The 51721-nt window shown below is 36.3% G+C and carries 82 protein-coding genes and 3 pseudogenes; 9 read left to right on the forward strand and 76 right to left on the reverse strand.

Annotated features, from left to right (window positions below; all coding sequences use genetic code 11):
* The 66 genes and pseudogenes from COO03_RS11670 to COO03_RS11950 form a co-directional block, all read right to left on the reverse strand.
* Positions 1-572: pseudogene (locus COO03_RS11670) on the reverse strand (hypothetical protein); the annotation flags it as partial.
* Entirely contained in the window at positions 569-3913 is a 3345-nt protein-coding gene (locus COO03_RS11675; protein WP_097897352.1) for a DNRLRE domain-containing protein, read from the reverse strand. The gene COO03_RS11675 and the pseudogene COO03_RS11670, both read right to left, overlap by 4 nt.
* 3 nt (positions 3914-3916) lie before the next feature.
* Positions 3917-7576: a carbamoyl-phosphate synthase gene (locus COO03_RS11680; protein WP_097897353.1), complete on the reverse strand. Its 3660-nt coding sequence runs from the start codon at positions 7574-7576 to the stop codon at positions 3917-3919.
* 11 nt (positions 7577-7587) lie between these two features.
* A complete protein-coding gene (locus COO03_RS11685; protein WP_097897354.1) occupies positions 7588-8238 on the reverse strand; it encodes a Gp15 family bacteriophage protein in 651 nt (216 codons plus the stop codon).
* Positions 8231-8638, reverse strand: coding sequence for a hypothetical protein (locus COO03_RS11690; protein ID WP_097897355.1), 408 nt, complete (start codon positions 8636-8638; stop codon positions 8231-8233). The genes COO03_RS11685 and COO03_RS11690 overlap by 8 nt, the downstream gene beginning before the upstream one ends.
* Positions 8639-8799: 161 nt before the next feature.
* The gene (locus COO03_RS11695) at positions 8800-9243 is read right to left on the reverse strand and encodes a phage tail tube protein (protein ID WP_097897356.1); all 444 of its coding nucleotides are present in this window, start codon (positions 9241-9243) and stop codon (positions 8800-8802) included.
* A gap of 3 nt (positions 9244-9246) precedes the next feature.
* The gene (locus COO03_RS11700) at positions 9247-9669 is read right to left on the reverse strand and encodes a phage tail terminator protein (protein ID WP_097897357.1); all 423 of its coding nucleotides are present in this window, start codon (positions 9667-9669) and stop codon (positions 9247-9249) included.
* Positions 9670-9706: 37 nt separating this feature from the next.
* Complete coding sequence (locus COO03_RS11705; RefSeq protein ID WP_097897358.1) at positions 9707-10969, reverse strand: hypothetical protein; 1263 nt, start codon at positions 10967-10969, stop codon at positions 9707-9709.
* 63 nt (positions 10970-11032) lie between these two features.
* Complete coding sequence (locus COO03_RS11710; RefSeq protein WP_097897359.1) at positions 11033-11383, reverse strand: minor capsid protein; 351 nt, start codon at positions 11381-11383, stop codon at positions 11033-11035.
* Positions 11380-11715: a putative minor capsid protein gene (locus COO03_RS11715; RefSeq protein WP_097897360.1), complete on the reverse strand. Its 336-nt coding sequence runs from the start codon at positions 11713-11715 to the stop codon at positions 11380-11382. Before COO03_RS11715 ends, COO03_RS11710 begins: the two co-directional genes overlap by 4 nt.
* Positions 11708-12109, reverse strand: a complete 402-nt coding sequence (locus COO03_RS11720) for a hypothetical protein (protein WP_097897361.1) — start codon at positions 12107-12109, stop codon at positions 11708-11710. The genes COO03_RS11715 and COO03_RS11720 overlap by 8 nt, the downstream gene beginning before the upstream one ends.
* 8 nt (positions 12110-12117) lie before the next feature.
* Positions 12118-12372 carry a hypothetical protein gene (locus COO03_RS11725; RefSeq protein WP_097897362.1) on the reverse strand — a complete coding sequence of 85 codons (255 nt, stop codon included), beginning with the start codon at positions 12370-12372 and terminating at the stop codon, positions 12118-12120.
* Between the two features lie 74 nt (positions 12373-12446).
* Positions 12447-13337 (reverse strand): capsid protein, encoded by an 891-nt coding sequence (locus COO03_RS11730; protein ID WP_097897363.1) that lies wholly within the window; start codon positions 13335-13337, stop codon positions 12447-12449.
* Positions 13338-13363: 26 nt separating this feature from the next.
* Positions 13364-14038 (reverse strand): hypothetical protein, encoded by a 675-nt coding sequence (locus COO03_RS11735; protein ID WP_097897364.1) that lies wholly within the window; start codon positions 14036-14038, stop codon positions 13364-13366.
* A 112-nt stretch (positions 14039-14150) separates the two neighbouring features.
* Positions 14151-15245 (reverse strand): phage minor capsid protein, encoded by a 1095-nt coding sequence (locus tag COO03_RS11740; protein WP_306620048.1) that lies wholly within the window; start codon positions 15243-15245, stop codon positions 14151-14153.
* Between the two features lie 5 nt (positions 15246-15250).
* Complete coding sequence (locus COO03_RS11745; RefSeq protein WP_097897365.1) at positions 15251-16729, reverse strand: phage portal protein; 1479 nt, start codon at positions 16727-16729, stop codon at positions 15251-15253.
* 11 nt (positions 16730-16740) lie between these two features.
* On the reverse strand, positions 16741-18039 hold the full coding sequence (locus COO03_RS11750; protein ID WP_097897366.1) for a PBSX family phage terminase large subunit: 1299 nt from the start codon (positions 18037-18039) through the stop codon (positions 16741-16743).
* Positions 18023-18820 carry a phage terminase small subunit gene (gene terS / locus COO03_RS11755; protein ID WP_097897367.1) on the reverse strand — a complete coding sequence of 266 codons (798 nt, stop codon included), beginning with the start codon at positions 18818-18820 and terminating at the stop codon, positions 18023-18025. Before terS ends, COO03_RS11750 begins: the two co-directional genes overlap by 17 nt.
* 51 nt (positions 18821-18871) lie before the next feature.
* On the reverse strand, positions 18872-19444 hold the full coding sequence (locus tag COO03_RS11760; protein ID WP_097897368.1) for a recombinase family protein: 573 nt from the start codon (positions 19442-19444) through the stop codon (positions 18872-18874).
* Between the two features lie 146 nt (positions 19445-19590).
* A complete protein-coding gene (locus COO03_RS11765) occupies positions 19591-19779 on the reverse strand; it encodes a hypothetical protein (RefSeq protein ID WP_097897416.1) in 189 nt (62 codons plus the stop codon).
* A 78-nt stretch (positions 19780-19857) separates the two neighbouring features.
* On the reverse strand, positions 19858-20151 hold the full coding sequence (locus tag COO03_RS11770) for a DUF2829 domain-containing protein (RefSeq protein WP_097897369.1): 294 nt from the start codon (positions 20149-20151) through the stop codon (positions 19858-19860).
* A gap of 162 nt (positions 20152-20313) precedes the next feature.
* Positions 20314-20514: a magnesium transporter gene (locus COO03_RS11775; RefSeq protein ID WP_097897370.1), complete on the reverse strand. Its 201-nt coding sequence runs from the start codon at positions 20512-20514 to the stop codon at positions 20314-20316.
* A gap of 69 nt (positions 20515-20583) precedes the next feature.
* On the reverse strand, positions 20584-20817 hold the full coding sequence (locus tag COO03_RS11780) for a hypothetical protein (RefSeq protein ID WP_255257252.1): 234 nt from the start codon (positions 20815-20817) through the stop codon (positions 20584-20586).
* Between the two features lie 86 nt (positions 20818-20903).
* Entirely contained in the window at positions 20904-21122 is a 219-nt protein-coding gene (locus tag COO03_RS11785) for a DNA translocase FtsK (RefSeq protein ID WP_097897371.1), read from the reverse strand.
* A gap of 1278 nt (positions 21123-22400) precedes the next feature.
* Positions 22401-22631, reverse strand: a complete 231-nt coding sequence (locus COO03_RS11790) for a hypothetical protein (RefSeq protein ID WP_097897372.1) — start codon at positions 22629-22631, stop codon at positions 22401-22403.
* A 15-nt stretch (positions 22632-22646) separates the two neighbouring features.
* The gene (locus COO03_RS11795; RefSeq protein ID WP_097897373.1) at positions 22647-23030 is read right to left on the reverse strand and encodes an ArpU family phage packaging/lysis transcriptional regulator; all 384 of its coding nucleotides are present in this window, start codon (positions 23028-23030) and stop codon (positions 22647-22649) included.
* A gap of 136 nt (positions 23031-23166) precedes the next feature.
* Positions 23167-23346, reverse strand: a complete 180-nt coding sequence (locus COO03_RS11800) for a hypothetical protein (RefSeq protein WP_097897374.1) — start codon at positions 23344-23346, stop codon at positions 23167-23169.
* A 13-nt stretch (positions 23347-23359) separates the two neighbouring features.
* Positions 23360-23788: a DUF1064 domain-containing protein gene (locus COO03_RS11805; protein WP_255257253.1), complete on the reverse strand. Its 429-nt coding sequence runs from the start codon at positions 23786-23788 to the stop codon at positions 23360-23362.
* Complete coding sequence (locus COO03_RS26990; RefSeq protein ID WP_176524412.1) at positions 23742-23891, reverse strand: hypothetical protein; 150 nt, start codon at positions 23889-23891, stop codon at positions 23742-23744. The genes COO03_RS11805 and COO03_RS26990 overlap by 47 nt, the downstream gene beginning before the upstream one ends.
* A gap of 16 nt (positions 23892-23907) precedes the next feature.
* A complete protein-coding gene (locus tag COO03_RS26995; protein ID WP_176524413.1) occupies positions 23908-24081 on the reverse strand; it encodes a hypothetical protein in 174 nt (57 codons plus the stop codon).
* Positions 24082-24125: 44 nt separating this feature from the next.
* A complete protein-coding gene (locus COO03_RS27555) occupies positions 24126-24254 on the reverse strand; it encodes a hypothetical protein (RefSeq protein WP_255257254.1) in 129 nt (42 codons plus the stop codon).
* A gap of 13 nt (positions 24255-24267) precedes the next feature.
* Positions 24268-24417, reverse strand: coding sequence for a hypothetical protein (locus COO03_RS27000; protein WP_176524414.1), 150 nt, complete (start codon positions 24415-24417; stop codon positions 24268-24270).
* Positions 24418-24524: 107 nt separating this feature from the next.
* Positions 24525-24800, reverse strand: a complete 276-nt coding sequence (locus tag COO03_RS11810; protein ID WP_097897376.1) for a hypothetical protein — start codon at positions 24798-24800, stop codon at positions 24525-24527.
* Positions 24801-24820: 20 nt separating this feature from the next.
* On the reverse strand, positions 24821-25129 hold the full coding sequence (locus COO03_RS11815; protein WP_097897377.1) for a hypothetical protein: 309 nt from the start codon (positions 25127-25129) through the stop codon (positions 24821-24823).
* Positions 25130-25286: 157 nt separating this feature from the next.
* On the reverse strand, positions 25287-25841 hold the full coding sequence (locus tag COO03_RS28130; RefSeq protein WP_097897418.1) for an HNH endonuclease signature motif containing protein: 555 nt from the start codon (positions 25839-25841) through the stop codon (positions 25287-25289).
* Positions 25842-25873: 32 nt separating this feature from the next.
* Positions 25874-26761 (reverse strand): annotated as a pseudogene (gene dcm / locus COO03_RS27565) (DNA (cytosine-5-)-methyltransferase); the annotation flags it as partial.
* Between the two features lie 63 nt (positions 26762-26824).
* Positions 26825-27127: a hypothetical protein gene (locus tag COO03_RS26405; RefSeq protein WP_141523426.1), complete on the reverse strand. Its 303-nt coding sequence runs from the start codon at positions 27125-27127 to the stop codon at positions 26825-26827.
* Positions 27060-27401: a hypothetical protein gene (locus COO03_RS26410; RefSeq protein ID WP_141523427.1), complete on the reverse strand. Its 342-nt coding sequence runs from the start codon at positions 27399-27401 to the stop codon at positions 27060-27062. Before COO03_RS26410 ends, COO03_RS26405 begins: the two co-directional genes overlap by 68 nt.
* Before the next feature lie 46 nt (positions 27402-27447).
* Positions 27448-27846, reverse strand: coding sequence for a hypothetical protein (locus tag COO03_RS11845; protein WP_097897378.1), 399 nt, complete (start codon positions 27844-27846; stop codon positions 27448-27450).
* A 30-nt stretch (positions 27847-27876) separates the two neighbouring features.
* A complete protein-coding gene (locus tag COO03_RS27010; protein WP_176524404.1) occupies positions 27877-28038 on the reverse strand; it encodes a hypothetical protein in 162 nt (53 codons plus the stop codon).
* 3 nt (positions 28039-28041) lie between these two features.
* Positions 28042-28239 (reverse strand): hypothetical protein, encoded by a 198-nt coding sequence (locus tag COO03_RS11850; protein ID WP_097897379.1) that lies wholly within the window; start codon positions 28237-28239, stop codon positions 28042-28044.
* A gap of 37 nt (positions 28240-28276) precedes the next feature.
* On the reverse strand, positions 28277-28468 hold the full coding sequence (locus tag COO03_RS11855; protein ID WP_097897380.1) for a hypothetical protein: 192 nt from the start codon (positions 28466-28468) through the stop codon (positions 28277-28279).
* Between the two features lie 16 nt (positions 28469-28484).
* Positions 28485-28643: a hypothetical protein gene (locus COO03_RS27015; protein WP_179863013.1), complete on the reverse strand. Its 159-nt coding sequence runs from the start codon at positions 28641-28643 to the stop codon at positions 28485-28487.
* Between the two features lie 56 nt (positions 28644-28699).
* Positions 28700-28876: a hypothetical protein gene (locus tag COO03_RS27020; RefSeq protein ID WP_176524406.1), complete on the reverse strand. Its 177-nt coding sequence runs from the start codon at positions 28874-28876 to the stop codon at positions 28700-28702.
* Positions 28877-28914: 38 nt separating this feature from the next.
* Complete coding sequence (dut, locus tag COO03_RS11860; protein WP_097897381.1) at positions 28915-29364, reverse strand: dUTP diphosphatase; 450 nt, start codon at positions 29362-29364, stop codon at positions 28915-28917.
* A 12-nt stretch (positions 29365-29376) separates the two neighbouring features.
* Positions 29377-29547 (reverse strand): hypothetical protein, encoded by a 171-nt coding sequence (locus tag COO03_RS27025; RefSeq protein WP_176524407.1) that lies wholly within the window; start codon positions 29545-29547, stop codon positions 29377-29379.
* A gap of 10 nt (positions 29548-29557) precedes the next feature.
* Positions 29558-29800 carry a glutaredoxin family protein gene (locus COO03_RS11865; protein WP_097897382.1) on the reverse strand — a complete coding sequence of 81 codons (243 nt, stop codon included), beginning with the start codon at positions 29798-29800 and terminating at the stop codon, positions 29558-29560.
* Between the two features lie 84 nt (positions 29801-29884).
* Complete coding sequence (gene fbpA, locus COO03_RS11870; protein ID WP_097897383.1) at positions 29885-30013, reverse strand: Fur-regulated basic protein FbpA; 129 nt, start codon at positions 30011-30013, stop codon at positions 29885-29887.
* Positions 30014-30195: 182 nt separating this feature from the next.
* On the reverse strand, positions 30196-30393 hold the full coding sequence (locus COO03_RS11875; protein ID WP_097897384.1) for a hypothetical protein: 198 nt from the start codon (positions 30391-30393) through the stop codon (positions 30196-30198).
* An 11-nt stretch (positions 30394-30404) separates the two neighbouring features.
* Positions 30405-30920, reverse strand: coding sequence for a hypothetical protein (locus COO03_RS11880; RefSeq protein ID WP_097897385.1), 516 nt, complete (start codon positions 30918-30920; stop codon positions 30405-30407).
* A gap of 14 nt (positions 30921-30934) precedes the next feature.
* Positions 30935-31169: pseudogene (locus tag COO03_RS27570) on the reverse strand (hypothetical protein).
* Positions 31166-31453: a helix-turn-helix domain-containing protein gene (locus COO03_RS11890; protein WP_097897386.1), complete on the reverse strand. Its 288-nt coding sequence runs from the start codon at positions 31451-31453 to the stop codon at positions 31166-31168. Before COO03_RS11890 ends, COO03_RS27570 begins: the two are co-directional and overlap by 4 nt.
* Positions 31368-31631 carry a hypothetical protein gene (locus COO03_RS11895; protein ID WP_097897387.1) on the reverse strand — a complete coding sequence of 88 codons (264 nt, stop codon included), beginning with the start codon at positions 31629-31631 and terminating at the stop codon, positions 31368-31370. Before COO03_RS11895 ends, COO03_RS11890 begins: the two co-directional genes overlap by 86 nt.
* A 14-nt stretch (positions 31632-31645) precedes the next feature.
* Entirely contained in the window at positions 31646-32404 is a 759-nt protein-coding gene (locus tag COO03_RS11900) for an ATP-binding protein (protein ID WP_097897388.1), read from the reverse strand.
* Positions 32388-33236: a conserved phage C-terminal domain-containing protein gene (locus COO03_RS11905; protein WP_097897389.1), complete on the reverse strand. Its 849-nt coding sequence runs from the start codon at positions 33234-33236 to the stop codon at positions 32388-32390. The genes COO03_RS11900 and COO03_RS11905 overlap by 17 nt, the downstream gene beginning before the upstream one ends.
* Positions 33237-33509 carry a hypothetical protein gene (locus tag COO03_RS11910; protein ID WP_097897390.1) on the reverse strand — a complete coding sequence of 91 codons (273 nt, stop codon included), beginning with the start codon at positions 33507-33509 and terminating at the stop codon, positions 33237-33239. It abuts the gene before it with no gap.
* Between the two features lie 170 nt (positions 33510-33679).
* A complete protein-coding gene (locus COO03_RS11915) occupies positions 33680-34612 on the reverse strand; it encodes a RecT family recombinase (RefSeq protein ID WP_097897391.1) in 933 nt (310 codons plus the stop codon).
* On the reverse strand, positions 34605-36137 hold the full coding sequence (locus tag COO03_RS11920; RefSeq protein WP_097897392.1) for an AAA family ATPase: 1533 nt from the start codon (positions 36135-36137) through the stop codon (positions 34605-34607). The genes COO03_RS11915 and COO03_RS11920 overlap by 8 nt, the downstream gene beginning before the upstream one ends.
* A 98-nt stretch (positions 36138-36235) precedes the next feature.
* Positions 36236-36424 carry a hypothetical protein gene (locus COO03_RS11925; protein ID WP_097897393.1) on the reverse strand — a complete coding sequence of 63 codons (189 nt, stop codon included), beginning with the start codon at positions 36422-36424 and terminating at the stop codon, positions 36236-36238.
* A 1-nt stretch (position 36425) separates the two neighbouring features.
* On the reverse strand, positions 36426-36617 hold the full coding sequence (locus COO03_RS26415) for a hypothetical protein (RefSeq protein ID WP_141523137.1): 192 nt from the start codon (positions 36615-36617) through the stop codon (positions 36426-36428).
* 180 nt (positions 36618-36797) lie between these two features.
* Entirely contained in the window at positions 36798-36977 is a 180-nt protein-coding gene (locus COO03_RS11930; RefSeq protein WP_097897394.1) for a hypothetical protein, read from the reverse strand.
* A complete protein-coding gene (locus tag COO03_RS11935) occupies positions 36974-37261 on the reverse strand; it encodes a hypothetical protein (protein WP_097897395.1) in 288 nt (95 codons plus the stop codon). The genes COO03_RS11930 and COO03_RS11935 overlap by 4 nt, the downstream gene beginning before the upstream one ends.
* A 21-nt stretch (positions 37262-37282) precedes the next feature.
* Entirely contained in the window at positions 37283-37429 is a 147-nt protein-coding gene (locus tag COO03_RS27035) for a hypothetical protein (RefSeq protein WP_170958127.1), read from the reverse strand.
* 127 nt (positions 37430-37556) lie between these two features.
* A complete protein-coding gene (locus tag COO03_RS11940) occupies positions 37557-38189 on the reverse strand; it encodes a hypothetical protein (RefSeq protein WP_097897396.1) in 633 nt (210 codons plus the stop codon).
* A gap of 5 nt (positions 38190-38194) precedes the next feature.
* Positions 38195-39070, reverse strand: a complete 876-nt coding sequence (locus COO03_RS11945; protein WP_097897397.1) for an ORF6N domain-containing protein — start codon at positions 39068-39070, stop codon at positions 38195-38197.
* Positions 39071-39120: 50 nt separating this feature from the next.
* On the reverse strand, positions 39121-39330 hold the full coding sequence (locus COO03_RS11950) for a helix-turn-helix domain-containing protein (RefSeq protein ID WP_097897398.1): 210 nt from the start codon (positions 39328-39330) through the stop codon (positions 39121-39123).
* Between the two features lie 241 nt (positions 39331-39571).
* Here COO03_RS11950 and COO03_RS11955 point away from each other — a divergent pair, with 241 nt between their 5' ends.
* Complete coding sequence (locus COO03_RS11955; RefSeq protein ID WP_097897399.1) at positions 39572-39922, forward strand: helix-turn-helix domain-containing protein; 351 nt, start codon at positions 39572-39574, stop codon at positions 39920-39922.
* Between the two features lie 36 nt (positions 39923-39958).
* On the opposite strand, the gene COO03_RS27575 is transcribed toward COO03_RS11955, so the two are convergent.
* The 3 genes from COO03_RS27575 to COO03_RS11960 all read right to left on the reverse strand — a co-directional run bounded on the left by COO03_RS27575 (position 39959) and on the right by COO03_RS11960 (position 41608).
* Entirely contained in the window at positions 39959-40084 is a 126-nt protein-coding gene (locus COO03_RS27575; RefSeq protein ID WP_257132037.1) for a hypothetical protein, read from the reverse strand.
* Between the two features lie 152 nt (positions 40085-40236).
* Complete coding sequence (locus tag COO03_RS27040; protein WP_170958126.1) at positions 40237-40392, reverse strand: hypothetical protein; 156 nt, start codon at positions 40390-40392, stop codon at positions 40237-40239.
* Positions 40393-40423: 31 nt separating this feature from the next.
* Positions 40424-41608: an AimR family lysis-lysogeny pheromone receptor gene (locus tag COO03_RS11960; RefSeq protein ID WP_097897400.1), complete on the reverse strand. Its 1185-nt coding sequence runs from the start codon at positions 41606-41608 to the stop codon at positions 40424-40426.
* Positions 41609-42104: 496 nt separating this feature from the next.
* On the opposite strand from COO03_RS11960, the gene COO03_RS11965 reads away from it, so the two are divergent.
* The 3 genes from COO03_RS11965 to COO03_RS11975 all read left to right on the forward strand — a co-directional run bounded on the left by COO03_RS11965 (position 42105) and on the right by COO03_RS11975 (position 43738).
* Positions 42105-42452: a helix-turn-helix domain-containing protein gene (locus COO03_RS11965; protein ID WP_097897401.1), complete on the forward strand. Its 348-nt coding sequence runs from the start codon at positions 42105-42107 to the stop codon at positions 42450-42452.
* A 201-nt stretch (positions 42453-42653) separates the two neighbouring features.
* Positions 42654-43136 carry a PH domain-containing protein gene (locus COO03_RS11970; RefSeq protein WP_097897402.1) on the forward strand — a complete coding sequence of 161 codons (483 nt, stop codon included), beginning with the start codon at positions 42654-42656 and terminating at the stop codon, positions 43134-43136.
* 26 nt (positions 43137-43162) lie between these two features.
* The gene (locus COO03_RS11975; protein WP_097897403.1) at positions 43163-43738 is read left to right on the forward strand and encodes a hypothetical protein; all 576 of its coding nucleotides are present in this window, start codon (positions 43163-43165) and stop codon (positions 43736-43738) included.
* Positions 43739-44016: 278 nt separating this feature from the next.
* On the opposite strand, the gene COO03_RS27045 is transcribed toward COO03_RS11975, so the two are convergent.
* Positions 44017-44187 carry a hypothetical protein gene (locus COO03_RS27045; protein WP_179863015.1) on the reverse strand — a complete coding sequence of 57 codons (171 nt, stop codon included), beginning with the start codon at positions 44185-44187 and terminating at the stop codon, positions 44017-44019.
* A gap of 753 nt (positions 44188-44940) precedes the next feature.
* Positions 44941-46263 carry a replication protein gene (locus COO03_RS11980; RefSeq protein ID WP_097897404.1) on the reverse strand — a complete coding sequence of 441 codons (1323 nt, stop codon included), beginning with the start codon at positions 46261-46263 and terminating at the stop codon, positions 44941-44943.
* A gap of 520 nt (positions 46264-46783) precedes the next feature.
* Between COO03_RS11980 and COO03_RS11985 the strand changes: the two genes are divergently transcribed.
* Genes COO03_RS11985 through COO03_RS12005 form a run of 5 tightly spaced genes read left to right on the forward strand, consistent with a single transcriptional unit; the run spans position 46784 to position 48858 of the window.
* On the forward strand, positions 46784-47581 hold the full coding sequence (locus tag COO03_RS11985; protein WP_097897405.1) for a ParA family protein: 798 nt from the start codon (positions 46784-46786) through the stop codon (positions 47579-47581).
* Entirely contained in the window at positions 47556-47987 is a 432-nt protein-coding gene (locus COO03_RS11990; RefSeq protein WP_097897406.1) for a hypothetical protein, read from the forward strand. Before COO03_RS11985 ends, COO03_RS11990 begins: the two co-directional genes overlap by 26 nt.
* A gap of 15 nt (positions 47988-48002) precedes the next feature.
* Positions 48003-48212 (forward strand): hypothetical protein, encoded by a 210-nt coding sequence (locus tag COO03_RS11995; protein ID WP_097897407.1) that lies wholly within the window; start codon positions 48003-48005, stop codon positions 48210-48212.
* A 29-nt stretch (positions 48213-48241) separates the two neighbouring features.
* Positions 48242-48550: a hypothetical protein gene (locus COO03_RS12000; RefSeq protein ID WP_097897408.1), complete on the forward strand. Its 309-nt coding sequence runs from the start codon at positions 48242-48244 to the stop codon at positions 48548-48550.
* Between the two features lie 38 nt (positions 48551-48588).
* Positions 48589-48858 carry a hypothetical protein gene (locus tag COO03_RS12005; protein WP_097897409.1) on the forward strand — a complete coding sequence of 90 codons (270 nt, stop codon included), beginning with the start codon at positions 48589-48591 and terminating at the stop codon, positions 48856-48858.
* A gap of 39 nt (positions 48859-48897) precedes the next feature.
* Here the strand turns inward: COO03_RS12005 and COO03_RS12010 are convergent, their stop codons facing one another.
* The 5 genes from COO03_RS12010 to COO03_RS12030 all read right to left on the reverse strand — a co-directional run bounded on the left by COO03_RS12010 (position 48898) and on the right by COO03_RS12030 (position 51480).
* Positions 48898-49668: an N-acetylmuramoyl-L-alanine amidase gene (locus COO03_RS12010; RefSeq protein ID WP_097897410.1), complete on the reverse strand. Its 771-nt coding sequence runs from the start codon at positions 49666-49668 to the stop codon at positions 48898-48900.
* A 74-nt stretch (positions 49669-49742) separates the two neighbouring features.
* Positions 49743-49952 carry a hypothetical protein gene (locus tag COO03_RS12015; RefSeq protein ID WP_097897411.1) on the reverse strand — a complete coding sequence of 70 codons (210 nt, stop codon included), beginning with the start codon at positions 49950-49952 and terminating at the stop codon, positions 49743-49745.
* Complete coding sequence (locus COO03_RS12020; protein WP_097897412.1) at positions 49942-50442, reverse strand: phage holin family protein; 501 nt, start codon at positions 50440-50442, stop codon at positions 49942-49944. The genes COO03_RS12015 and COO03_RS12020 overlap by 11 nt, the downstream gene beginning before the upstream one ends.
* A gap of 49 nt (positions 50443-50491) precedes the next feature.
* A complete protein-coding gene (locus COO03_RS12025; RefSeq protein ID WP_097897413.1) occupies positions 50492-50719 on the reverse strand; it encodes a hypothetical protein in 228 nt (75 codons plus the stop codon).
* The gene (locus COO03_RS12030) at positions 50716-51480 is read right to left on the reverse strand and encodes a hypothetical protein (protein ID WP_142316249.1); all 765 of its coding nucleotides are present in this window, start codon (positions 51478-51480) and stop codon (positions 50716-50718) included. The genes COO03_RS12025 and COO03_RS12030 overlap by 4 nt, the downstream gene beginning before the upstream one ends.
* Between the last annotated feature and the right edge of the window lie 241 nt (positions 51481-51721).

Here is a 51721-nt window from a genome sequence, read left to right on the forward strand (position 1 = left end):
CATACTTTAATTTCTTCGATGTCGTATTGATTCCCTAGGTCTACTTGCACGTAACACAATCCTGTACTACTAGGACTAATTGCATTAGCTAAATCCAAGTTACCATCTGTTATTTTGGTAAGCGGCGATCCAATAGGGAAATCTACATTAGAAGATACAGGCTTATTTAATGCTTTGTTATCGTTGAATTTGTCATATGCTTGAATCTCTATCCAATGATTTAGACTATCTACTGTATTGCCGTTAAGCCAATCACGGATATATCTAACTTTACGTTTTGCAATTTTAGACATTGTCGGCATTTCTAGTTGCATGATCGGGCGTATTCTATCATTTAGCCAATCAATTTCAATGCTGCTTTGCTCCTGTATTGTAAATCTAGCTGTTCGTTTAATTTCATTAAAAGCGCCGAAATCAATCGACGCCTGCTTAACACTATATAATACTTGTTTAAACTCATTCGCTTTATTTAGCAACTCATATTTAAATTTAACGGAACGGGAACCCTTCGCACCGTGCAGAGCGCTTTTCACTTCTTCATCTGTATATCCATTACGCGCCAAACTTATCATATTAAAATCCCCTCCACATAATACACCTTCAATGGATTGAACGACAGATTCCAAAATATGCGTGTTTCTTCTACTTTCAACGAATCAATCGTTACATATTCTTTCTTACCGAAATTATCTCTTAGTAACAAAATCTCACCAGCTTCAATTAAATCTCGCATTCTCACAACATCTTCATATCTACCTACCTTGTAGCTATATTCAAAATTACGGTCATAATTCTCCCCGAACTCTGTCATCGCATAGCTTCGTCCTGAGAATGCATTCGATACACTGCTTCGAGTACTTGTTTCTGAAGATGCTGCACGCTTTGTAAGTGTTACGTGGTAAGTTGGGTCTGACGCCAGAGATAACTGTACATTCTTTAGCTTAGCAGATACTGTAACGATGTCGCTGTCCATAAATGCTGTATTGTCACCGATAACTCGCACGTAATACTGAATATCAACGCCAGATCGAGGGGTATAATCAATATAAGTCCCTTCTGTACCGCTATCCTCACCGTCCGAGTAAGGTGTAGTTGTTAGGAATGCCCCGTCTAGTAGTACCCATCCTTGATAACCATCATTTCGGTATATCTCGGCATGCGTAATGGCTGGTATCAATCCCAATGGTGCAGGGTTCTTGATATTAATAGATACATAACCATTTATGTTATCTGCATTGATTGTCAATTTAGGCTTAAGTGGCGGCGTATATGACACAAGGAAAGGTGATATAGCAAAGTTACTCCATAATCCTGTACTATCTCTCACGGACACCTCAACAGTATGCCTAGTGTTATTAGCTAAATGGGCAGACACAGTAGCAGCCTTATTCGGACTGTTGCGTTGCTCTTCAAATACCACTGTGTTATTCTCATCGGTTACCCTGATCCAATACGCTAACTGTGTAGGATGAGACCACTGGATAGTTGGATTAGCAAGTACCACGATATCGTTTGCTAATGGATACGTTATTGTAGGTGGTGCTGGTCTAATTGCAGCTGATACAGTAGCGATAGATGAAAATGGGCTACTCAATCCTAGTTGGTCATATGTCCGTACTCTCCACTCTATTTGAGCCACAGGGAACGTTTCTGCCGGGACATTATAAAAGTTATCAGTAGTTGCTATAGTTACATTATTCCAATCCTCATTACCTTTCACTCTCCATTGGAAATCGAATTGTGACTGTGGATCATTCGTATTCGCATCATTGTGCTTCCATGAGAACGTATTAAGTTCGTCCTTACTTATAGCCCCGCCGTTTGGATTTAGATTAGTCGGAATGGTTGGGGCTACATTATGGATAATCGTAAATACATTATCGCTCATATCCCAGTTACTGTAAGTTGAACCATCGTATGCACGTACTCTAATCTTACACAGTGCGCTTTCTGTTTCATTTATGAAATCGTACTCGTATGATGTAGCACCTTCTTTTGTAAGAGATACAAGGTTTCTCCATGTTAACCCATTATTCTTAGATAACTGAATCTGATACTTTAATTTGTTCTGCGGTGTTGCAGCATCATACCAGAACTTGATAGCTAAATCTTGGTTAGCGTAGGCGTTTGGCTTGTTATCTACATACATCTCACCATCTGTATACAAGCCGTTGAAGACACAAGATATTGTAAAACCATCTGTCGCCCTACCAGCCACTTGTATTGCTAATAACGTTCCCTTTGGGATGTATACTGGTGTCGGCAAATCAGCACCTACGAAAGTATATCCGGTTGTTTGTTTAGGTATTGTTACAGGAACAGAAGAGTATACAGTGGTATTTGGCAGTCTTGTGGCAGGATCAATTCCAACGAGTTCAAATTTTAATTTCTCCTCGTAACTGTCCGTGTTATATACGTACATACCTATCTTTGTTATACTGCCAAAGTCTGGCATTTTGAATACTTGTCCAATTCTACTTTGAGCCCCTGTGTATGCTGTAGTAGCATTCATAGGTAGTAATTCAAAGATATTAGGATCAGATAAATCTGTTGATGGCAGCCATTCAATTGTATGTGAGCTATTCCATGTCTCACCACCATTAGGAACTGTTAAAGATGGTGCAGTTGGGACACGGTTATATTCAATACTGAACATAGGATTTTGACTGTACGTTGAAGTATCTTCACTCGTGTTAAAATCAACGTACTTACCTGTTGATCCATCATCAAGAGTCTGCCTAAGTTTAAATCCATTATTGACTAGGCTACCAGTAACCCATCTTCTTACTAGTGCTGTTATATCGAAATCCTTAAACATACCGTTCTCATAAGTATTGAATATCTGTTTTATTCCCGTTACTTCTGTTGTCGGCTGTTTTTCCCAAGTAACGCTTGATTCATACCAGTCACTTGTAACAGCTAATATTTCAAAAGCTCTTTTTGATGAATCGCTAGCTTGAAAAGAGAATAAAGAAGCTTTTGCCGATAGAATTTCAATATTTGACGGTAAACTAGGTAGAGCAAACTTTATAAAAGCGTGCTTGTCCCCACCGCTATTTTCCTTACTCCCTACTTGCGTAGACATTATTTTTGAATCGCTGTAGTTCGTAGTTGGATAGTTGCTATCTACGTAAGTATCTTGGCCATCTGTAGACGACGGGCGGACTACAACTGTAGGGTCAATCTCTACAGGGTAGATCAATCCTGATACGTCTGCACTCAATTCAATATATACATTACCCTCTTCTCTAATAATATTTTGTTCAACATCTCTGTGTTTACCTGAATCATCTTGTAGCCATGCTGGTTGTAATTTAAGTGACCCCGTCGTTAAATCGTCTCCTAAAGATCCTTCTACATTGAATCTAAACTTTGTAGGCGCTTTGTCTGTCTTCAAAATAATTGTCTCTTTTACACCTGATTCTGTTAGATCTAACAAAACATCTGTATCATTCCAAGCATCTTGGTAGTGCGCTCTGTTTTTGATAGTGCTGTCGATGTATGCTCTAGATGGACTAGCTCCAATTGGCGTCAGTTTCAAATAATCATCGCCGCGTCCAACTAAGTACCCTCTAGAGAATTCACGTGGTATTTGCACTTTAAATGGTACTGATAGACCTTGATAATCATAATTATCACGATTTAATTTATTATTTTCTACATCTTTAAGTGATCTCTCTTTCGCAGATGCTAGTAGGTACCTACCGTTTACCTCAACCGGACCGTGATAGTCGAATAAATCAGCTTCATCGTAAAGGTCAGTAGATATATTATGCATGTTACCTGCTTCATCTTCAAAGTGTACTTGGTTTTGATATACCTCTTCTGTGAAAGAACCGTCAAAATTGATCCATGTTTTAGAGAAGGGGGAGCGCTTGTTCAGCATTTCCCCGACTTTAAATGTTTTCACCATAGGTTAGCCCCTTGCTCTCTTCGTTTGTTTAAATGTATTAAAGAAATCCAGTACTTGCTCGAATTCATTCATATTATTAGGGTCGATATTGACCGTGATGTTATTTGTATTACCGCCATTGTTATGATTAATTGTTGAACTTGTTGACGCTGCTCCAGCAGATGCAGCTTGTATCTGAGGCATAGATACTAAATCAGTCATCAATGCGCTTACCTGTGGCATAGCTAGTTTAAGACTATCCGAGATAGGACCACCGAAGTCTAGTTTATCTAGGTCAGAGAGAGGACCAACTTTTGCGGGTGAGAACGGTAAGAAATCACGGACAGCACCTGCTACATCTTTAACTGTGTTTAACACAGCGCTCTTCGCATTCTCGATACCTTTTCTCATCATATCCATGAAGCCTTTACCGGCGTTGAAGAATGAATCCTTAATACCATCTAGCGCATCTGTCATTACCTTGCCGATTTTATCAAGTATCATGCTCCTTATCTCCATCTGCATTGACCATATACCTTTAATAAGTTCTGCGATAATTTTTACACCACACTCTAGTATTTTAGGAAGATTATCAATGAAAGCTTTAGTCAGCTCCACAATTATCTTCAGTCCAGCGTCGATTAATTGAGGAAGTATTTTGATAAGTCCATCAATTAGTGCCATTAAAATCTTCATACCTGCGTCAATAATCTTCGGTAGATTTTGAATTAATGTGTCGAATATCTTCACTATTAATTTCACCGCAGTATCTATCAATTGTGGAAGTATTTTCATGATTCCATCTATCAAAGAGTTTAGTATTTTAACGCCAGACTCTATTATCTTAGGGAGGTTCTGCACTAACGTCTCAACAATTTTCGTGATTAATTTTACTGCTGTTTCGATCAATTGTGGTAAAATTTTCAAAATACCATCTATTAAAGAGTTCAGTATTTTTACACCAGCATCAATAATTTTAGGAAGGTTTTCAGCTATTACTCGTATCAAAGTTTCTATTATCTTAATAGCTGAATCGATTAGCTTTGGTAAAGTTTTAAGAACACCATCAACGAGAGCCATTAGAATTTTAATACCTGCATCTAATATTTGAGGTAGTAATTTAAGAATTGACTCGACAAGTGTGATGATAATTTTTATACCTGCATCAATAATCATAGGCAGAACCTTAGTAATACCATCAACTAAAGTATTAATTATATTAGCTGCTGCATCAATCAATTGAGGTAAGGCACTAAGAATCGCATTAACTAAAGATACAATTATATTGATACCAGTCTCTATTATTATTGGTAATAATGTTACTAATCCAGTTATGAAAGTTGTAATAATAGAAGTTACTGCTTCAACGATTTTAGGTAAGGCACTAGTGATACCTTGCACCAGCATAACGAGTATTTCGACACCTTTTTCAACGATCATAGGTAAGTATGTTGTGATAAATCCGATGAAAGCCGTTAAAACTGAATTGATGATCGTACCTAGTTGAGCCATTAATTGCGATCCGCCTGTTACAGCGCCCTCGCCCATTCGCATGAATAGAGATATCATCGTGATAACTAATCCGGGGATACCGCCAATAAGCATACCTATGATGTTTGGCAGGAAAGTAGTAAATGCTTGAATGATAGGATCAAAGTTACCTTGAAATGCTTGCTGTATAGCGCTGAAAACTTGGATGAATGATTCTCGTAAAGTATTTAATACTGTACCCATTATCATTGCTGCACTTTGGAAGCCAACAGGTAAGTGGGTAATCCAATCATTCATAACGTCACCGACTGCGATAACGCTCCATAGATATTGACCTAGCGCAACCATATGTTGTCCGAACTGCTGAATAGGACCAAGCATAGATATAATTGCATTTCGCATATTTACAACAGACTGCCCTATTGCTTGCGCTGTGTTCTGGAATGGTTCTGGTAAGTGAGTAATCCAATCATTAAGGTGATCCCCGTCTACAGCCGCAAAGAATAGGTATTTACCCATTGCAGCTATACTCTGTCCGAAACTAAGTGCAGCTTGCCCGGCGGTAGCGCATGCACTCTTAACTTTACTTATTGCATTCTGAACTAACTCACTGTTAACTGCTGCGGCAAGCATTTCTTTACTTGTATTTAAGACATGCATTCCGAACTCTTTAATAGCGCTAGCTGTGGCAGTTACTACGTTTCTAAACGCTTCACAGTGATTCCATAGATAAGTGATACCTACTGTCAATCCTGCGATAGCTGCTGCTACTAGCCATACAGTACCGCTCATCGCTGCGAAACCTGTGATAATAGGCATCATTACCGGTTTGAATGAGAACAGTATAGCTCGTAAGCCTTTAAAATATCCAATACCTATTGACAATGGCGATAGTATTAACATCAAGGCGGGGACTAACATCATCGTACCTTGTATAAATTTAGCTAACGTTGGATGAGCTTCGTTAAACTGAATAACTAGATCAGCCATTCCAGCTACGAAATTATACAGAGGTATCATTACTGCTGCGAATGCTTCCTTCATAGGGTTTAAAGCTTCTGACAGCTTTTCCATCATGTTTGAATATGCTTCAGCATATTGTGGGTTCATTTCCATATTAGCACTGTGTAGTGCCCCATATAGCCCCATAGCAGACGCTGCCGCCAAACCGAACACGATAGGAAATGCCATAACCTGTTTGTCGATATCTCGCATTGTATTGCTTAATTGTTTCATGCTAGCATTTGGTCCATGCATTTCTAGTGCAAGCTGGGCAGAGCTACCCGAGTTAGCTACTTGCTCTATAGAGTTAGCTAAAGCCAATCCTGCCCTGTTAGCACTGTATAGAGGATTGTTCCAACTTGCATAGTTTTCACTAATCCTACTAGCAGTTGTACTCATATTGTTCATCATACCAATTTGTTGTAGCATACCCATCATGGCAAGCCTATTAGCATTAATTTGCGCATCTGTAACTTTCTTCTGCGCTGCGCCTAGTTCGGTAGCTTTATCAATCATTTCTTGGGTTGTGCCTGTCCAGTCTTTAGACGACTGTGCTAGTTGGAAGTACCCATGCTGTATACGAATCTGTTCATTGTATACGTCAGACATACCCATCTTCTGCGCTCGGAATGCGTTGTTCATTTCAGCCATCATGCGTCGAGACTCGTCGGATATCTGAACGTATCCACGTCGTATATCATTTGTCATCCCCGTAAATTCAGAACCATAGGCGTTCCGCATTTCCCTGCCTAATGTTCCAGCGTTTCTACCCATTTGGTTTAACTCGTTATTTACTTGATTGACTTCATTCCTAGTTGCTGTTGACATCCCATCAATACCGTTACTATAATCACTACTCATCGCTTGCGCTAGTGCTGCTATGTGTATCCCGATATTAGCAAGAGCATTATTTATATTGGTAACACTTTGACTAGTATCGTTCTGCATCTGGGTAGTTTCACTATATAGAGTGGTATGCATTGAGCCTGTAACACTACTAAGATTTTCACCTATGTTTCTTAGCTCATTGTTGATCCGTTGGACTGCTTGTCTAATGTCGCTTTGCATATTGTTTGATACGCTGTCCATGTTATTACCAATGTTGCCTAGTTCCCTGTTTATGTCTTGGACATCACGTCTTACATTACTAGTATCCAATGCGGTTTCTATTACTACCCGTCCGTCTGCCATTTAAGAATCACCTACCTTTTCATTAATTTCTTTTGTGATTCCATTCGACGATGGTAAGCTTCGTATTCCATTTGCTCTCGGATAGCTTTTGCTTCAGGTAACTCGTATAGCTCTTTCATTTGTTTGATGCGTTTACGTTCATCAGCATTAGTACTATCCTTTTTAGGTATTTCGCAAGTACGGTAGTGTATTGCAATTCCCATTGGTGTTTTATCGGAAAGGTTATTGAATAGAGCTAGGAACTCTTCCCATGTTAGCTTTCCTTGTTGTTCTAAGAGGTTCATTCCATAATCGAACAGGAAAGATGCAAAGATCCGTTCCGCGTCTATAACGAAGTCGACAATAGGTATATCTGGATCATTACTGTCATCGTTACCACTAGCGACATTCCTCTTTTTACCTGTAGAGGATAGATCAATATTTAACTTGTCCCTAAGTACGTCAATAAAGAATCTCTCTTTCCTAGCGCCGTCTAGTTGTGCAACTAAAGATTTATCTACCACCAACATATTTAATGCAACGGACGGTCTGGTGTTTTCCGGTACAGTCTTATCCTCAAACAATTCCAATAACATCAGAACATTGTCAAAAGACAGGTTCAACTCAACGTTGACACCTGCCCATGGGTAAACATCTCTATTTCTATCTGTTAACTTAAACACGAGTTTTAATGTTATTCAGATATTTATTTTGAACTTCCTCTGTTTTACTACGTGTCTCTTCTGCATAGATATCAGATAGATAAGTTACTAGCGCCATAAGGTTCATTACTGAACGACCTGCTTTTTCATATAATTCTTCAAACGTTCCATCTCCTAGAAATACCTCTACCACATGTTTAACTAGCTCACGTTGTGTAACTTGCATAGCATCAATCTCTGTATCTGTAATAGTTGTATAATCGATTTCCTTACCCGTTAGTTCTTTCGACTTATCTTCAAAGATACGAAGCTCTTTCTGGTATTTAGCTAATGCATCATCATCAAAATTAACGCGGTATACTTTACCTGCTACGTCTATCTCTTTATAAGTTTTCTCGAAATTAAATTTAAATTGTGTCATGTATATATCTCCTTTTTGATTTACATTTAAATTTATATAAAAAAAGACAGGGAGATTACTCCCCGTCTTGTACAATTTGTCCATCACCAACAAGTGTATGGTCTTCTTCTAAATTATCCCCGTTATCTACAAGTTCTACGAAGCTTGATTTAACGGGTTGTTCAGGGTGTGACAGGTGCTTCTGTAAATGTTGGTAATCCATCAAAGCTGATTGAGAACTCAATTTCCCCTTTAGAGTTAGCATCTCCACCAGGTGCTTTAATTTCCGAAATAGTTGCAGGGCCTTCCCACTTATCGCCGTTTGGTTCAGTAATATAGAAATTCGTTTTACGAGCAGGGCCTACCTTATTTAACAAACTGAAAATATAATCTTGTGCTGCATCTCCATAGAAACGATGACCCTCAAAAGCATAAGCCAGCATATATCCTGTTACATCTCGTTCTGCTGCTCCGCCTCCATCATAGTAGTAGGTTTCTTCGCTTTCCTCGTTCGAATCTGGATCAACCGATGTAATCCCTTTAGCAATACGTACTTTTGTAGGCGTTTGTCCACCAGGAGTAGTATCAATTTCAAATTTATATCCGTGGTTTAGTAAAAATGCCATATATTATTTACCTCCTATTTCTAACTCTGTACTAAACAGAGCGCTGTATATATACTCATTTGCTGCTGTTTTCTCAACGAAATTAGGCTCAACATATACATTGAGCCGTCTTAGTGTATATGAATCGTCAATAGCGTTAAAATTACGCCTTTGAACGTTATTTAACTCTCTTGTTATTGCTTCAATCGCATTCGTTGCTTCTAATTGGTTATCACTTTTAACAAGCAACTGGAATTGTTTTTTTAATATTTCTCCATCAAAATATTGCTCACCAGGAGCAGATGGTGTCATTCTGATGGCAATACTCTTCTTTGGTGTGTTATTAGTGCCTACATCCAAAACATCTGCTTTTACAGGAGCAAACATGATGCTTGGTGGTAGATTAGTAGTTAGGTGTTTTTTTACTGAATCTATCAACCATTTCATGACTATCCTCCTTTAGCGCAATAAAAAAAGCCATCTTTTAAGATGACTTTAAGTGTTTATCTTCTAATTCTTTTCTCGCTTGAATCGCGTCTTCTATATTGTCAAAACGTTTTGAACGGTAGTCCTTACCTTTAACTCTTATATAAGCTATATATTTGTTTGTCCTTTTTTCTAAACAAACACCGGTAACACCTGTAGAATTCCTTGGGCTAACTCGCTTGTTATGTCCTTGTTCTGATAATGTAGCCCATCTGCAGTTAGATGGTTCATAGTTTCCATTTACATCTATTCTGTCAATTGAATGATTTGGAGATGGTCTTTCTCCCATATCTTCTACAAATAAACCTGGTGATTTTCTCCATCTTTCACAAACGGTAATGCCTCTGCCACCATAATTTTTATACTCAGGGTTTTCCGGATTTTCACAGCGACCTATAATATTAATAATCGCTGCGTATTCTGGTGTTTTAGACATGCCATGTGTCTTTGCTCTTTTAGAAGTAGATTCTTTGTTGTAACAACCACATGATACAGTTCTCCCTGTAGCTAAAGCGTTCCGATTAACGATTTTATAATTACCGCATTCACAAATACATTTGAATCTGACATTATTATGTTTGTCATTTTCGACTCTTTCGACTACAGTTAATCTGCCAAAATTTTGACCTATTAAATTACTATTATTTTTTGGCCTTGAACGGCTAAAAAGTTCTGGTGGTCGAATTCCGCGTCTATACCTTCCAAGAATTGTCCTATAATTAACGCCTACATCAGCTGCCCATTCTGACAAATTCTTTTTCTTTCCTTCGTATTCCAAAAAAATATTACTTTTTCTATTTTTCAAGTGATTATGCAGAGGGACTAATACACAATTGTTCGGACTATAATCACGATTAATATCGATTCTTTCTATAGTCATACTATCTTCATATCCTGATTTAACTAACCATTCTTTGAATATAGTATACTCATGCCAATCGTCACATAACTTAATTCCTTTTCCACCGTATTTGTTAAACGACTGATTTTTAGGATTGTAGCATATTTGTTTAATTTGTGACCATAATTTATATGATTTAGTTCCAGTTTCACCATGTTTTTTATCATGATTTTTTTCTTTTTGATAGCATCCGCAACTGATTGTGTTTCCTCTTTTTAAATGATGAGAAGAAACTTCTTTTGTATTGCCACACTCGCACTCACACATGAACATAGTGTAACTATTTTTTCTTCTTGTATAATTTAAAACTTTTAATCTCCCAAATGTTTGCCCACTGATATCAACAAAAGGTCTACCCATAGCAAAACCCCCATAACAGTTATATTATAACCCTTATATAGATTTTACCATGGATACAAACTTTTATAAATTGTTTTTTATAGTATTTTCAACTATTCTAGCCCAATCAGTTACATTCCTAGCTTTTGCGCACTCAAACCAAAGCGATGACGCATTAGGGTTACTGTCACGTGAAAAATTAAAATTCACTCCATAATAAGTCCGCCGCGCATACGGAGTATTCCATTCAATATGACCTTCTCCCGGTCTACTAAAACGAATAGATGAACGCTCCAATTCACCCGTGTCTTTCGGTATAAAGAAGTTACTGTCTTTCAAAACTTGCTGATCTAGTACGAATTGCGTTTTTTGTATCGCTTCTAGTACTCTACTTTCAATTCCACTTGTATCAACCGTGATATTCAATCTAATCATGATAGCAGTGCCTCTATGTGGTGGAGTTTGCTGCGGTCGTAATACTCATTTATTTCATTAACAATCATTTCTTTGCCATTAAAGATGATTTTTGATTTCTCTTTAAATGTAATTGGGGTTGAATGTACTGCATCATGAAATAGTAGCGTCTTCATTACGACACTTTCACCATTGCCACTAGGAGAAACTGTACGTTTTGGTTCAATACGAACCCTCTCGAGTGTTACAGGAGCAGCATAATTATCATTACCGCCCCAAGTATCATCTTCTCCGATGTATTCTCGATACTCTACGGTATGGATTAACAATGAACGTCTGATTGGTTTAGCCATGTACATTCAGTCCCATATACAATAATCCAGTAGGCCGTAAGTAATCCTTAACAGTAATCGCATAACGGTCATAATAGCTAGGTTCCTCCTGTGCTCCTGCACTCATTCCATTCTCAGAATAAGACCCAACAGAAAATCCTCCGCCACCTTCACTTACTGTTGAAGCAGTTTCGCCATTGATGGCTAAAAACTCAACTTGTGCTGCGGTTGCTTTCTTTACTTGTTGCATAATAAAAGGCATTAACTTGTCTAAGTCAACGCCTTGCAATTTATAATTCGTAATATGATCAATTTGGTCACTAGCACGATTGATAAGTCGTTCTAATAACGTTTCATCTGATGCAGGAGTACCTTTGTATTCGTTATTGTAGTAATCAGCATCTATATATGCCATATGATCACCTACTTAACAGAGGATTCCTTCTTTAACTTAGCAATTTCAGATTTAAGTTTGCTATTTTCAACTTTTAGCTTTTCATTTTCGTCTACTACTTGATTGAACTCTGCTAACGAAACATTACGGCCACCCGTTGCGCGTTTGATAATTGTGCCATCTTCTTCGATTTGGTCATATCCATCTGCTAGATAACTATCTAAACGACCCTCATCAATATGAAGTGTCTTATTTAATTTCTGTACCTTTACAACATTACTCAATATTGTTCACTCCTTTTTATAGATAAAAGAGATGACTATATGCCACCTCTTTAAATGTTTTATAGAATCGTTAATTAAGGAGTAGTGATATTAAATTTAATACCATCTACTTTTTTCTGAATAGCGAATACATCCCAGTACTTACGCTCATAGTACAAATATTTCCCTGCTGTTGCTGCTGTTGGCTCATCTAAGTCAACAAAATCATATTTTTGAGGTGAAATAACAGATAACGGATGAACTAGAATCATATTGATTTGTTTAGCTGCTACATCTGGTACTGCTCCGTTAGTGAAATTGTAAGCAGTTTTCATACGAGATGAAGGCACTACTTTAATTGTTACAGCATCAAGATCGTAAATGTTACGATTTGCTGTACCATTGTTAGTATTAAGAACTAACATACGTTGGATTTCTTTAGCTTGTTTTAATAGCTTGTTGACTTGTGGTGTTACATATAAGATGCGACCTTCTTGTGGAACTTCTGAATCATCCATTTCCATCATGAAATCATCGAATGTGCTTAGTACAGTATCAGCAGTTAATGCAGTTGCGTTTGCTGTTTTCCCTGCTCCAGTAAACTCTGAATACAATTTAGAAGCCATGTACTTATCCATTTCTGGGAACTTCTGTTCACTATTAAACACACGAGTAATATTAACAATAGATAATGCCATGTTTGTTTCATCGATGTCCTGTGGGTCTACTAATGTTTTAAATTCACGATCATGTGCAATTGTTTTTGGTTCCCAATCATTATCAGCGCGGCGTGTATAGTTCCCTACTACATCACGGTCAACATCTGTATATCCACCTACTGTAATACGTGGGATTTGGATTGTTTTCGGACCTGTCCATTTAACACTTTGGTTATTTGGTGTATTGTACAGTTCTGCGAAGCTTAATCCAGTCGAAAATTTTTGTTGTAACCCTTGTTGATAATCATGTGCATAGTTTTTAGCCATGTATAAATCACTCCTATTTGTTTTAATTACATATTTTTAAATGCTTCCACAAACTGATCTGATAATGTAGGTGTACTCTTTTGATGTTGACCAGTTGTAAATGTAGGCTTTGGATTCTCTTGAGGTTCTTCCACTACACCTTTAAAGTGAGGGAACTCTTCAACTACCATTTCAATTGCTTTTGTGATATCTACATCATCACTAACCTTTGTTTTTGCTAGAGTAATTACAGCGTTTAGGTTCTTCTCTTCTGTAATTCCCGCCTTAATAGCAGCATTCTCAGCTTGTAAAGAGAAAATAGTATTCTCACTTTCTTTCGCTTGAGTTTGATACGTTGTAAGCTGCTCATTTAACTTATCTTGCTCCGACTTCTGACTGTCCTGCCATTCACGGAACTTAGCAAGTCCATCTTTGGCACTATTGAAATCTTCAATTCCTAACTGTTTTAATAACTTTTCCTGTGCTTTCTTAGCTTCTTTAGCTGCAACATTATTCATATCTTCTTGAGAGAACGTTTTAGGAGGTTCCTGTGCAGCTGGTGGCTCCGGATTTCCACCATTACCTCCTTCTGGTGTTGTTGGTGCAGCTGGTGGTGTAGTGCCTTCTTCACCCTCTCCACTTTCAGCAAAAAACTGTAAATCTAATCGTAATGGTCCTCCAAGCTTAATAGGTGCTTGATAACCCGTTTCTTTTTGTAACATATATATCCTTCCTTTCGGATTGTTCACTTTGTCTTCCGTTTTATTTAACGTCGTTCGCGGATAAACCGACAAAATAAAAAGAACGCATCATATACATTCTCTGTTTAAATTCTTATACAATTTGTTCCCTATTCTTACGACGCGTTCTACCACTTTCGTTTATGAAGTTTCTCATCTTCGCCTGTCGATCTCTTACCTTCTGTTTAGCTTTATTAATAGATACTTCATCTTTCATACCTTCAGCCATTCGTAATTCTTTCTTAGCTCTACGAATGTTTCTTTCAAGTTCTCGTTGTTGTTGGCTTTGTTTATATGCCTTATCTGTTTCTGATTTTGGATAAGGATGATATGTCTTTTTGTTTTTACCTTCGATGTATCCATAGATGACATGGCGACAATTCACACCTAATAAGCCGCTTGCTTCTCCATAACTCGTACTAGAAAACGGTGGATACTTTTTGCTTTTTCCACTTCTGCTGTAAATACGACCTTGATATGGAGCGCAACCAGGTCTAGAGTCAATGTGGCTACTTACTTCAATCAAATCAACCTCGTATTCATCCATTCTAGCGAATTGTGTTTCATTTGCCACTCTGTTTGATGTAGAACGAATTACCGTGTTTACATATCCTTCTGTTGACCATCTGCGCCCTACCTTATCAGTAATAGACGGAATACCTTTTTTGGCCCATCTTGCAGCAGTCTCTCTTAATGCCTGTTGTGGCGTTCTGAGTCCGACTAATACTTTAGCAGTTGTTTCATTCACAATATCTAAAAAACCTTGTCTCGCAGCCGATATCATTGTTGTATTGACTAAATTAAACGCTTCTAACGCAGTTTTTTCTAATGTAAGTAATATTTTTGCTATCGTGTTGCTTTTTTTGACAGGAACAACATCTGCATTGGGTAACATTGCTTGCAACTCTTTATCCTGTGCAGCTGCTCCCATATATCCAGCTTTATATAAAGCCTTCCTCACTTCTTTTTGTGTCATTTTCGCATGTTTAGCAATTATAGAGTAAGATTCATTAGTTAATTTTCCTAACTGCGCCAACTTCTCTATATTCCATTGCTTTATGTTTTCATTGGTTACATTTTCATCCATACGAAGTGCAATTCCCATGCGGTAAAGTATTTCAGCTTCGATTTTTAGGTATATATCAATTACAAATAGTGATAGTTGCTCGATCTGTTCTGGTGTAATCAATTAGATCACTCCAAACCGCTTGTTAAATCAAGTTCTTGCGGCATTTCAGCTTGTTTTTCTTCTTGGATTTCTTTTAATATTCTTTCTGCTTCTTCTTCTGTTACTTTTAAAACCTTCATGATAGCCATTTTCGCAGAAGTTAAACCGCTCATTTTAAGCTTTATCCAATAATCAGCGTTAGTATTTCTGTCCTCTGCAATGCTATCGTCAAAGTTAACCGATACATCGTATTCTTCTGGAGCAGAGTAGAATTCATATAGTTCTGATACATCTAAAATAACTGCAATTAGGTCTTTCAGTGCTTCCTCAATGATCGTGATATGGCCATTACGTGTTCTGTACGTCTTGCTGTTCTGACTAACGACCTCAGTAGCTGTTTTAAGCCCTTGTGAGTCAAAGGTGAATGAACCAGTACTGAATCCTGTTTGCATTGATAGGATGTTTAGTAAGGCGTTGATAGCAGCGATGTGTTCATCTACTCTTAATTCAACGGAAATATCATGAATCTTATTCATAGCTGCAGCGTCATCGAAGTTCATAGCTTCATATACTTCATCGTTAGAATCAAAATATCTCTGCATTTGACCACTTTGTGGGTCAACAATTGTTCTTACTGCGCTTGAAGGAACGATAATACGCTTCTTACCTAAGCGGAACTCACGCTCAAATGAATCAAAAGCAACATCTAATGATTGGATTGTATCCAAAGCAGCAGAGTAAATACTCACCCCTAGCCTGCTTGTTAAGTCAACATTATTCGCTAAGTTAGGCTTTATATAAACAAAAAGAGAACGTTTTAAGTTCTTAATTTCCACTTCTTCTTTTAAATCTGGATACATTCTATCCAGTGAAATCTTAACGCCTAAATCAGAGCCATCTGACTCATATAGTTCATTCCTAATTACATATACATCTTTTTCCCATCTATGCCATTCGAGCAGCGTATACTTTTTGTTGTTTTTTCTGCTCTCATTAATGAAAATACCTTCTGTAACTGTCTTTCCATCATCAGCAGTTGGTATAAAGCAATCTGCATTGACGAATCCAATGCGAACGCCTTTTTTATCTGCATATACCTTTGCAACGATTCCACCGATAGCAAACATGTATTCTAGATAGTTTTGAAACTGTAGGTAAAAGGAACTGTTTTTGAATACCTCTTGTACATAATTGTGTGTTTCTTCATCGGATAAGCTAATTTCACACTTTTCATTGAAAACAAGGTTCGCCATCTCAGCAGAAATTACTTTCGGCATACCTAATGTTCTCATTTGGCGCTTGTGTGAGTTGCCATCTACTGTTTGATACGTGACATCATGCCATTTAGGATAGTACCCCATGTATAACTGCTTCCACTTTTCAATATTGTTATACATTTTATCTGTCATCATGACATCTTTCATATCTGTTACTTTTTCGATTCCACGTAGTAGTCCCAATTTCGCAAGCCACCCCCTCACTTTTGCAACGATGTTTCCAAACATGTTTTCACCGCCTAATATTTTAATCCTAGTTTTTGTAGATTATCTTGAACATAATATTGAAAGGAATCGACTGTGTGATCATCTTCTTTAATAACCTTTGGATCATCGCTTTGTAGTGTATTTGCATCCCATTGATACTTTCTATGTTCTTCAATAAATATTTGATTAGCAGGAGTATTCAACACGAAAAAACGTCCTTGGGCCATTAAGTCCTGGACGTTATCAATCATGTCTATTTTCTTTTTCTTCGCTACAGGATGTAATCTGATCCCATAATCCTTAAAGAATTGATTACGCAGCGCACCTTCTGCCGAGTCAATTGTTTGTTTATCGAAGAATCTATTGTAAACCTTAACGGTACTATCCATCCATTCTTTCAAGTCCTTAGATAATTCACTTGGCGCTTTCTTTACTACTTTATTAGCAGGACTGTAATAGTACGTATCTAGCAATATAACGTTTCTTTTCTTAGTAAAACCGATTGCTAAATGAGTCGTTGCAGATACCTGGTGCCCTGTATCGCTTGCTGTATCGATAAGTATAATGTCATCATCGTTCGGTAATTCATCGATTAATTGGATGTGATTCATGTTATATACCATGTCGCCTAAACCGATAACTTCACCGCCATACATCCAACGCCAATAATCCAAGTCGTGCACCTTATACTTCTCAATCTTTCGTATCATTTGCTGAGATAAGAATCCCTTTTTATCATCCATGTACGTTGAATGGTGGATGAAGTAATCCTCATCATTAGCCTTGCTATCTAACCACTCATTAATCCAGCTGTATGGATTCCTAGGAGGATTATATGAGAAGTATACTTTTACTTCTTTACCTTCTATCTGCTGGCGAATGAAGGTATCCTCAACAATATCTATATCCTCTACACCAGCAAACTCTGCTGCTTCCTCATACCATAGCGCCATGACGTATCCTTTTGCAATCTTAGCTGACTTTAGTTTTAGTGGATCGTCGCAGCCATAAAAGTAAAACGCAGTATTAGTTTGCTTATGCCTTATGATTAATGGCGACTTACCAAAGTAAAACTCACTTTCAACACCAAGCATATAAATGGCCCATTTAATTTGCTCATATATAGATGTAGAAAGGTACTTACCGACTTTTCTCAAGCAAACTACATTGCCCTGGTCATCTTCTAAGAAATCCGTTACAAGCTTCATAGAAATAACCGATGACTTCATTGAAGAACGGCCGCCCTTTGCAACGATATGTGATTCATCAGCAAGCCATAGCGAATAGAAATTGACGTTCATCAAGTCCATGATGTTAACTGTCTTGGTCATTTTCCATTGCCTTCCTCATGGCTTCCTTATCGTTTACAATAATGACACGGTTACCATTACTGGAGTCGTCTGTGAGCTCCTTAATTTCAGCTTTCGTCTTCTCAATTCCCAGTCTCATTTGCTCTAACTTCATCCGTCTTTCATCATCTATATTAGCTAACTTATTAAACCGCTCTATCATGGATGTTAATGTATTCGTTGCCTTCGCATAAGCATTGAGCAAATTTGCTTGTTTATCCCAAGCAAATTGTACAGTATAGGCTTCTCCACTCATCGATTCGCTGATAGTCTCTTTAGACATGTCATTTGGACCACGCACATGCATAATACGTTGCGAATTGAGGATATTGAAATATTGCAATTGAATAGAGTTCCATAGTATATCTAATTCACTATGATTCTCTATTTCTTCAAGTAATTCCATTGCACGCAGATCATCTTGAGGTATTATCTTCCTAAATAGACCATGCTTAACTGCATTTGTATTGCGAGTCGGAGCAGCTCCACCTTTATTTCCTTTTGCATACTGATTACCTTTAGGTGCTGGTTTACCAGGTTTCTTCCTTGGTTTGGAACGTTCTGTATCTTTCGGAACGTTCTTTTCATTTTTATGGAACGTTCCATTCAATTTATCGTTCCACTTATCTTTATTTTTCCACCCTCGAACTGTACCTTCTGAGATACCAAGTTCTTCTGCAATCTCAACAAGTGGTTTATCACCTTTACTTGTTTTGTATATTTCAAATGCTTTGTCTCTGTCTGGGCTTCGTTGCCTAGCCATATTCACCACCTCGCGGTAATTCCTTTATAAAATAAAAAAGCAGCGGCTTCGCTACTTTAATTGTTTATTATTTGCTTCATATTCTTTTATGTAGCGGTATAGTGTAGCCCTTGCTACATCAAACATCTCGCATACTTCTTTTTTTGTTTTACCAGCATCAAGCATTTCCATCATACCTTTGATTTGTTGAGGTGTATGTGCTTTTTTTCTGCCGCCTTCTCTTCCTCTTGCTTTTGCAGCAGCTACACCACTTATAACACGCTCATTAATAATTGAACGCTCCATTTCAGCTACTGCCCCGAATATATGAAATAAAAATTGCCCCATTGTAGTAGAAGTATCAATACCATCTTTAATAGATACAAAATTAATTCCTTTTTCATTAAATTCTTGTAATAAGTTGGCAAGTTGGTGCATAGTTCTTCCTAATCGATCTAACTTGTAAACAACCAATTTATCACCTTTACGAAGTTTACTAAGAAGCAGCTGAAGTTCTTTTCTATCTTTCCTTGCTCCGCTTTCCTTCTCACTAACTATTTCGTCACAACCATACTTATTAAGTTCATCATATTGCATATCTAAGCTTTGCTGTTTTGTTGAAACCCTTGCATAACCAAATATCATAGAACCATCACCCTTTCTCTTATGGTTCTATCGTATCAATTTCCTGTATCAAAATCAATTGTTTTTGATACATAGTTTTGAGAAAGTTAAAACGTTGATTTACTGTATCGTTTAATCGTGTATCGAAATGAAATGTTTTTGAGACATCATTTTTCTTTCATGCGATGTTCTATTCCAGCCAAAGCAGATTGAATAAAAATCTTTTCCTCATCTCCTACTTGAGATAATAAATTATCGACAACTTGTTTATCTGCATTAGCCAACAAAATGACAGAAATATTTGCAATACCATTTACATATGATGTTGCATCTTTTATCTGGCCATCAATTTGCATAGTGAATGTTACATTCAATGTTTAACACCTCACGTTTCACTTACATTTTGTTAGTAGTGTTTGTTTTGTTAACTATCTCTATTTTAGTTCAAGCTCTTCCCAATCTTCCGCTAAGATATCAGAAACACTCGGCACCCACATAGCATGTGAACCATCAGCACATTTAAGTTGCAAGTATGGTCTACAAATAAATAAGTCCCCCTCATTCATTCCCCATGCTTCAGCAGTTTGTTTATTACATGGAATTCCTTGAGGATAGCCCTTCTGATAAACAGCAAACATCCCTTTACCATTCCATCCTGAACGAAATACTTTCGCTCCTTCTTTTAATCGCTGTAATGCCCAGCCGAAATCACCAATAGTTGCATTCATAATATTTCCTCCTCTATTTTCGTTCGTTGTGTTCGTTTGTTTTGTTAGAAATCTTCTTCCATACCACACGTTGGACAAAAACTAATATCACAACATGGGCATCGTACCCACCATTCATTACAAGTTGGGCATTGATCCATTCTCCTCACCCCTTATCATCCCTTATCTACAATTCAGTTCATTTTCTCTTATCGCTTTCAGCTGCTCCATTTCCTTTTGCACTGATTCAAGATTACGGAGACAATCCTCCGCCCATTTATCTTCTGATTTCCTGTCCCATCCGATTCTATAAGCAAAATAGATTAGCAGAAAGGTAACCAGTATACCTGCAAAATACCCTAAAAAGAAGCTTAACCACGTCATGCTATCACTTCCTTCGTAAAATGAAATAAGACGCTATACCGACCACGGTAGCACCTATAATAATGGAAACTATTTTGACCATTGTTGCTTCATTCCTTTGAGCACTCGTTCAGCAATTTTCTCTTTTTCATCTTTTGTTAAGTTAGGAGCATCAATCGTAACGCTATAGTTATTTTTTTTCGATTCTGTTTTGCTAGACTTTAATGCAGCATAGATTACAGCTACACCAGCACCAACAAATGTCACTTTAATTACGGTATCTAATATGAGTGATGACCACATTAGGAAATCAAACACTATCATTCATCCTCCTATTCAAATGTCCATTTTGTTCAATTGTTTAATATGTAATTTCTATATAACAACGAAAAAAGCACCCATTTTTGATGCTATATATTCATTAATACTTTTCTTCCTTCACCGTGTACATATCTACCAACAATACACGCTTCTTCCAGTCGTTCCATAATTTTAGCAGCTGCAACATATCCAATAAGAAATTTGCGTTGTAAATCAGTTACATTAACTACCTTTAAGGTAACAACAAATTGTTTAGCCTCTTCATAATGCTCACTTGCCACTTCATCACTTAATCGTGCCCATGACATATAATCACCATCTTTTTTAAATAATAGAAGCCACCACAGTTAAGTGATGGCTCACGGCTTATAAAAATATTAAAGTGGATGGGAGAAACCTCATTCACGAAAGGGGATTTCGAAAATGAATCAATTTAAGGCTAAGAATACTCTCAACCTTCTCCAAGCCACCGTATCAACTAGTATGGCTACACGCCCTGTGTTCGGTGACTGGGAGAAGAGCAAGAGTCTTTCGTGCGGACTCTCACCGCCTAATCAGGTCCCTTTCACTTGTCTTCCCGTTTATACTCCATAGAGTCGTGGCTACAGGGAGTCGAACCCCTCTTTTATGTGCGTATTTCGTGCACCTGGCGCCTACCTTCCACAATGTTCAATTTGCACTCAGTCGTGCGGGGAGCAAGTCCCAAAATATATGCCGCGCTCATTGCAGCTTTGAGGTTCCCGTTCCTCTTTCAACATACAGCGTACTATATGCTCAAAGAGAGCTATGGGAACTCTCTTGTTTATACTCCGTAGAGTCGGTCAATACTTCAGCTACCGCCTTTGCTGACCGTTTCTGATATAGTCGATATCATTTCAAAGACATGGAAAGAAATCCATGTATCAAGACGCATAAACTTATTCCGGCGCCTTGCGTGAACCAATACAATGGGAGGATAGATGGGATGGCATCGTATTGGCTCAAACAAAGAGCGGAACTCTTTGCATAGCGAAAATTCGTGAGTAATCGCTATAGTGTAATGTGTCCAAATTAACGAAAGATCATGTTTTTCATATCAGCTTGTTCAAATTGTTCTCATTACTATACTTGTACCGAAAACGCGGTGTTCATTCAATCATATGAACCATCGCCCTTCCATCTTCGAATACAGTATTTTTAATAAAAACTTTGGAAAATAAACTCTATGACAGGAGTTTTACTACCTTTGAATACACAAACAGGTGGATGCTTGTATGTTCAATGAGAAGTAAAACAGTGTAACGAATGCGAGCAATATTACACCCGCTACACTGGAATATGTCTTAATTAATTTTAAACCTTTTAGCAATCCTTTTCTTCTTTAAAGGGAATCTTCTCACCCTTCACCACGGATTTTTACCGCCGACAGCCTGCACCTATACACTTTGTTGCAGTAACGTTTTGTTAATGGGGTTATTCTGTAACGGATTGTGATTACTGAATAAGTACGCTATCCCCTTTGTTATGCCGTTTTCAAAGAACAAATAACTTGTAAGATAATGATAGTTTGAATAGCGCATTTGCTTATCCGCTCCTTTATCGTTAATTTATCCGCGTTTTATCCGTGTTTTCCACTCAAAACATTCTTCTATTGAACCAAATACTATATCACCCTGTTCATCTTGCAAAAATGATTTTATATCCTTTCTCAATGCTTCGTCGTCTACTAAATAATAGAGTTTAAGCATCTTATTTCTATAATCAAGAAACTTCCTTTCAAATAGCTCTGCCTTCTTCTCCTGTCTTTTTGCATAAGACTTTAACCTATCTGTATTCATTTCTCTTCCCTCCATTTATATAATTCTTAATGCCGTAGCAATTGCCATAATCGCATTTTTCTTCTGAGCATAGAACCAATTGTTTTCTAAAAACATTTGAGCTTTCACATTCTTATCACTTACCATTCCACTTTTAAGATACTTCCGCTCAATGATTTCCCTTTGCTCTGGATCTAACGCATGCTCTATCGCTCGTTTAATTTGAGTATATTTGTAATCATTGATTTTCTTAGTGTCACGTAATTCAGGAAACAAAGAGATATTTTGATTTGCGCATTCCTCCTGGTTTTGCATACGAACCTTTAAAACTCTGTAACTGAATAACTCTTTCGCTACCTCTTTTTGTATCAGTTTGTACTCCTCATTTGTGATTTCTGGAAAGAATGCTAATTGCTCCACCTGGAATCCCCCTATTTCGAATTTGTTTTTTAACATCACATAAGGTACGTGAAATTTTACTATCTATCTTCTGAATAAGGGAACGATGACTACAATACAGCCCCCACCACACTGTGAGTCATGGTTCCGTTATCCATTAAGCTGTTTGTTTTCGATTACCTCTTATTTTCTTATCCTCAATCCATCCTTCACTAAATAACCGTTTCAATTCCTTAAACTTAAAGGTCCCGTACATCCAAACTTTATGACGTTCCCATCCAAAACCTGGTTCATCACGATACAAAAAGCATTCTTTACTTCCTGTACGTCTTTTCATCCATTCAGCTCCTTTATGATCTCGTCCATTGCCTTGTATCCTTGTCCCATATCACAACGATTAACTCTTGTTTATGCAGATACTCCCATAACTTCTTTCTGAGCGGGAATCCTTCATTGATTGCCTTCTTACTTCCTTTCACATCCACCACTTCTATCTGGCCATCTGAGTACGTTACTTTAAAATCAGGAGTAAACTTCATAGCTGACTTTTTAGACTTACCATTCTTCGTTATGCTGCTCTTAATCTCAAAAGATGGTATTAGTTCATATTGAGGATGGCACTCAATGTGAGCGACATCCTCCTGTTTTTTTAAGTACTTGTAATAATCTGCTTCTGATTTTGAATCAAACGTTATTCCATCGATAACAACGGATTTACTATTAATCTTTGGTTTAGCTTTTACTTTTCTCTTTCGTTGTGTCTTCATTGATCTCTTCATCAATCCAAACTCCTTGTACCTTTATTCCTTTTAGTTCATCTATGTCTAACTTTCTATTGGCCTTTGTCTGTGTTAGCTTTAATGCTTCTCGTAACATCCCCATCTCTTAACCTCACTTTCTATTCCATGCACTCCTTACACTCTTCAAGGAAATCAATAACCTCTTGTACCTGATCTTTCGTTGTAATAGTCTCCATTAGATATCCTGCTATATCATAAACTCCTATATTTTTATTTTTGAATTCCATTTGCAACATTCCATCTTCGCCAAATAATTTGATATTTTCTTCCATTCTCCTAACCTCGCTTTCTAACCAAAGGATTATTTGGTTGAGTTTTAGATACTCTCATTGATTTTATCGATAAGCTCATTTAATTCTGATTCAGTTTCCATATCCGCTGTATTATCAGCAATTTCTTGTAACTTTGTAGACAGTGCTAATAAGAACCTTGTTGATGCTTGCATTTCCCTCTACCTCCTACTTCATTTTCAATATTCGTTCCATATTCTCTAGATAAGTTTTCAATATCAATTTTGATGTTCTTCCATCACTGTATTCGTATCTTCTTTTTAACCACTCATACCATCCTTGAATTTGTTGTTCTTTTGTTTCCTTTGATTTATCCATCCTTCTTCCTCCCATGAATAAAACTCAATATTCCGTCCATACTGTAGATATAATCTTTCTCCAGTTCCCCATTGGAGCCGAGCAGTTAGCTTTTGCTAGCTGCTCTTTTATGCTAGTGATGAATCAATTAGTAACGTTGTATTTTCGCTTGAATGAAAATCGCAAGCCGCTTCAAAATAATGTTTCCCACCGTATTTTATTGTCGCATTTATATACATTCCAAAAGCTACATCCTTTTTAAGCTCTTCCGCCTTACCTTCTGCCATAACCTCAGCTATTGAGTTACCACCGACTTCAGTTTGATAAATTTCATACGCCTTTTTCTCACTTTCTGCTGCAACCATAGCCCAATATTCATGATTATTAAACTCAAAGTATTTCATATCCATTCCCCTTTCTTTTACTAGTTGTCCTTTTTGTTCTTCACGAGTTCTTTCAGTTGATCTAGTGTATCTAACATATTTCGATTTCCTAATTCTCGCTTTTCTTTTTCTAACTCTTTTACTTGTTTCCGTAACTCTTCAACTTCATTCTGTAGCTTGCTGCATGTCTTATGAGAATGAGCAAGTTGCATCCTTAAACCATCTCTGGTTCCACGGATTCTGAAGCATTTCCCATGAAAAAAATCATTATTTTCATCCATTTCCCATTCATCTTCATAAACAGCATCTTCACACAGCTGACACCATCCAACGATACAGCCCATTGCCATTAGGTCACCTCATTTCTCTACAAAATGAAATTTTTATACTAATCTCTTTGCTATTTCATAAATGACTGGTACGGTCACTGAGTTTCCTGCTTGTTTATAAAGTTGAGAATCCGAATTTACTTCCTGTGCTTTATCAAATGCCCAATCCCAATCTATGTCAATCTCCAATAAACTCTTCTTCTCCCCGTACATGAATTTTTGTATGACAACTTCTACAAAGTAGGATAATGTTCGATAAATCGTATCTAGATTCTTCGTGTTCAACACTTCTTTTGTGATGCGCATGGAATTCTGATTCGTCTTCACATCTTTTTCCACAGCGTTCACAACACTCTCTATCTTCGATAATCCATCTTCTGATTTCAGCCATTCTTTTATTGTGTTCATATGTGACTGATTGGTAGAATTTATTTCCGTTCCACTTCGGACTATTTTCTCCTGAATTAGATTCATACCAACAATCAGGGCTACAAAACTTTCTGTCCGAATAGGCAGGTGATACATATCGTTCACCACCACACCATTTGCAAATTTGTAGGATTTTTCTTGATTGCGTATTACTAGAGTTTTTCCCTCGTAGCTTATATGCACATTGTTTTGAACATGTTTTTCTTCTCTTTTTGTGTTCGAATCCTTTTTCGCAAACTTCACATTGCTGATACATAAATATCCCTCCATCTTTATTCTTGGAAAGCCCTGAAGTCTCCAACATTCTCTTGGTGTTAATCTGCGAATTCGATAAGGTGGTTTATTTTCGATTGTCGCTTGATTACAAGCTGTATCCAATGTTTGAGCAATTCCTTTTCCGACTCTTCCTCTTCTTGTTTTACTTCCAGGTACAGAGAAGTTAATACTATCGCCAATTTTAGCTTCGGCATAACCTTGCTTGGTAGCTTCTCTTATCAACACGCCATGTCTATCTTGTGCTGTTAATGTAAACATCGGTTCTCCAGGTTCTTTTATCCGTCTTCCATTCTGTCTCTTTTCTGCTCGATCTGGTGTAAGGACTGGTTGAATAATTTTTAATCCTTCACCTTTATTTGTTGTTAAAGTAGGCGACAATCCATCAAAGCTATATACATTTCCGTTCATTCCATTACCAGATGGATTGATATTTCCTACTCGCTGAACACTAACCGTTTCACAGCTTCTTCCGATAGGAAATACTTCTCTGGTACCTCGTCCTCTAAGATGTCCAATAATGAACACCCTCTCTCGATTTTGCGGGACTCCGTAATCTTTGCTGTTAAGTAACTGCCATTCCGCATCATACCCCAATTCATCAAGCGTGGAGATGATTGTTCTAAATGTGTTCCCTGAGTCGTGATTGAGTAAGCCTTTGACGTTCTCAAGGAATAAATATTGTGGTTGGATTTCTTTGGCGAATCTAGCAATTTCAAAGAACAAAGTTCCTCTAGTTTCTGCGAATCCCAATCGCTTTCCGGCAATTGAAAAGGCTTGGCAGGGAAATCCACCACAGATAATATCGACCTTTCCTCTAAGTGATCGTAAATCGTTGTTTGTAACGGTTGTGATGTCATGTGCCGTCCACTCTCCTTCTATATTGTGTATTGCTTCGTAACTTTTTCTAGCAAACTTGTCCCATTCCACATACCCTACACATTCATGACCAGCGGCTTCCATTCCTAATCGGAAACCGCCTATCCCTGCAAATAAATCTAGGAATTTCAAATACTATTCCCCTTTCTTTACAATATCGCCATTCCTAATTCTTGTAGCGATTGCCCTTTGTAATCTTTCGCTAATTGGTCTTGGTTCATCATTAATTAATCCGCACTTAGGACAATATTTTATCCACCGTTCCAATAGTTTACTGTAATCAAATCCCCTAAAATCATGTTCGCAGTTTTCATTTAACATCTGATTCCCTCCATTCTCCTTTTCTAATAAAATAGCGTTTTGGTTCAAATTATGATTTAATGATTGTCCATTCCCCTGAATCGATATGATTTTGAGCTTGCTCCATGCTAATTGCACTACCAGAACCATCCGAATAAACAACTTGAATCTTCCCAGTCATGAACCCATCAAAGTCATGATCGTATGAAATCAATGCATTCCCTAAACCACGTACTTTAACAAATTCGCAACCGTCGATATCCTCTACAAGAAATCTTGATTTTGGCTTAATCACTTTCACTTCATGTGGTACACCGGATTCTCTAGTACAGTATTCCGCATCACGATATGCATCAAAGATATTTTCATGTTCGCACATTAATTCTCCACCTAAATACATTCCAAACTTCATATCTCTCATTCTCCCTTTCTCCAAAATAAGGATTTGGTTAAATTACTTAATGTACAATTTCACTTTCCTCCTCAAATATCCAATCAATATCAACATTTTCAATCGGTGGCATTTCTCCTAATCGTTCAAATGCCGTTTTTTTCATTTCCTTAAGACGATCATCAAAATCTTTTGTACTCTCAATAATTCTCTTTAGATGTTCACCAACTTTTTCAAAAAACTTCATTGTTTCTTCCTTAGTCGCAGTAACCATCCTAATTTCAAGAGACATCGGAATATTTATAGCATTCACACCAGATGTTACTTCTGAAATATTAATAGATTCACTCAATGGAATAGCGCAAAAACGATATTGACCTACTTTAATTTCATGCCCAACTGCAGATTCCCATTTTTCAAACGCTAAATAAAAACGTTGAGATTGTTCATTTACTTTGATTTTCATTCCGTTCCCCTCCAAAATAAGAATTTTGTATTAAACCTCAATAGTTAAGTTAATAGCTCCAACTTGATCTAAACTTACTAATAAGTTCTCTGCTACTAACTTTGCCTTTTCATCAGTAGCAACTGCGATTTTCTCTCCATCTACGGTAATTATTGCTTGTTCTCCGATATACTCCATTTTTACATCCTGCATATTTCACATCTCCTTTTCTACAAGATAACTATTTTGTTTGGTTTTCATTTCCATTGTTTCAACCATTTCTTCTATACAACTCATACATAATTTACTGTCTGTTCTTGTTTCACCATAATATAAAACTTCAACTTTTTTATTTGTTCCGCAGGTTGCACATCTTTCTCCCTTATTAGCCTTTTCCCAATGAAATTTATTCACGATTCTCCCTCCTTTTCGATTAAAATAACGCTTTTATTCAATTCTTGTAAGGTTGCCAATCCATACCGTCCAAATTGCATGTTTCCTTTCCATACACTTTACGCCCACGTCCTTGCTCAACTTCTTTAATTTCGTACCATTTACCGGTATCATCATCTTTCACAACACCTTTACTTGGTTTGTAAGAGAACGAAAATACCTTTTTCCCATCAACATAAAATGGATACATCCGTAATCACCCCTTTTTAATAAAAATCCGACAAGCTCATCCCAACTGAGTGTAATTCGCATGTTTGGTTACACGTTCCATATAATCCATGAAACTTATTCCGAATATCTAGCTTTCTCCCGCATTCACCACAAACACTAAACACTTTTGTGAATCTCCATCGTTGCTTTTTCATTAGTTCATTTCCCCTTTCTTAATAAAATTCAAAATCTATTACATTAACACTTTGGTTTAGTTTTCTGCTTCTCTTCTTTTTATTTCGTTGTTTATTTTCTCAAGTGTGTTAATATATGCTCTTGCTGAATGAAACCAATTATTTCTTATAGCTTCATCGCAATCGTAAATGTTGTTTTCTCTTGCATACATCAATTCTCTTTCTGTCCATGTTTCCATTGGTTTTTTATCCATAACATTTAATTCCTTTCTTATAAAATTCAAATTTGGTCTTACTTTACGCCCGTGCTACCAAACCCACCGGATCCGCGCTCGCTTTCCGATAGCTCGTCCACTTCCACAAAATGGGCTGTTTCCACTGGCGCTATAACGCCCTGTGCAATGCGTGTCCCTCTTTCAATAACATGTGCTTGCATATTAGGCCCTACAACTCGTTCAGTGTTATCAACAATTACACCAACTTCTCCCCTAAAACCGCTGTCCACAGTTCCAAGTATCACTCGTAACTTCGTATTACGCGTCATACCGCTACGTGGTCTAACCTGCAACTCATACCCTGGTGGAATCTCAAAAGCTAGTCCAGTCGGTACCACTTTTGTTTCTCCTGGCCAGATAATTGTGTCCTCTGCTGCTACCAAATCGAATCCAGAATCGCCAGGATTCGCATATCGTGGCAGTTCCACGTCTTCATTTAACCGCTTGATTTTCACTCTTAATTTCATCTTCCCCGCTCCTTATAAATAACTTTCCAATTTCTCTTTCTGCTTTTTCAACACTTCCAAAGAGAGCGTCGTCTTCCGCTTCTCGTTATCCAATCCCACCAAGTGATATTCCATCTTGCGAATCTCACTTTCTACTACTGCGAGCTCACTCTCAACCTGTACTCTTGTAGCTTCTTGCTTCACACAATCCCTCCTATAAGCCTAATTCGCTCATGATCTTTCCTTCTTCAAATCCCCTAACAATATTGCCGTTCTCAAATTTGAAAGCAGGTAAACTCATTAGGCCTAAATCATCAGCTTCAACTTTATAAATGATATGTTTATCAATATTTCTTTCTTCTAACTCAATATCTACTGGTGCGAATCCTAGAAAGTGCTTTGCTCTTTTGCAATTCGGGCAGTCATTTTTTGTGTACATAATAATCTTAGTTGCCATTCTTATTACCTCGCTCCGCTTCTTGTTTTTGGTAAAACTCTTTAATCGCTTTTTCCCAATACGTGTAATTACAACTTGTTATGTTCATTGTTTCGCCCCTTCTAATAGCCGTTCCAGTTCCTCGCAACTTCCCTCGTAAAGATCACGGCCATCTTTCAATTTGAATATGTTTCGTTTAATTAACGCTTCTATCAATCTATCTTCCTTGCTCATGTATCCTCCTGCTGCTTTTGTTCTTCAAACATTGTCCAGTACAACGAACCTTCCTTGAAAAGTCTGTTATAGCACCGCGGTTTCATATGCTCTGCAATACATTCCTTGCTACAATATCGTTCATCATCGTATTTACAATGGAATCCTTCTGCGATTTCCTTTCCACATGCGGAACATGTCGTTCATGGCATACCCCTCACATATTCTTCCTTCAGATCTCGCACAAGCATAATTTCCTTTGGTCCCACTTCATGACCTAGTGAATCCACTGTCCTTGCATGAGCCTCTCCATACATGGTCACGCGTGATACTGCAATGCGTTCACCTGTTTGTTTGTGTGTCCAGAAACCGTGTAGCCGTGCTCTCTCTTTTGCCGTCATGACGTTTCCTCCTATGCTTGTTTTCTTAGATTTAACGCCTTGCCTTTTCGATAAAAGTCATTGTCAGCATTTGCTCGTTTAATTGTTTCCTCTAACGTAAGCAGCGGCGTGTTAATTGCTGTTTCAATATCCCAGTGACGGCTTTTTCTTGCTAGTAAAGCATGGTAATTAACACCATTCGATTCTGCTGTTTTTATTTCTTCTTCTGTAAAAGGCCTGTTTTCTTTTCTTACTTGAAGCGCGAGTTTTTGAGATTCTTGTATACTCATTAGCGGAGTAGTTGCAGCCTCCGAAGGTGTCATGCCTTTTTCTCTTCGTTTCCTGTATGTTCGTGCTGATATACCATGCGCTGCCGCAATTTCTTTGTATTCCTTCCAACCTGTTTCATTCGTTTCTCGTACTGGCTCGGTGATAGCTCTTTCCTTTTTCCAACGATATCCGTATACTCTTTGTTTCAAAGTACCTTCGCTAATTCCATTTGAAGCAGCTCTTTCAAAATCTTCTGGAGTGAGGTAGAAATCACTCATAACTATTCCCCTTTCTAATCCAGCGCCAAAAATTCAGCTCTTGTACGATTCGAATGTTTTATCTTAATCTTCTGAATACCTTTCCCATGTTCTTCTATCGTTGCATCCCACGCTTCGCTTTTTGTCTTGATCATAGAAGTGAACCTCGTATGACGTTATGACGCTTGGCTTTGCAAGGAATCGTTCCACCGTGCTTGTTGCGGAGTAGTCGAAACTTCCCACGACATCCTCTAGTGTTAGTTGTTTCATGCCCCTAACCCCATTGGACGTGATTTAATTTTGCTCTTATCAGCCTGATCCATTATCAAGGCTGCGATTTCTAACTGGTGTCTTCCTAATTCTTTAGCAATTTCAATAAAGCTTTTCCCCTCTTTCCACATTTCTTGGAATCGAATCACTTCACTCTCATCGAATACCAAGTCAAGTTCTTCTAAAGCGATATACAGGTTACGACGCGACTTTTTCATGTGCTTCCTTTGCTGCGCTGCTATTGTGTAATTCTCCATTTCTATTTCTGTTCCAAGTCTCGGCATCCCATTTCCCCTCCAGTTGTAATTGATGAATCGCTCTTAGTCTCGCTATAACAGCATGACGTCTTCTGTCCACTTCTTCAGGACTAATATTCCCTGCTGCGCAAATACATGGTGCAAATTGATAACAGCCGTTCCCTTGATCGTTTCTGATTACCCCAGTTCCTTTGCATGCACACATCTTAATTCCCCCTTTTAAAATGGCAGTGCTTTTCTTCTGTAATCCTTTGTATCTTTGAAAACAAGTGCTTTAAAGTTATTGAAGATACGCGATACAATTCGCTCATCATATGCACCCTCTAAACGCTCTCCTGTAAGGTTTGTTGTGAAGATAGTAGATTTACCTTGCCTACCATCGAAAACATCGAATAACACCCTATTAATGAAGTTTGTCGCTTTTGTATTGGCATCTAATGCGCCTAACTCTGCTCCTAAATCATCGACTATTAATATTTCTGCTCTTACTAATGTTTGAATGATTGAATCCTCAGTTAAGGAGGAATCTTTATTGAACGTGCTTTTAATCTTCCGTAGCAATTCGCCAACTGTGACGAAAACAACTGACTTCCCTGCTCCTGCAAGCTGATCTGCAATAGAGTAAGCAAGATGTGTTTTCCCAGCCCCGCAGTTACCAGCCATAATGGTGTTGAATATTTTTTCATTTAGATAATCAGTTGCAATAACCTTTGCGAGTCCAAGGTTCTTTTCTCCTTCCTCGCTAGTAGGTTCATAGTTTTCAAAGTTAGCATTCATAATATTGGTATCTGCAATCATGCTTTGTTGGTGGAACAAGAATTTCTTTTCATTCGCTTTATCAGCATCGTATTTTGCTTGTTCTTGTTCTTGGAGCTTCTTACTTTCGTTTTCAAGGAAGCAGCGAGGACACACGACCTGGCCACCGAATTTCATCTTATTCATGCCATGCGTTTCACAAACATCAGAATCCATAGTCATATTCACCTTTTTGGCTATATCGGTTGGTATTGCCAGTGCCGCTCTCTGCATTGTTCTTCGCTCCTTTTGTTTTTTCGTTTAAGTAACCTTCAAATTTCGTTCCGAATAACGTTTCTGGTCGTAAGTACTGGTTCATACTCGAATCAGTTAGCCATTGTGCTGTTTTAATATCAATCACCTGTTTAAAGTCTTCTAAAGTAAAACCGTCTTTAAATCTAGCTTTGATTAATGATCTCGTTTTAGCTGTTTTTGGTTTATATGATTTTTTAACTTTTTCATTCAGATAAGAAACAATATCCTCATAAGGGATGCAGTCTTTTGACCGCTTTTTTTGGTCAGAAGACATATTATCTTCTAATGTAGTAATCTTTGTTGTAGTCTCTGTAGTAATCTCTGTTAAAGAATTTACCGTTTCGGTAAGTTCCATTTCACCCAAAGGGGAAATTGGAATTTCCCCAAAGGTCAAAATCCATTTCACCCTTTCGGTAACTTCGGAAATGTTTAACTTAATGTGATTGGTAGGAGCGCCGTTGAATTTGAACTTCTGAACTTCTACAAATCCTTTTTCAATTAAGATTTTGATTGCTCTGTCGTACTGTTTAGGCGTGATTCTTATCTCGTTTCGCCAATCTTCCCGACTTTTAGCTAACCAAAACTCTCCGTTTTTCTTAACTCGCAACTTACTCTTTCCTTGTTCGTTAGGCATGTACCAATAAACAATTTGTCCTAATAAGATGCCAGCAATTAAATCTCCAGTGATATCTACATAAGCGAGTCGCACCATATAACCGCTTCTTGCAAAAGTTTCTAGTTGAAATATATTGCTACTCATTTAGTTCACCTTCTTCATAACCACTTCATAATAAAATCCGCGATCTCTTTCCTTCTTGATGCAATTTTTAAATAAATGCGGGTTTTCTTCTTTTTGTGAAGCGACTGTTTCTAAAACCCTACGAATCTTAAACACATATTCAAATCCTTCTTCGTCTAAAGGTTTGCATTTCTCGATTAATCCAGTAACAGTTTCATCTTTCAAATACCGTTCGTTTGCGTTTCTACCGAAGAATGCTAGGCGCATAGGACCATCTCTAATGATTGTTTCCATCTTTTAATCACACCTCTCACAAATAGCAAATCCCCCCGCAACTTTCAGGACCCTATAACCTGGGTAGCGTTTTGGATTTATATATTTCAGTACGTTTTGTTTTACATCATCTATTGTTTTGGCATCCTTCCAGCACCAAGCCGGAAGGAGTACCTTTGTTTGTTTATCGATCATGCTATGTCCATTTCCATATTTTCGAAGTCAATTTCTTCTTGCTCTGGTTGTTCTTGTGCCTTTTCTTGTTCTTTCACACGTCTCTTATGTTCCAAACCTAAGAACTTAACAAGGCCTGTAAGCTGTTGAAGATTCAACTCTGCTGCTGAAACTTTGAAATGTTTAACTGCAATTTCTTGCAAATCATCATTTGTCATGTTGTATTCGTTAAGTTTCGTCATTACTTCACTTTGCTTTTTCTTTAACTCAGCTTCTTGATCTACTGTTTCGCCTTCTTCTACTTGAATTTGATTCGGCTTATTCGGTGTGATATCTACGCGTTCATAAGATGGTGTTTCATCGATTGAATTACTTGAAATTGGTTCATCTTCTCCAATTTCGATGCCGTATTGTTGTTTAGCGGCGCGCTTTGTTAAATGCTTCTTAAACATGTCATTGAACCAACTCTTCCACATGCTACTGTTACGGCCAGTTTTCATATGTTCAACTTCACTAGCTTCCATAAGAACAACTACATCATCAAATCCTTCACGTTTCGCAACTGCATATCCACCAACAACTTGTCCTCTTGGGAACCCAACTGAATGCGTGATTTCTTTACTTGCTGCATTAAACTTAAATTCATCATTTTCGTGTACCAGTTGAACATCTACGCCTTTGTATCCGTCCGATTTACGAGCGAGAGACAGAATCCCTTCTACTGCAATTTGAATGCTCATTGTTGGACCTTTCTGGCTGTTATATACAATGCAATGAACATGATTTAGGAAAGGATTTAACCCAGAATTCACACAAGTTTGTACGAATAAAGCGAATTGTTCATTTGTTGTTCCTGCTGCGATTGTGCTTTTGATTGTATCTAACTCCATTTTTGTAAAATTACCGATTACCTTATCTGTATTAGGTGCTGCTGTTACTTGATTAGACATTGATTACTTCCTCCTTTTGAATTCCTTCTGCTTTTATCGTGAACTCTGTATCTTCGACCTTCGCAATAATTAACTGTCCTGCTGGCTTTGTGAAATGTAGAATACTTTCAGCGTTATCAACGAATGTTGGTGCTACTAGTTGAGATTGTTTGCTCAATACTTCGACAAGTTCTAATCCTGCTTTAATCTTTTCAGCTGTAGAAAGTCTACTGTATGGCTTACCGTCCATTAAGATTTCAAATGTCACTCTCTCTTCACCGTTTTTAAGAGTTTCGTAGAGCTGTACATTAATGTTTGTAAATAAGCTTTGAATCTTGTTAACCATCAACTCAGAACGTTTTGTACGGAATTCTTTGATTGCATCAATAATTGCTAGTGACTCATTCTTTTCTTTACGAATTTTCTCTTGCGTGCTTGCTGCTTCATCAATTTCTTTCTGCAATAGCTCAAGTTGTTGTGATTTTCGTAGTAATCCGTTTAACTCGTAAATCTTTTCATCGATGTCTCTCGTTTGAGTAAGATCTACTTCTTCAAGGGACATTTCTTTTATAGAAGCTTCTAGCTCTTTTAACTTCTTAACCATGCTTGAACCAAGTTGTTTCGCTTCTTCAAAACGTTTAATTTTGTTCTGTTTTACTTGTTCAACTGCTTCATCTTGTAAGGCTTGTCCACATGTATGGCATGTGTCTTGCAATTTCTCATCTCTTATGCCAAGAACAACGTTTTTTTGTTGTAAAACTTGCTGTTTTACGCCATCAATTTGGTACTGCAACTGGTTATATTGTTGCTGTTTTTTCTGTGAATCTTTAATTGTTTTATCGATTTCTGCTCGTTTCGCTTGTAATTCAGACAGTTGCTTTTCAATTTCCTCTTTATTAACATCGTCACTCTCATCTTTTTGTTTTTCATATTGTTCTTTTAATGTGATTACTCGTTCACTTGCACGTTCATATGATTTCTCATGTGTTTTCTTACGTTCCGCATGTAGTTTTTGTAAGTCATCTAGTGAATGTTTCTTCATCTTTTCTTCTAACAACTCAACTTCTAATTTAGATAGTTCAGCAAACACTTCTTGTTTCAACGGCTCCGATACATATTGCAACAACTGTGTGCGTTGATCTTGCCAATGTTGTGAAGAAAAATAATTAGGGTTAAATATTGATAGGAATAAGTTTTTATCGAACAATGACTCTACCAGTTCATTGAATTTCGTTGCTTTTTCTGGAACCTCATTTACGTAATACTTGGCTGTTTTCTTTTGTGTACGTCCAAGCAAAATATCTTTATCATCTACCTGGATAAGAAGTTCTACTTTGATTTCTGCATCAGCATTACTGATTGGCTTTGGATCATTCTTTACTCCGTATGGATCAATACCGTATAAAACCCATGTAATTGCTTCTCCTACGGATGATTTACCAGCACCATTGCGACCGCTGATTGTAGTTATTTCTCCAAAAGCTACTTCAAGACTGTCATGATTCTTGAAATTAACAACACGTAGTTCTTTAAAATTGATTTTCATTATTTTTCCTCCTTGTTATGAAGAGAAAACATTTGGTATAATATAAGTGAGTTATTAATAATGTTTTCTCCAAGACGACTTAGGGGTAAGTCGTCTTTTTATTTTGTTTTGATTCCTTTTCCCCAGCATTTATAGATAGGGATGATTGGCATTAACTCAACAATGTCAGCCTTCCATTCAGACGGTTCACCTTCAAAACGACTTTCCGCTTCATAATGTTCAAATCTGCATAAGTACTTGTTTCCTTCTAAGTCATTGCAATATGTTGGTTCGAAATTAGGTAACATATTAGTTCCCCTTTCTGATGCTTTGTACATCGAAGTGGTCATCCATGTATTCAGTAAACTCATCTTGTTTTTCAATAATTTCTTCCCATGTACTAAACACGTCTATCACCTTTTTCTTTGCCAACCTTAGGTTTTCTATGTTTAATAGCACAAGAAGCATGTTGTGTTCTCCATCCGCCTTGGAATCTTTCAAAGTGACCTTCACCTACACCGACTTTTTTAGCGCATCTGTAGCAAAAGCCTTCATATTTATTTCTCATTTTAATTCCCCTTTCTTGATGCTGTACGCATCATCACAGTCGAGAACCGGTGGGGTAGTTGGTATTACAGACAGATTCAGTTCTCGACCATGATGACAAGCACAGAGCTTGTCTTATTTCGTTTTTGATTCTTTTTGGATTTCCAAAAGAGCATGAAAGGTATTCCTTTTAATTGTTTCTAATAATCGAAATGCTTCGTGAGCTGTATAACCTTCTTCTTCAACTAACCTTGTAAGACCAGTGATTATTAGTTGTTGACCAAAGCTATTTAGATTCAATTCGTCTTTATTCACTTTCCATTCCCCTGGATACTTTCAGATGATTCGCTATTTTGCGCTTCCAATTGGTCTAAAGCTTCCCAGAACCATTCTGTTCCTTTGATGATAACGCGAGTTTCATTTTCCTTTGCAATGAACGCTTTAATGACTTGACTATCAGTAATCAATGACCATTCTTTATTAAGACTTCTTTCAAAGTACTCTCTAGCTTCGTTGTAATCATCTCCATAACCAGTAGTTAGATTAACCGTTCCATCTGTACATTTGATTAAGAAAGAATATTTTTTTGAGTTCCCCATTTCCCATTTCCCCTTTATCAGTTATTTAACTAACTCAGCTAAAACGATGTAACCATGATGTTTTATAATGGTGCCTACGCTGCCATATACACCTCTAGCCTTTAAATCTCGTATCATTTTGATGATGTTTTCTTTCTCTTCTTTGTCCCGCTGCTCTTTATTTGTCATCGTTTTACATCCTTTGTCCAACGTTTGATTGGCTTATCGAACAAAGCTACGAGTGAAATACCACCGCAAATTATTAGCGCTATGATTAAAAGTGTTAATGTACTTTCTTCCATCAGATTGCCTCCCTTTAATTGATGACTTTTAAGTATCTAGGTCTAGGCTGCTTCACTTCTGTTGTTTTCCCTGTCTCGTTATCTACCATTATTTTTTTGCCGCCGTATGTTTCATGCATTGTGTATGTTTTCATGTTTGGAAACACTTCTTCGAAAAGGCTTTTTCCTGTTTCTAAACGATTCAATTTACTTATGATTGATAGTGAGTTGACTGCAAATAATGAAATACGTATATTGTGATACTCCCAAAGGAATTCATCGATTTTTTCGCCAATTAAACTATGTTCATCTAATCCATTGATGTATTCTTTTGTATAGAAATAATCTTTTACTTCTCGCTTTTTACCGTCATAATGTTTATCTATTGGAAAGATATTCTCGAACTCTTTTGGAGTTAATAAACTCATAAAGCGTTTTATTGTATTGATAAAAATCAATTTTTCTTCTAGTGACTCTCTATCTTCATCTCTTTTAGATAAAGAACTTATGAATTTCATTGCTGAAAATATAAGGCGTTTCAAAGCATCTCTATTGGAATGTGTTTTATCTGTATAAACTTCCTTAGTTGATTTCACAAACATTCTGTAATAAATGTTTGTGAAATCAGTCTTTGGTTTTGGAGTTCCGTTAATTACTTGTAATGCCATTATTTTCACCCCACATTACTCTGAGAAAATGAAACTTGATATTTGATTGCCATTTCTTTTATTACTGCTAAATAAATTTCAAGAAGCTTTTTATCTTCACCGATCACATCTAATTTAGAAACTTTATCGATTTTAGATTTAGGCGCACCTTCTAAGGCCATTTTCTTCTTCTTGTTCGTAACACGAATGTTTAGGTTAGCCTTTGCTCTATATTCCAACATGTCATAACTTTCATTTCTAATATCACGGTGTGCATTGTAACCACCAAGCTTAGAAGCGATTCTATTTATAAGATTAGTTGTCTCTTTTCTCCAGTCTGTTGAGTTTAAAGAAACTATCTCACTGATGTTATGTACTTGTTGTTTGGTTTCGATGATTTCTTTTTTTAGATTCTTTTGTTCTAGATCTTGTTCGGCTAATGTTATAAATAGCTTTTGGAACATTTGTAACTCTGGTCTTAATCGCGTTGTATCGATTTGCTGACTTCTCATATCGAAATAATCGTCAACGAATCTGTCATATAGTTCCCAAGCTGTATCATCTTCCAAAACTTTCAAAAGTTTTGCATATCCTCTTTCTGAAAGAATATAAATGTTCCCATTTCGGCCGCGGTATGAATTTATTGCCTGTTGCGTGAATCCAAACTGTTGAATTTCGGTGTCCGTCAGCCCGACACCTAATAAATCAATGATATCTACACCGTTTTTAAATCTTTTTCGGTTTTCATTAATACGCTGATTAATATGTTTCACTTCTTTTTCATGAATTTCAGCGATTTCTTTAACTAGCATTGCTTTCTTATTTTGACCAAATCCACCTTCGATTCCGGTGAATTCATAACCAGCTACATTTTGTTTGCCGATAATTTTTAATTGATTCATTTTCTTTCCTCCTTACAGTTACCCTTAGGGTAACTATGTGTTAAAAAAAATTACACTTCAATTTTCTTTTTCATTAATTCGTCTATCGTTACACCAAAAACTTCCGAGTAAGCGCATAAGGTTTGCAAGCTAGGATTCTTAACTCCATTTTCATATCTAGAGATTGTTTCTTTAGCTTTATTAAGCTGTTCACCAAGTTCTCGTTGTGTCATATTATGCTTACGGCGAAGTTCTAAAAGTAATTGATGGTTAACTTTCATTTATGATCACCTCGTTTACAATTTTTATTATACACACAAGTTACCCTCAGGGCAACTTTTATTTTTATTTTTTTATAAATTGTTTTTTATCTCTATTTAAGTAACGAAAAATAGGTAAAAATATAAAAGGTTTTATTTTAATTATTCTCTTTTGATGTTTACTTAGGGGAAACTTTCGTATTAATATATAACTAAAGGTTGACCTTGTGGGTAACTTTTTTTAAGGGGAGGAAATATATAAATGTTTAATGAACGATTAAAACAATTGAGGATAGATAAAAATTTTACTCAGCAAGAACTGGCTGAACTAACAGGACTAACTAAAGCGACTATTTCGAGATTTGAAGGAAATAAAAAGACTCCTTCTAGAGAATCTGTGACAAAATTATCTAAGGTATTGAATGTTACAACTGATTATCTATTAGGATTATCTGAAGATCCTGAACTTAACGAAGAGGAAAATAAGATTGTTACTGAAGAAGGAAAAAATATAATGGCCATAATAGAAAGTCTCCCAGAAGAGGAACGAAAAAAGGCTTGGGAGCAACTAGAAATGTACGTTAATTATATGCAAACTAAAAAGAGCAATTAATGAAAGAAGACTACCTTGTGCGGCAGTCTTCTTTTTTTATGTATTTGGTTTTTCTTTATATGATTCATCAAGGCAAATCTTTAAAATATCTTCTGCCTTTGTTACTCCATTCGTTTTTAACCCCAATTTTACAGCTTCTCTTACTAATTGTTCTTTTGTCATCCCCGACATCCTCCAGTTTCTTCATAGTAGTTTGTGAATCATTCACAATGTTTGCGTTTTTGCTTATTTTTTCTAAAACGCAATTTCCCCGTAAAGTAAGAATGACACCGCCTATTAAATAGACGATGTCATTCTATAAATATATTAAACTTTTACCAGCCGCCGCCACCGGGATCAACTTTAAAAAGCTGAACCTGTTGCTTTTCTGCTGCTACTTGCTTATCTTGTTCTTGCTTAATGTTTGTGTTACTTAATGTGAACACTCCCAAAACAGCAAGAACAGAGATAATAGAAAGTATTTTTTTCATTATTATCACCCAAGTATATTATACCATTTTTTCAATCTATACCCAAGTGGATTTTTGGTAATTTCGCATAAAAGTTACTATTATTCGCAATAAACATTTCTAACGATTTTTCAATAATACGAACATCATTTTTAGCTAATCCTAAATAAAAAGTAGAAAACTCATTTAAAAATCCTTTTTCTTCTTTTATCTTCGCTAGAATTTCAAGTGCTAATTTAATATTCCTTTTTCTAATCGCTAAAAAAGCTTCCTCTGGCAAATCTAAATCCCCATACAATGTATCAAGATCCTTATTATGATAAATTTTTAAGAAATTCAATGTTCTTTCAACCGCTCGTTTTCTTCTCTGTATTTCTTTGTTAAAAGAACAACCTAAAGTATATAGAGCTTGTTCAAAATGGAATTTAGATTGTGTATAATTTTCAAAGATGTATGACTCTGCAATATTATAATGAGCGTTTGCTTTTTGGATTACAAAATTCGGTTCGTTATTGCAGATTTCCAATAAACTAAATGAATTATCACGAACTTTTAGAATTTGTGAATCCATTAATAATACCGCATTCATCCCTTCTTTCAACCTTACAGTATAACTAGTACGAATGAACTTATTTTTGATTTTAGAAACTCTTTTTTCAATTTTTTTCATCCGTTTAAATAGTGATTTGTAATTGCGTAATTGGTAAGCTGTTTGGCATCTCAATATATCAATAAAAATCATCATTTCTTTCGAACTAACTTCATATCGTTTTTCTTCTAGCAAATCATCAAATTCATCTAAACTAAGTTTGTCAGCTTCCATGTTTCGACGATAAATCAAATCATATATTTCTATCCATTCATCATCGTCAGTTTCTAAGTATTTTTGCTCATTCTTTTCTTTTTCTTTCCGTTTTTGGTCGATTCTCTTTTTTTCTTTCACGATTAATTCTTTAAGCATTCCGAATTCTCCACGAAATGATAAATACTCCATAGCTTCTTTAACATTCTCGGGTTTAGCAAATTTCAAGTATTCCCTAACGATATCTCTACGAATAACATGATCTTCGTATAAATGTATTAAAGTTTTAGTTAAAAAACAAAAACTTATTTGTATATGGCCATTAAATATCCTTGAAACATTACCAGAAGATACTCCCCATAATTTAGCTAAATCTTCATTAGTGATTCCTACTGCGTACAAATCGTCATGAAGTTTGTTTAATAATACTTGCATTATTTTTTGTCCCCCTTTTGGACAAAAAAAGACACGCAAACCCTAATATTTTACATTTACAGGAAAACGTGCCACTCTTTTTTCTAAGTTGTGCTATAATATGTGTGTAAAGATCCGCGACAATGTTCCCTAGGATGGTAGGGGATAGTGTAAGAGTGTTACAGCACTACTTGCACCGTGGGTCTTTTTTCTTACGTCCGTTTTTTTTAGTTGCTTACATAATACCACAAATTTCCCAATATTCGGTCATCTGATTGTCAGAATTTTGTTGAGAAAGTTCGAAAACCGCAACGTATCAACGTTTTCTGACGAAATATGCAATTATGCATTTTTTTCATATTTTCATATTTCAATAACCTACGTACATATTTTACCACTAATCAAACATTTGTTCTATACATATTTTTATTGGTCGAAAACATGACGTTGTTTTATTTTACAGTCAGAGTATCGACCAATTATGGTATAGTGATAAGGCGATTATTATACTCAAACTATGAAAACTACAGTCGGACAGAATATTAAAAAGTTAAGAATGTCTTTTGGTTTAACGCAAGCACAACTATCAGACCGAACAGGTTTATCACGCGGACAGATTAAAAATTGGGAAACTGATCGGCATGAACCTGACTTACAAAGTCTTAAAGTTCTTGCGTCCTTTTTCAACACCTCCACAGACGCCCTTCTTAGCTTCGAGAGCAAGAAAGAAGATGAATTACTAGGATTACTATTCAATGACATCCAAAGAGCTTATGAGGAGCTGGACGGACGTCAACAAGGGCGTTTTGCAAAACAAGTTGCCCTTTACGTAAAAATGATACAAAACAATAAAGACATATTGTAATTATGTTGTGCATCTGTTGATTTAAGAATAAAAGAAAACATTTCCAATATCTAGAGGTAAAATTTGACATAATTTTACTAAATCGACCAGGAGAGCTTAGGCTCTCTTTTTTATTTGTCTGTTCGACAAAATGTGACAAAAAGGTGTAACTAGATTTGTTATGATGGATTGGAAATCTTACATTTTAAAAGGGGATATAACATGGCTAATCCAAAATATACTAAGATAGATGAACGATTTGGCGTTATTGAATACCCGGTTACACTTACTGAAATGGTTGAAATATCAAAGAATTTCCCAAAAACAGAACGAACATTTTATGAGTTTGCTTTTAACGCTTTAAAGAAAGTTATGAAATCTAAAGAAGCTATTCATTTCTTTGAAGTTGCTTATCCAAAATTAACGAAAAATGGATTTATTGTCGTTGGAGAACATAACCTATATTTAGTAATGATGAAAGGCGGATTTTTCGGAGGAGCTGAAGCTGAAGTAGTTAAATACAAAGATATTAAGAACGTAGACTTTGATATTGCTCCGAATTTATTTGGTGCATCCATTATGAACCCAGGTGTTATTTACTTAGAAACGAAAAAAATGTTAGGCACGAAAAAGAGATCTATCCATAATATTCCTGAATATAATATCGACGCTCTTTTAAAAGTAATTCGTGATAGATTGAAATAATTTTTAAATACTGGAGGCAGCAAATAATGCATAAAAAGTTATTAACATTTTTAGTGTGCAGCGCTTTGCTTATGGGATTAACAGCATGTGGATCTAATGAAAAGACTACAAGTGAATCAAATAAATCAGAGCCTACATATCAAAAAGAAAAAGAGCAGCCTAAGAAAAAATTAGCATTCAAAGATATGACTACTGATCAGTATCTACAAAACTATAATAAAATTAAAGATGAATTGGCTGGACAAGGGATTGAAATATTACCTTTTAATTTTGAGTATGAAGAAAGTGCAAAAACCCATAGATTTTATTACACAAAGGACGAAAATATGTCCAAAGAAGACGCTAAGTGGGTTAGCGTTCATTTAAGAAGAGACGGTAAAACAATTGATGGACTTATGTATAATGGAGCTCCAGAAATTAATACAATTAAAGCTATGGTAAAAGCCACTGGTATAACTTGGTCTGAAAAACTAGATAAAATGATCGAAGGAAAAGAATCTAATAAAGAAAAAGAAGAAATCACAGTTGATGGGGTAAGAATTAATATTTTTGGAAGTCCGACAGATATTACGGTCATGGTTGATTCTCCAAAGAGTCTGTAATGAAATACTAATTTGAATTATATTTCTCAATAACTAATATAGATAAATATGGTAAAATGGAAATCGGATGGGAGTCCATATACATATTGTTAAAATTAAGGTGGTTCAAATCGGAGAAGGGCACTCATGAGAGTGTCTTTTCTTTATGAAAAAATCCCCACACATTGTGCAGGGAAAGGAGTGAACCTTTTGGCTGGGTGACCACATTTATACTAATGTATTATTCCTCCACTAGCAAAACAGGAAAATAGCATTCTACACCTAATAAAATGACATTTTTATTTTTGTTCTATTAACTGAATTTGAAAAATATCTGAGTCTTTCAATCCCAGAACATTCAGCTCCTCTTTCATCGTTCTCCACAATTCAACTTTTATTGATTTTACACTTTTATCTCTCAATGTGTATTCTCTGATATATTGTATTTCTTGTTTCTTATTTCCTCTCACATTAGCACCCTCTTTTTTAAAAAATTTCACGTACTACATCTGTTTTGTTAAACCAATTTCGGATATAGGGCAAATTGTAACATTCCATAAACAAAACAAAAACCCCCTAAATAGGAGGTTCAGAATGAACTAGTTAACAACGCATATAAATACTGCTTTAAGAGACAGACCAGGTAACACTTTTATTTTTGCTAGGAAACAACAAATAATATTGGGGTAGCACCATCATTTCGCGGATTCTGTACGCTAAGGCTATAACCCTTGATATAACAAGGATTACGTAATAAGAACCGAAAACGGTCGTTTAAGCAACTTTATTTATATACATCAAAACTGACTGAAATATATTTAAAATCCAGTTCCAAAACTCATTACCAAAAACAAAGTTTTATATCAAACGTCAAATACCGTTTATGGAACTCTCTTAACGTACGGAAAAACCAAGTTTTTTAAATGAAAAATTCCTTAGCGTACGAAATTCGCGTTATGTTGGCGGGACCCCATATTGCTTTAACGGGACAGTCATTTAATTTTTATACTGTGTAAACCAAATTAATATAGGGGTAGCGTCAGGAAAATGAGCTTAGCGTTGTAAATCCGCATTTTCCTGACGCTACCCCATATATAACATTAGGTTTAAGACGAACTACCATGGGACAGTTTTAAAAAAAGAGTTGCGAGTACACATTAAAAAACAATAGATATCTAGCAAACACATATAACTAGGTTTAAAGCGAACTACTGTGGGACACTTTATAACTGTTTTATTAATCGCCCGATAACGGACTTTGATAAGCCTGTATATTCAACTAATTTTCGAATAGATGCATTAGGATAATCTTCTTTTGCTTTTTTAAGTATAGATAGCTTGTCCTGACTTTTTTCTTGTTCAGTCGCTAAGTATTCTTCACGTGTAGCTATACCTTTTTCGCGTCTTTTAATATGTTTTTTTTCTTTATCACGTCGATTTTTCTCTTTGGAATTAATTAAAGTGTCCATTTGTTCTAATTCTTCATCGGTCAATTCAATGTTAAGTTTTCTCATAATCGTTTCTGTTTTCATAGGTTTGATAATATTGTTTGGTAGACCATATCTTTTAAAATCATTTTTTGCTAATTCATCAAAAAAAGTCATAGCATCTTTGTATCCGTTTTTCGCTGTTCTTTCCACTACACTCTTTTTTTGCGGATCGTCTAGCTTATCATTCAGTTGGAACATCATTTCTAACGTCGCTGCTTGGTTTTTTACGATTAAAGCAGTTGTAAATGAATAAATATATGTTAAGTCGTTTCTGTTCTCTATATGACCATTTCTAAGCATTACAATCTTCTCTAAATCGGACTTTCTTTTTGTATTCAGACTGTAAAGATTCATCACACCTTTTTGAGAAGGTAATGTTGAAATCGAACCTTTCTTACTCGTTTTTGTTCGTCTTGGTCTTTTCTTCTCTAAAGGTGGAACATATTCATACAATTCCTGTAATTCGTGCTCACGTCTTGTCCAAATTTCTAACTCTATTTGCTTTCCAGTTTTGCTATGAGTCGTATATGGCATACGCAAGACCCTTGAAAGATCACTGCATGATCCATCGGCCCCTAATGGCATTAACATCTTTATGAAATGATTCGTTATGTATTGAGATAGAAACGCCATTTGTGGAGCAGCTCCACCTTGTACAGTGTAAATCAGCTGAATTCCTCTTCCGTACATTACAAGATTTGGACATGGTAACAATCCTTCAGCAATACAATCTTGTAAATTCCGAATCACGTATTCTTTTGAAATATCTAACTTATAAAAATCTAAATCTACGCCAATATTCCGTATTTGCTTTAAATCCGTCGCTTTCCTACTTCCAAATGTGAAACTATTCAGAGACAGATAAAAGTCCTTATTTGAAGGATTAGACATATTTGAAAGAGTTTTAACGTCGTTCGTGCCTATCCATAATTGTTTTTTCTCACTACCACTTAAATCTAATAATGCTATGTATCCACTTTTTTTATGTTCTGATAGGTAGCATTCATGCCACTCATCAATAAATACTTCCTGCGGCTTCCGAATCGCCACTGACATACAAATAGCCTCCTTATTCAAATAAAGGAAGCTACACAAGACACTTTTATACTTTACCTGCCTGTCTCTTTTTGCTATTATAAAGACAGACATTAAGTTTGTTCTGTGTAGCTCACGCTAATAGAACAACATTATTACCTTGTGTAACTTTTCAGAGAGCTTTATTCCCGCGGTCGCCAAACTTTAGGGATGAAGCTCTTTCTCATTTATTCGATTAATTTCTACATCAATTGTAATACAAGATTCATAGAGATACAACCAAGGGCAGGGAATGTGAAAATTCCTGTCCTTTTTTCTGTGGTTCTGTATTATAATCTATTTGTAATATAAAATGTACACATTTTTGTAATAAAAAAGAGGTATCATAATACTAGTAATAGAATTTATATTTATATCAAAGTTAACAGAAAAACTAGTATCAATTCTGAATTTATTATTAGTACTAACATTAGTACTAATAACGGTATCAATAATAATACTAGTACTGATACTGATTTTTATATTGAAAGGAGATTGAACTATGCCTGTTATCTGTGTTAACAACAACAAAGGTGGTAGTTTAAAGACTACAACAGCTGTAAATTTAGCTGGTGTTTTAGCAGGAAAAAAGAAGAAAGTTTTGATTATTGATTCTGATAATCAAGGTAATGTTGCGTTAAGTTTTGGGATGAATCCAGATCAATTTGAACTGACAATCTATGATGTTTTAATTGGCGATTGTAGCACAAAAGATGCCATTGTTAATGTACATAAATACATAGACATAATTCCATCAAATGATGATCTAGTCGGATTTGAATTTGAAGTCATTAGAAACATAGATAAATATATCAACCCGTTTTTATTAATGAAAGTTGCTTGTTCAGAATTAGAAAATTTATATGATTACATCATTATTGATACTCCACCATCACTTGGTTTGATGGTTGGTAATGCGTTCGCGTTCGCAGACGGTATTCTTATTCCATTTAACCCTGAACAATTTTCTATGCGCTCATTAGTAAAAGTTACAGAGACAATTAAAGAATTTAAAGAGCAGTACAATAACAAACTAAATATCCTTGGTGTTTTAGGAACATTAGTCGATTCAAGAACATCACTTCATTCTGATGTATTGCAATCCACAAGAAAGTACTGTTTAGAGAATGACATTAAAGTATTTGAAACTGTAGTCCCTCGAACGGTAAGACATGCTTCTTCTATTGCGTATGAAAGTGTTCCAGCAACGTTGTCAAAGAAATATAAAGAAGCAGGTAAATGCTATTTCGATTTATGGAAGGAGATTGAAGCAATTGGCGAAAAAGAACCGGCTCGTTGATTTTGGGAATGTGGCAACATTAAAAGATCAAGAAACCACTGATGTTAATAAAGATGTGAACATTAGTACTAATAACAGTACTAACATTAATACTGACATTGACACTAATGTTGTTATCAATGAAGATGTCAATAAAAGTACTGATACTAACATCAAAGATGATACTGAACTTAATATCAATAATAATAATACCGAAACTAACAAAGACACTGATACCAGTATTAATGTATCTAAGTTGTTAGAGAAGATTGCATCTAAAAATAATAAGCAAAAAAAGATACAAAGAAGTATCTATCTAAGTGAAGATATTTCAAAAAAATTCGATCGTTACGGTAAGAAAATGGGTAAAGGTGCAAAGAGTGATTTGATTGAAGATTTTTTACGTGAAGCTTTAAAAGATTTTTAAATAGAGGTGATTAAAATGGATATGTTGGAGATTGCAAAAAAAGCAAAAGAAACAAAGCCGAAATTCAAGAAAAATAAACCTACTTTTAAAACTCGTACTTTTAGAATCCGAGAGGATTTATTAGAAGCCATTGACACTCTTTATACAGAACATGGTGAAAAACAAGAACTGATTAATACTTTGCTGATAGATCATTTCGAAAAGTTGAGCGCTGATTTGAAGTGATAATTCATTACTAAATAGGAGTGGTATCTTTGGAGAAGACTAATAATTCATTTGTAGTAACTGTAAAACCTATTATCGATAACTTAGACGTAACGGAATCAGTTGAAAAGGATAGCAAAATAGAATCAAAAGACCATGTTAATACTGTTATTGAAAATGATGATGTATTGGGCTTCTTAAATACTTCGAAAAAGAAAATATTAGTTGGTTTTCACTTAGAGGAAGACATCAACAAAGTCATTAAAAAAGTATTAGGTGAAAATCCAGAAAAAGGCGCACAGTCAGAATTAGCAAATAGAATATTCCGTGACTTCTTTGAAAAGAGAGGATTGCTATAAAGCCATGGTTAGAATGACTGGAAAGGAGATTGATTAGCATGCCATTTGTAATACGTGGTGAAGGATTTATTCTTGAAAGTTGTGAAATCGGTCAAGAAGGAAAAGAATTGGAGTTTGAAACATATCAAGAAGCGTTAAATGCACTGGACTTAATTCAGTTGCCTCAGCGAGATGCAGATTTAGAGATACTAGAACTAACAGCTTGTGAAGAATGTCATGGTCAAGGTGGTATTATTATCTCAATTGATGAAGGAATAGTTGCTGACTGCCCCATTTGTAATGGGAGAGGAAAAGTTGAAGAAGAATAAGAAAACTAGCCGACTTATAAGAGCCGGCTCCTTTGCATTTTACTCGTATTGGTAGAACCATCCTTTGCCGTCTAACCATGCAGTCAACTTATCAAGGTCACTTCCGAGTTGTCTTGATGTACGTACTGAAAAGATTCCTTCTTGCTTACCTTCAATATGGATGTCTGTCGGGTACCCTAAACCGTCCAATACTTGAGCTACTTCAAGCATCTTATCGAATCCTACTCCGCCAGTTGCTACTAGTTTCATACCGTTGTCCATAATTGTAATACCCTCCTGTGATTGAATATTTTGTCCTGTGATAGCTTCTGCTACTGCCTTTGCTGCTTTATCAAAGTTCGCACGGAATTTTCGCATATCATTCTCATTGTCTACAAAACAGATTTCAGGTAATAACCCAGTTTTCGTTTTATTAATCCAACCTAAGTCCGTTGAAAATTTGATTCCACGATCTCTTAATCCAAAAGCATCAGCCATTGCTTTAGAAATCTTGGCAGCTAGTTCTCTATCACCATATAAAGGATGCAACCAAACTTCGCATCCGGTACCACCTGGTGTAGCATTTAAATGGAATTGTAAATCAACATTACTGTCTTTCACACGCAGATGATTATTAGCCGCGTTATTCCAAACATCATATTTTGTTGTCCCTACTTCATCAGAACAATTCACATATTTCCATCCTGCTGCTTGTACATATTTAGCAACAGCATCTAAGAAACGTCTATCTTCCACATGTTCTATCCCATAGATACTATCCGCACCTGGCACAATTTTGTTATGACCACCTGAACCAGCAAAACAATCCATTACTCAACATCTCCTTTTAATTTAATAAAAAAGAACGATGTTTTTAACACCGCTCTTAAGCTTGTACAACATTTTTAATTGTTTGATGTGTCTTTGGTATCCGTAAACCATTTGCCAGCAGCAGGATTAGAAATAACCCCACAAGCAACTAAAATAACTAGAATAATATCGACATATTCTTGATATCTTCCTGCGTTAAATTGTGGAATCGTATCCATTAGCACCATCCCCAGTAATGCAAAAAGGGCAACCCATAACCCACGATTTTTTAATTTATCTCGCATTCTTTTCATCTTCCTTTCTAGAATCAGATCTTTTAATTTTTGCTTCAATTTCACTCGCTACACTTTCAAGTAGCCATGTTGGAATCCATTTATCCCACCCAATACGTACACAATTCGCTGTGAAACTATTAAAAATGTGGTAAATCAATCCGCCAGTTACCATGTAAAAAAAGAAATCTGGTAATTTAAAAGCGATATCAAACATATGAGCCAAACAAGGCAACAAAAAAAGCACCACGGTGCGCGCAATGCCTTCAATTCCATATTGACTTGAATAAGTACCATCCAATTTTGATGCTTTACTGCCAGTAATCCAGTCTAGTCCAACAACCATCATCAGAATAGAAACCCAAATTAAATTCGTTTTGCCATATACCAGACTCAAAAATGTTCCCAATCCACCGCTAATTACTGATGCGATTTTGAATTGTATAGAAGTGAAAATGTCGCTAATATCAATACTTTTTAGAAGAGCATTCATTCTATCCATACTTCACCCCCTTTCAAGACAAAATAAAAAAAGCCTACTGTTGTACGCTTTATACAATGTTACCCATTATTACCCCTTGAACAATCATAACACGATGACCTGCTACTGGTTTATAACTTCCTATATAAGGATAGGCTTTAACAGTAGGAGCAGTTGAACCATCTATTATAACTGTAGGCCTCCCTCCATTATAATCTTGAGGTATCTTACCAAATCTAATACTAACTGTTGGGGATTTATTATCCATCATATCTAAAAAAGAATTTACATCAATCATATATTAACAACTCTCCTTGCTTCATGTGTCATTTCTCCACCGTGTGTTAAACTCATTGACCATGCTGTCTCCGAAAACTTCTCATTTATGCCTAATTTGCTGTAGTCTATCTGTAGAATATCTTGGTAACCATGGATAGGCATAAGCGCAGTTTTGAATTTAACTTTCCCGAATACTTGCGAAGCTTTATCCGCTATCTGTTTAGTGTAAACATCTAATGCAGCTTGGTCTGCCATATCCTCTACTTCTCTATAGTCTACTATCGTACGTCCACGGTTAACTGTACTAGTAGGTGAATCAGGATTGTCGTTAGTATACACAGAACGTAAAGGCTTTTCTTCTGCATTCGTTTTAACGATAACCCAACGATTAGGTGTTTTATAGATATCTAGTTCTTCTTCCATTCCATTGTAGATGATACTTAGTTCATCATCTTTGTAAGTATATTCAGGAGATAAAACAGATGGTGAGATGTATTTATGGCTAGTAAAGAATCCATTCTCATCTACAAATATAGGTGTGAATCCTATATTTGTAAGTAGGCTATTGATTATTTTCATCTTAGGTGTCCCGATATCAAACTGGATATCTCTTGTTAATACTTTATCTGTATCATCTATAATATAATCTGTAATACCTGCACTCTTAAGAACATTTATAACGGCTTGTTTATAGTTTGTTCCTGCTGTTACTGTATAGATATCGTCTACGAAATCGTCTATCAATATGATACTAGGATCGTAGGCCTCAACGTCTCTCATAACTACGTTCTCATCATCTGCTCGTGTAGGGCTTGATAGTAAGAAAATACCCAACGGAAAGTCGATGAAAGTCTTCTTAAGATCAATGCGTGCTTTAAGTTTAACTGCAAATGGTTTACCTTGTGAAGTCTCAATGTACTCACCATCAAAGCTACTATCATGGACAGTATACCAATTCTTCCCGTCATCTGATATTTCTAGTTTAGATTCATGGTACAGTCTATCATCTGCAAAAGAGTGC

Source organism: Bacillus sp. AFS098217 (assembly GCF_002551815.1).
Classification (GTDB): Bacteria; Bacillota; Bacilli; order Bacillales; family Bacillaceae_G; genus Bacillus_A.

Bases quoted from the DNA above. Each gene is read 5' to 3' on its own strand.
- COO03_RS11675 (WP_097897352.1), bottom strand. From the start codon at position 3,913: ATGGTGAAAACATTTAAAGTCGGGGAAATGCTGAACAAGCGCTCCCCC.
- COO03_RS11680 (WP_097897353.1), bottom strand. From the start codon at position 7,576: ATGGCAGACGGACGGGTAGTAATAGAAACCGCATTGGATACTAGTAAT.
- COO03_RS11690 (WP_097897355.1), bottom strand. From the start codon at position 8,638: ATGACACAATTTAAATTTAATTTCGAGAAAACTTATAAAGAGATAGAC.
- COO03_RS11695 (WP_097897356.1), bottom strand. From the start codon at position 9,243: ATGGCATTTTTACTAAACCACGGATATAAATTTGAAATTGATACTACT.
- COO03_RS11700 (WP_097897357.1), bottom strand. From the start codon at position 9,669: ATGAAATGGTTGATAGATTCAGTAAAAAAACACCTAACTACTAATCTA.
- COO03_RS11705 (WP_097897358.1), bottom strand. From the start codon at position 10,969: ATGGGTAGACCTTTTGTTGATATCAGTGGGCAAACATTTGGGAGATTA.
- COO03_RS11710 (WP_097897359.1), bottom strand. From the start codon at position 11,383: ATGATTAGATTGAATATCACGGTTGATACAAGTGGAATTGAAAGTAGA.
- COO03_RS11715 (WP_097897360.1), bottom strand. From the start codon at position 11,715: ATGGCTAAACCAATCAGACGTTCATTGTTAATCCATACCGTAGAGTAT.
- COO03_RS11720 (WP_097897361.1), bottom strand. From the start codon at position 12,109: ATGGCATATATAGATGCTGATTACTACAATAACGAATACAAAGGTACT.
- COO03_RS11730 (WP_097897363.1), bottom strand. From the start codon at position 13,337: ATGGCTAAAAACTATGCACATGATTATCAACAAGGGTTACAACAAAAA.
- COO03_RS11735 (WP_097897364.1), bottom strand. From the start codon at position 14,038: ATGTTACAAAAAGAAACGGGTTATCAAGCACCTATTAAGCTTGGAGGA.
- COO03_RS11745 (WP_097897365.1), bottom strand. From the start codon at position 16,729: ATGTTTGGAAACATCGTTGCAAAAGTGAGGGGGTGGCTTGCGAAATTG.
- COO03_RS11750 (WP_097897366.1), bottom strand. From the start codon at position 18,039: ATGACCAAGACAGTTAACATCATGGACTTGATGAACGTCAATTTCTAT.
- terS (WP_097897367.1), bottom strand. From the start codon at position 18,820: ATGGCTAGGCAACGAAGCCCAGACAGAGACAAAGCATTTGAAATATAC.
- COO03_RS11760 (WP_097897368.1), bottom strand. From the start codon at position 19,444: ATGATATTTGGTTATGCAAGGGTTTCAACAAAACAGCAAAGCTTAGAT.
- COO03_RS11765 (WP_097897416.1), bottom strand. From the start codon at position 19,779: ATGCAAATTGATGGCCAGATAAAAGATGCAACATCATATGTAAATGGT.
- COO03_RS11770 (WP_097897369.1), bottom strand. From the start codon at position 20,151: ATGAATGCAACTATTGGTGATTTCGGCTGGGCATTACAGCGATTAAAA.
- COO03_RS11775 (WP_097897370.1), bottom strand. From the start codon at position 20,514: ATGACGTGGTTAAGCTTCTTTTTAGGGTATTTTGCAGGTATACTGGTT.
- COO03_RS11780 (WP_255257252.1), bottom strand. From the start codon at position 20,817: ATGATAGTGTTTGATTTCCTAATGTGGTCATCACTCATATTAGATACC.
- COO03_RS11785 (WP_097897371.1), bottom strand. From the start codon at position 21,122: ATGTCATGGGCACGATTAAGTGATGAAGTGGCAAGTGAGCATTATGAA.
- COO03_RS11790 (WP_097897372.1), bottom strand. From the start codon at position 22,631: ATGAATACAGATAGGTTAAAGTCTTATGCAAAAAGACAGGAGAAGAAG.
- COO03_RS11800 (WP_097897374.1), bottom strand. From the start codon at position 23,346: ATGAAAAGACGTACAGGAAGTAAAGAATGCTTTTTGTATCGTGATGAA.
- COO03_RS11805 (WP_255257253.1), bottom strand. From the start codon at position 23,788: ATGAAGAGATCAATGAAGACACAACGAAAGAGAAAAGTAAAAGCTAAA.
- COO03_RS26990 (WP_176524412.1), bottom strand. From the start codon at position 23,891: ATGGGGATGTTACGAGAAGCATTAAAGCTAACACAGACAAAGGCCAAT.
- COO03_RS26995 (WP_176524413.1), bottom strand. From the start codon at position 24,081: ATGGAAGAAAATATCAAATTATTTGGCGAAGATGGAATGTTGCAAATG.
- COO03_RS27555 (WP_255257254.1), bottom strand. From the start codon at position 24,254: ATGCAAGCATCAACAAGGTTCTTATTAGCACTGTCTACAAAGTTACAA.
- COO03_RS27000 (WP_176524414.1), bottom strand. From the start codon at position 24,417: ATGGATAAATCAAAGGAAACAAAAGAACAACAAATTCAAGGATGGTAT.
- COO03_RS11810 (WP_097897376.1), bottom strand. From the start codon at position 24,800: ATGAAATACTTTGAGTTTAATAATCATGAATATTGGGCTATGGTTGCA.
- COO03_RS11815 (WP_097897377.1), bottom strand. From the start codon at position 25,129: ATGGCAATGGGCTGTATCGTTGGATGGTGTCAGCTGTGTGAAGATGCT.
- COO03_RS28130 (WP_097897418.1), bottom strand. From the start codon at position 25,841: ATGTTGGAGACTTCAGGGCTTTCCAAGAATAAAGATGGAGGGATATTT.
- COO03_RS26410 (WP_141523427.1), bottom strand. From the start codon at position 27,401: ATGAAGTTTGGAATGTATTTAGGTGGAGAATTAATGTGCGAACATGAA.
- COO03_RS11845 (WP_097897378.1), bottom strand. From the start codon at position 27,846: ATGAAAATCAAAGTAAATGAACAATCTCAACGTTTTTATTTAGCGTTT.
- COO03_RS27010 (WP_176524404.1), bottom strand. From the start codon at position 28,038: ATGCAGGATGTAAAAATGGAGTATATCGGAGAACAAGCAATAATTACC.
- COO03_RS11855 (WP_097897380.1), bottom strand. From the start codon at position 28,468: ATGTATCCATTTTATGTTGATGGGAAAAAGGTATTTTCGTTCTCTTAC.
- COO03_RS27015 (WP_179863013.1), bottom strand. From the start codon at position 28,643: ATGAAAAAGCAACGATGGAGATTCACAAAAGTGTTTAGTGTTTGTGGT.
- COO03_RS27020 (WP_176524406.1), bottom strand. From the start codon at position 28,876: ATGGATAAAAAACCAATGGAAACATGGACAGAAAGAGAATTGATGTAT.
- dut (WP_097897381.1), bottom strand. From the start codon at position 29,364: ATGAAATTAAGAGTGAAAATCAAGCGGTTAAATGAAGACGTGGAACTG.
- COO03_RS11865 (WP_097897382.1), bottom strand. From the start codon at position 29,800: ATGGCAACTAAGATTATTATGTACACAAAAAATGACTGCCCGAATTGC.
- fbpA (WP_097897383.1), bottom strand. From the start codon at position 30,013: ATGAGCAAGGAAGATAGATTGATAGAAGCGTTAATTAAACGAAACATA.
- COO03_RS11875 (WP_097897384.1), bottom strand. From the start codon at position 30,393: ATGACGGCAAAAGAGAGAGCACGGCTACACGGTTTCTGGACACACAAA.
- COO03_RS11880 (WP_097897385.1), bottom strand. From the start codon at position 30,920: ATGAGTGATTTCTACCTCACTCCAGAAGATTTTGAAAGAGCTGCTTCA.
- COO03_RS11890 (WP_097897386.1), bottom strand. From the start codon at position 31,453: ATGCCGAGACTTGGAACAGAAATAGAAATGGAGAATTACACAATAGCA.
- COO03_RS11895 (WP_097897387.1), bottom strand. From the start codon at position 31,631: ATGTGTGCATGCAAAGGAACTGGGGTAATCAGAAACGATCAAGGGAAC.
- COO03_RS11900 (WP_097897388.1), bottom strand. From the start codon at position 32,404: ATGACTATGGATTCTGATGTTTGTGAAACGCATGGCATGAATAAGATG.
- COO03_RS11905 (WP_097897389.1), bottom strand. From the start codon at position 33,236: ATGAGTAGCAATATATTTCAACTAGAAACTTTTGCAAGAAGCGGTTAT.
- COO03_RS11910 (WP_097897390.1), bottom strand. From the start codon at position 33,509: ATGGAAACAATCATTAGAGATGGTCCTATGCGCCTAGCATTCTTCGGT.
- COO03_RS11915 (WP_097897391.1), bottom strand. From the start codon at position 34,612: ATGTCTAATCAAGTAACAGCAGCACCTAATACAGATAAGGTAATCGGT.
- COO03_RS11920 (WP_097897392.1), bottom strand. From the start codon at position 36,137: ATGAAAATCAATTTTAAAGAACTACGTGTTGTTAATTTCAAGAATCAT.
- COO03_RS11925 (WP_097897393.1), bottom strand. From the start codon at position 36,424: ATGTTACCTAATTTCGAACCAACATATTGCAATGACTTAGAAGGAAAC.
- COO03_RS11935 (WP_097897395.1), bottom strand. From the start codon at position 37,261: ATGGGGAACTCAAAAAAATATTCTTTCTTAATCAAATGTACAGATGGA.
- COO03_RS27035 (WP_170958127.1), bottom strand. From the start codon at position 37,429: ATGACAAATAAAGAGCAGCGGGACAAAGAAGAGAAAGAAAACATCATC.
- COO03_RS11940 (WP_097897396.1), bottom strand. From the start codon at position 38,189: ATGGCATTACAAGTAATTAACGGAACTCCAAAACCAAAGACTGATTTC.
- COO03_RS11945 (WP_097897397.1), bottom strand. From the start codon at position 39,070: ATGAATCAATTAAAAATTATCGGCAAACAAAATGTAGCTGGTTATGAA.
- COO03_RS11950 (WP_097897398.1), bottom strand. From the start codon at position 39,330: ATGAAAGTTAACCATCAATTACTTTTAGAACTTCGCCGTAAGCATAAT.
- COO03_RS11955 (WP_097897399.1), top strand. From the start codon at position 39,572: ATGTTTAATGAACGATTAAAACAATTGAGGATAGATAAAAATTTTACT.
- COO03_RS27575 (WP_257132037.1), bottom strand. From the start codon at position 40,084: ATGACAAAAGAACAATTAGTAAGAGAAGCTGTAAAATTGGGGTTAAAA.
- COO03_RS27040 (WP_170958126.1), bottom strand. From the start codon at position 40,392: ATGAAAAAAATACTTTCTATTATCTCTGTTCTTGCTGTTTTGGGAGTG.
- COO03_RS11960 (WP_097897400.1), bottom strand. From the start codon at position 41,608: ATGCAAGTATTATTAAACAAACTTCATGACGATTTGTACGCAGTAGGA.
- COO03_RS11965 (WP_097897401.1), top strand. From the start codon at position 42,105: ATGAAAACTACAGTCGGACAGAATATTAAAAAGTTAAGAATGTCTTTT.
- COO03_RS11970 (WP_097897402.1), top strand. From the start codon at position 42,654: ATGGCTAATCCAAAATATACTAAGATAGATGAACGATTTGGCGTTATT.
- COO03_RS11975 (WP_097897403.1), top strand. From the start codon at position 43,163: ATGCATAAAAAGTTATTAACATTTTTAGTGTGCAGCGCTTTGCTTATG.
- COO03_RS11980 (WP_097897404.1), bottom strand. From the start codon at position 46,263: ATGTCAGTGGCGATTCGGAAGCCGCAGGAAGTATTTATTGATGAGTGG.
- COO03_RS11985 (WP_097897405.1), top strand. From the start codon at position 46,784: ATGCCTGTTATCTGTGTTAACAACAACAAAGGTGGTAGTTTAAAGACT.
- COO03_RS11995 (WP_097897407.1), top strand. From the start codon at position 48,003: ATGGATATGTTGGAGATTGCAAAAAAAGCAAAAGAAACAAAGCCGAAA.
- COO03_RS12005 (WP_097897409.1), top strand. From the start codon at position 48,589: ATGCCATTTGTAATACGTGGTGAAGGATTTATTCTTGAAAGTTGTGAA.
- COO03_RS12010 (WP_097897410.1), bottom strand. From the start codon at position 49,668: ATGGATTGTTTTGCTGGTTCAGGTGGTCATAACAAAATTGTGCCAGGT.
- COO03_RS12015 (WP_097897411.1), bottom strand. From the start codon at position 49,952: ATGCGAGATAAATTAAAAAATCGTGGGTTATGGGTTGCCCTTTTTGCA.
- COO03_RS12020 (WP_097897412.1), bottom strand. From the start codon at position 50,442: ATGGATAGAATGAATGCTCTTCTAAAAAGTATTGATATTAGCGACATT.
- COO03_RS12025 (WP_097897413.1), bottom strand. From the start codon at position 50,719: ATGATTGATGTAAATTCTTTTTTAGATATGATGGATAATAAATCCCCA.
- COO03_RS12030 (WP_142316249.1), bottom strand. From the start codon at position 51,480: ATGAGAGACGTTGAGGCCTACGATCCTAGTATCATATTGATAGACGAT.